Origin of the sequence: Methylobacterium persicinum, from assembly GCF_022179525.1 — a bacterium.
GTDB lineage: Bacteria > Pseudomonadota > Alphaproteobacteria > Rhizobiales > Beijerinckiaceae > Methylobacterium > Methylobacterium persicinum.
Window position 1 is genome coordinate 111,035 of record NZ_BPQX01000054.1, and the last position, 52,838, is coordinate 163,872.

55 protein-coding genes (1 of these 55 cut by a window edge) are annotated in these 52,838 nt (G+C 70.6%); 14 read left to right on the top strand and 41 right to left on the bottom strand.

Annotated features, from left to right (window positions below; all coding sequences use genetic code 11):
- On the top strand, positions 1-261 hold the 3' portion of the coding sequence (locus MFF22_RS20675) for a plasmid stabilization protein (RefSeq protein WP_238252129.1). Its footprint begins 51 nt before the window's first position; only the last 261 of its 312 coding nucleotides appear in the window; its start codon lies off the left edge, out of view; its stop codon occupies positions 259-261.
- Between the two features lie 189 nt (positions 262-450).
- Here the strand turns inward: MFF22_RS20675 and MFF22_RS20680 are convergent, their stop codons facing one another.
- On the bottom strand, positions 451-1,344 hold the full coding sequence (locus tag MFF22_RS20680; protein ID WP_306424694.1) for a ketopantoate reductase family protein: 894 nt from the start codon (positions 1,342-1,344) through the stop codon (positions 451-453).
- The gene (ydiJ, locus tag MFF22_RS20685; RefSeq protein WP_238252131.1) at positions 1,341-4,391 is read right to left on the bottom strand and encodes a D-2-hydroxyglutarate dehydrogenase YdiJ; all 3,051 of its coding nucleotides are present in this window, start codon (positions 4,389-4,391) and stop codon (positions 1,341-1,343) included. The genes MFF22_RS20680 and ydiJ overlap by 4 nt, the downstream gene beginning before the upstream one ends.
- A gap of 105 nt (positions 4,392-4,496) precedes the next feature.
- Here ydiJ and MFF22_RS20690 point away from each other — a divergent pair, with 105 nt between their 5' ends.
- The 6 genes from MFF22_RS20690 to rpmG all read left to right on the top strand — a co-directional run bounded on the left by MFF22_RS20690 (position 4,497) and on the right by rpmG (position 10,241).
- Positions 4,497-4,835, top strand: a complete 339-nt coding sequence (locus MFF22_RS20690) for a hypothetical protein (RefSeq protein WP_238252140.1) — start codon at positions 4,497-4,499, stop codon at positions 4,833-4,835.
- A 166-nt stretch (positions 4,836-5,001) separates the two neighbouring features.
- Positions 5,002-7,314, top strand: a complete 2,313-nt coding sequence (rnr, locus tag MFF22_RS20695; protein WP_238252157.1) for a ribonuclease R — start codon at positions 5,002-5,004, stop codon at positions 7,312-7,314.
- Positions 7,315-7,584: 270 nt separating this feature from the next.
- The gene (locus tag MFF22_RS20700) at positions 7,585-8,052 is read left to right on the top strand and encodes a DUF983 domain-containing protein (RefSeq protein WP_238252159.1); all 468 of its coding nucleotides are present in this window, start codon (positions 7,585-7,587) and stop codon (positions 8,050-8,052) included.
- On the top strand, positions 8,012-8,752 hold the full coding sequence (locus MFF22_RS20705) for an NUDIX hydrolase (protein WP_238252161.1): 741 nt from the start codon (positions 8,012-8,014) through the stop codon (positions 8,750-8,752). The genes MFF22_RS20700 and MFF22_RS20705 overlap by 41 nt, the downstream gene beginning before the upstream one ends.
- Before the next feature lie 38 nt (positions 8,753-8,790).
- The gene (locus MFF22_RS20710; protein WP_238252335.1) at positions 8,791-9,966 is read left to right on the top strand and encodes an MFS transporter; all 1,176 of its coding nucleotides are present in this window, start codon (positions 8,791-8,793) and stop codon (positions 9,964-9,966) included.
- Positions 9,967-10,073: 107 nt separating this feature from the next.
- Positions 10,074-10,241, top strand: coding sequence for a 50S ribosomal protein L33 (gene rpmG, locus MFF22_RS20715; protein WP_238252163.1), 168 nt, complete (start codon positions 10,074-10,076; stop codon positions 10,239-10,241).
- Between the two features lie 160 nt (positions 10,242-10,401).
- Here the strand turns inward: rpmG and MFF22_RS20720 are convergent, their stop codons facing one another.
- The 31 genes from MFF22_RS20720 to MFF22_RS20870 all read right to left on the bottom strand — a co-directional run bounded on the left by MFF22_RS20720 (position 10,402) and on the right by MFF22_RS20870 (position 39,501).
- Positions 10,402-11,316 (bottom strand): LysR family transcriptional regulator, encoded by a 915-nt coding sequence (locus MFF22_RS20720; protein ID WP_238252165.1) that lies wholly within the window; start codon positions 11,314-11,316, stop codon positions 10,402-10,404.
- 76 nt (positions 11,317-11,392) lie between these two features.
- Entirely contained in the window at positions 11,393-13,051 is a 1,659-nt protein-coding gene (locus MFF22_RS20725; protein WP_238252167.1) for an OFA family MFS transporter, read from the bottom strand.
- 436 nt (positions 13,052-13,487) lie between these two features.
- Positions 13,488-13,781: a formate dehydrogenase subunit delta gene (locus MFF22_RS20730; protein WP_238252176.1), complete on the bottom strand. Its 294-nt coding sequence runs from the start codon at positions 13,779-13,781 to the stop codon at positions 13,488-13,490.
- 5 nt (positions 13,782-13,786) lie between these two features.
- The gene (fdhF, locus tag MFF22_RS20735; protein WP_238252178.1) at positions 13,787-16,642 is read right to left on the bottom strand and encodes a formate dehydrogenase subunit alpha; all 2,856 of its coding nucleotides are present in this window, start codon (positions 16,640-16,642) and stop codon (positions 13,787-13,789) included.
- 10 nt (positions 16,643-16,652) lie between these two features.
- Positions 16,653-18,212: a formate dehydrogenase beta subunit gene (locus tag MFF22_RS20740; protein WP_238252180.1), complete on the bottom strand. Its 1,560-nt coding sequence runs from the start codon at positions 18,210-18,212 to the stop codon at positions 16,653-16,655.
- Positions 18,209-18,685 (bottom strand): formate dehydrogenase subunit gamma, encoded by a 477-nt coding sequence (locus MFF22_RS20745; RefSeq protein ID WP_238252182.1) that lies wholly within the window; start codon positions 18,683-18,685, stop codon positions 18,209-18,211. Before MFF22_RS20745 ends, MFF22_RS20740 begins: the two co-directional genes overlap by 4 nt.
- A 414-nt stretch (positions 18,686-19,099) precedes the next feature.
- On the bottom strand, positions 19,100-19,756 hold the full coding sequence (locus tag MFF22_RS20750) for a glutathione S-transferase family protein (RefSeq protein ID WP_238252184.1): 657 nt from the start codon (positions 19,754-19,756) through the stop codon (positions 19,100-19,102).
- A 91-nt stretch (positions 19,757-19,847) separates the two neighbouring features.
- Positions 19,848-20,348: a cytochrome c-type biogenesis protein gene (locus MFF22_RS20755; protein ID WP_238252186.1), complete on the bottom strand. Its 501-nt coding sequence runs from the start codon at positions 20,346-20,348 to the stop codon at positions 19,848-19,850.
- A 29-nt stretch (positions 20,349-20,377) separates the two neighbouring features.
- The gene (locus MFF22_RS20760; RefSeq protein ID WP_238252188.1) at positions 20,378-22,381 is read right to left on the bottom strand and encodes a heme lyase CcmF/NrfE family subunit; all 2,004 of its coding nucleotides are present in this window, start codon (positions 22,379-22,381) and stop codon (positions 20,378-20,380) included.
- Between the two features lie 7 nt (positions 22,382-22,388).
- The gene (gene ccmE, locus MFF22_RS20765) at positions 22,389-22,892 is read right to left on the bottom strand and encodes a cytochrome c maturation protein CcmE (protein WP_238252190.1); all 504 of its coding nucleotides are present in this window, start codon (positions 22,890-22,892) and stop codon (positions 22,389-22,391) included.
- Positions 22,893-22,993: 101 nt separating this feature from the next.
- Positions 22,994-24,457 (bottom strand): c-type cytochrome biogenesis protein CcmI, encoded by a 1,464-nt coding sequence (ccmI, locus tag MFF22_RS20770; RefSeq protein ID WP_238252199.1) that lies wholly within the window; start codon positions 24,455-24,457, stop codon positions 22,994-22,996.
- 146 nt (positions 24,458-24,603) lie between these two features.
- Positions 24,604-26,022, bottom strand: a complete 1,419-nt coding sequence (locus tag MFF22_RS20775; protein ID WP_238252201.1) for an ATP-binding protein — start codon at positions 26,020-26,022, stop codon at positions 24,604-24,606.
- Positions 26,023-26,113: 91 nt separating this feature from the next.
- Positions 26,114-26,791 (bottom strand): response regulator transcription factor, encoded by a 678-nt coding sequence (locus tag MFF22_RS20780; protein WP_238252202.1) that lies wholly within the window; start codon positions 26,789-26,791, stop codon positions 26,114-26,116.
- 32 nt (positions 26,792-26,823) lie between these two features.
- Positions 26,824-27,195 (bottom strand): PepSY domain-containing protein, encoded by a 372-nt coding sequence (locus MFF22_RS20785; RefSeq protein ID WP_238252218.1) that lies wholly within the window; start codon positions 27,193-27,195, stop codon positions 26,824-26,826.
- An 85-nt stretch (positions 27,196-27,280) separates the two neighbouring features.
- Positions 27,281-27,550 (bottom strand): hypothetical protein, encoded by a 270-nt coding sequence (locus MFF22_RS20790; RefSeq protein WP_238252220.1) that lies wholly within the window; start codon positions 27,548-27,550, stop codon positions 27,281-27,283.
- Positions 27,550-27,879, bottom strand: a complete 330-nt coding sequence (locus tag MFF22_RS20795; RefSeq protein ID WP_238252222.1) for a hypothetical protein — start codon at positions 27,877-27,879, stop codon at positions 27,550-27,552. The genes MFF22_RS20790 and MFF22_RS20795 overlap by 1 nt, the downstream gene beginning before the upstream one ends.
- Before the next feature lie 33 nt (positions 27,880-27,912).
- Complete coding sequence (locus tag MFF22_RS20800) at positions 27,913-28,419, bottom strand: hypothetical protein (protein WP_238252225.1); 507 nt, start codon at positions 28,417-28,419, stop codon at positions 27,913-27,915.
- Complete coding sequence (locus tag MFF22_RS20805; RefSeq protein WP_238252242.1) at positions 28,416-29,027, bottom strand: phage tail tip lysozyme; 612 nt, start codon at positions 29,025-29,027, stop codon at positions 28,416-28,418. The genes MFF22_RS20800 and MFF22_RS20805 overlap by 4 nt, the downstream gene beginning before the upstream one ends.
- Before the next feature lie 42 nt (positions 29,028-29,069).
- Positions 29,070-29,666, bottom strand: a complete 597-nt coding sequence (locus MFF22_RS20810; protein ID WP_238252244.1) for a hypothetical protein — start codon at positions 29,664-29,666, stop codon at positions 29,070-29,072.
- A 2-nt stretch (positions 29,667-29,668) separates the two neighbouring features.
- Entirely contained in the window at positions 29,669-30,568 is a 900-nt protein-coding gene (locus MFF22_RS20815; protein WP_238252246.1) for a DUF2793 domain-containing protein, read from the bottom strand.
- A 16-nt stretch (positions 30,569-30,584) separates the two neighbouring features.
- Positions 30,585-34,490, bottom strand: coding sequence for a baseplate multidomain protein megatron (locus MFF22_RS20820; RefSeq protein ID WP_238252254.1), 3,906 nt, complete (start codon positions 34,488-34,490; stop codon positions 30,585-30,587).
- Between the two features lie 54 nt (positions 34,491-34,544).
- Positions 34,545-35,012 carry an NlpC/P60 family protein gene (locus tag MFF22_RS20825; RefSeq protein ID WP_238252256.1) on the bottom strand — a complete coding sequence of 156 codons (468 nt, stop codon included), beginning with the start codon at positions 35,010-35,012 and terminating at the stop codon, positions 34,545-34,547.
- Positions 35,009-35,884: a phage/gene transfer agent baseplate hub protein gene (locus tag MFF22_RS20830; protein WP_238252259.1), complete on the bottom strand. Its 876-nt coding sequence runs from the start codon at positions 35,882-35,884 to the stop codon at positions 35,009-35,011. Before MFF22_RS20830 ends, MFF22_RS20825 begins: the two co-directional genes overlap by 4 nt.
- Positions 35,881-36,516, bottom strand: a complete 636-nt coding sequence (locus MFF22_RS20835) for a DUF2460 domain-containing protein (RefSeq protein WP_238252260.1) — start codon at positions 36,514-36,516, stop codon at positions 35,881-35,883. The genes MFF22_RS20830 and MFF22_RS20835 overlap by 4 nt, the downstream gene beginning before the upstream one ends.
- Before the next feature lie 13 nt (positions 36,517-36,529).
- Positions 36,530-37,123, bottom strand: a complete 594-nt coding sequence (locus MFF22_RS20840) for a phage tail tape measure protein (RefSeq protein ID WP_238252262.1) — start codon at positions 37,121-37,123, stop codon at positions 36,530-36,532.
- Positions 37,120-37,338 (bottom strand): phage tail assembly chaperone, encoded by a 219-nt coding sequence (locus tag MFF22_RS20845; RefSeq protein WP_238252337.1) that lies wholly within the window; start codon positions 37,336-37,338, stop codon positions 37,120-37,122. Before MFF22_RS20845 ends, MFF22_RS20840 begins: the two co-directional genes overlap by 4 nt.
- On the bottom strand, positions 37,335-37,691 hold the full coding sequence (locus MFF22_RS20850) for a gene transfer agent family protein (RefSeq protein ID WP_238252264.1): 357 nt from the start codon (positions 37,689-37,691) through the stop codon (positions 37,335-37,337). The genes MFF22_RS20845 and MFF22_RS20850 overlap by 4 nt, the downstream gene beginning before the upstream one ends.
- A gap of 12 nt (positions 37,692-37,703) precedes the next feature.
- Entirely contained in the window at positions 37,704-38,114 is a 411-nt protein-coding gene (locus MFF22_RS20855) for a phage major tail protein, TP901-1 family (protein ID WP_238252270.1), read from the bottom strand.
- Positions 38,115-38,124: 10 nt separating this feature from the next.
- A complete protein-coding gene (locus MFF22_RS20860; RefSeq protein ID WP_238252271.1) occupies positions 38,125-38,541 on the bottom strand; it encodes a DUF3168 domain-containing protein in 417 nt (138 codons plus the stop codon).
- Positions 38,538-38,891, bottom strand: coding sequence for a head-tail adaptor protein (locus MFF22_RS20865; protein WP_238252272.1), 354 nt, complete (start codon positions 38,889-38,891; stop codon positions 38,538-38,540). The genes MFF22_RS20860 and MFF22_RS20865 overlap by 4 nt, the downstream gene beginning before the upstream one ends.
- 46 nt (positions 38,892-38,937) lie before the next feature.
- A complete protein-coding gene (locus MFF22_RS20870) occupies positions 38,938-39,501 on the bottom strand; it encodes a head-tail connector protein (protein ID WP_238252273.1) in 564 nt (187 codons plus the stop codon).
- A 26-nt stretch (positions 39,502-39,527) separates the two neighbouring features.
- On the opposite strand from MFF22_RS20870, the gene MFF22_RS20875 reads away from it, so the two are divergent.
- From MFF22_RS20875 to dps, 3 genes are all read left to right on the top strand, one after another.
- A complete protein-coding gene (locus MFF22_RS20875) occupies positions 39,528-40,259 on the top strand; it encodes a S1 family peptidase (protein ID WP_238252274.1) in 732 nt (243 codons plus the stop codon).
- Positions 40,260-40,429: 170 nt separating this feature from the next.
- Complete coding sequence (locus MFF22_RS20880) at positions 40,430-41,323, top strand: S1 family peptidase (protein WP_238252275.1); 894 nt, start codon at positions 40,430-40,432, stop codon at positions 41,321-41,323.
- A gap of 78 nt (positions 41,324-41,401) precedes the next feature.
- On the top strand, positions 41,402-41,944 hold the full coding sequence (gene dps / locus MFF22_RS20885) for a DNA starvation/stationary phase protection protein Dps (protein WP_238252277.1): 543 nt from the start codon (positions 41,402-41,404) through the stop codon (positions 41,942-41,944).
- A gap of 69 nt (positions 41,945-42,013) precedes the next feature.
- Here the strand turns inward: dps and MFF22_RS20890 are convergent, their stop codons facing one another.
- From MFF22_RS20890 to MFF22_RS20900, 3 genes are all read right to left on the bottom strand, one after another.
- Complete coding sequence (locus MFF22_RS20890; protein WP_238252280.1) at positions 42,014-43,285, bottom strand: phage major capsid protein; 1,272 nt, start codon at positions 43,283-43,285, stop codon at positions 42,014-42,016.
- A 39-nt stretch (positions 43,286-43,324) separates the two neighbouring features.
- Positions 43,325-43,795, bottom strand: coding sequence for an HK97 family phage prohead protease (locus MFF22_RS20895; protein WP_238252281.1), 471 nt, complete (start codon positions 43,793-43,795; stop codon positions 43,325-43,327).
- An 82-nt stretch (positions 43,796-43,877) separates the two neighbouring features.
- Positions 43,878-45,053 (bottom strand): phage portal protein, encoded by a 1,176-nt coding sequence (locus tag MFF22_RS20900; RefSeq protein ID WP_238252284.1) that lies wholly within the window; start codon positions 45,051-45,053, stop codon positions 43,878-43,880.
- 356 nt (positions 45,054-45,409) lie between these two features.
- Here MFF22_RS20900 and MFF22_RS20905 point away from each other — a divergent pair, with 356 nt between their 5' ends.
- Positions 45,410-45,679: an immunoglobulin domain-containing protein gene (locus MFF22_RS20905; protein ID WP_238252285.1), complete on the top strand. Its 270-nt coding sequence runs from the start codon at positions 45,410-45,412 to the stop codon at positions 45,677-45,679.
- Between the two features lie 93 nt (positions 45,680-45,772).
- On the opposite strand, the gene MFF22_RS20910 is transcribed toward MFF22_RS20905, so the two are convergent.
- Both MFF22_RS20910 and MFF22_RS20915 read right to left on the bottom strand, forming a co-directional pair.
- The gene (locus MFF22_RS20910; protein ID WP_238252347.1) at positions 45,773-47,065 is read right to left on the bottom strand and encodes a DNA-packaging protein; all 1,293 of its coding nucleotides are present in this window, start codon (positions 47,063-47,065) and stop codon (positions 45,773-45,775) included.
- The gene (locus MFF22_RS20915; RefSeq protein WP_238252287.1) at positions 47,028-47,768 is read right to left on the bottom strand and encodes a hypothetical protein; all 741 of its coding nucleotides are present in this window, start codon (positions 47,766-47,768) and stop codon (positions 47,028-47,030) included. The genes MFF22_RS20910 and MFF22_RS20915 overlap by 38 nt, the downstream gene beginning before the upstream one ends.
- A 209-nt stretch (positions 47,769-47,977) precedes the next feature.
- On the opposite strand from MFF22_RS20915, the gene MFF22_RS20920 reads away from it, so the two are divergent.
- A complete protein-coding gene (locus tag MFF22_RS20920) occupies positions 47,978-49,042 on the top strand; it encodes a sensor histidine kinase (RefSeq protein ID WP_370877490.1) in 1,065 nt (354 codons plus the stop codon).
- A gap of 66 nt (positions 49,043-49,108) precedes the next feature.
- Positions 49,109-49,531, top strand: coding sequence for a SufE family protein (locus tag MFF22_RS20925; protein WP_238252291.1), 423 nt, complete (start codon positions 49,109-49,111; stop codon positions 49,529-49,531).
- 72 nt (positions 49,532-49,603) lie between these two features.
- Here MFF22_RS20925 and MFF22_RS20930 read toward each other — a convergent pair whose 3' ends face one another.
- From MFF22_RS20930 to MFF22_RS20940, 3 genes are all read right to left on the bottom strand, one after another.
- A complete protein-coding gene (locus MFF22_RS20930) occupies positions 49,604-50,428 on the bottom strand; it encodes a DUF6456 domain-containing protein (protein WP_238252350.1) in 825 nt (274 codons plus the stop codon).
- Positions 50,429-50,625: 197 nt separating this feature from the next.
- The gene (locus tag MFF22_RS20935) at positions 50,626-50,835 is read right to left on the bottom strand and encodes a hypothetical protein (protein ID WP_238252293.1); all 210 of its coding nucleotides are present in this window, start codon (positions 50,833-50,835) and stop codon (positions 50,626-50,628) included.
- 150 nt (positions 50,836-50,985) lie between these two features.
- Positions 50,986-51,417, bottom strand: a complete 432-nt coding sequence (locus MFF22_RS20940) for a Ros/MucR family transcriptional regulator (RefSeq protein WP_238252352.1) — start codon at positions 51,415-51,417, stop codon at positions 50,986-50,988.
- 381 nt (positions 51,418-51,798) lie between these two features.
- On the opposite strand from MFF22_RS20940, the gene MFF22_RS20945 reads away from it, so the two are divergent.
- Positions 51,799-52,838 (top strand): S9 family peptidase (locus tag MFF22_RS20945; protein ID WP_505744235.1); only part of this gene is annotated, 1,040 nt, incomplete at its 3' end.

Genomic DNA, 52,838 nt, shown 5'->3' on the forward strand with positions numbered 1-52,838 from the left:
GAACACATCGCCGAATCCTACGAGAGTCGCGGCGTGCCGGAGAAGGAGGCCGAGGCCCGGGCCTGGGCGACCGTCAACAAGGATGACGGCGGCGGGAAGCAGCCCGGCGGCTCGGGACGGGGCAAGACCACGGGTCACCCGGCGGCCCACAAGGGCGGCAAGACCGGCGGCACGGCCTCCGCCTCCCGCAGCGCCGCCGACCGCTCGGCTTCGGCCAAGAAGGCCGCCGCGACGCGGAAGGCGAACGCCGCGAAGGGGTAGCACGCTGATCGAAGGAGTTGGGTCAGCAGGTGTCCTTCCCATCCTGCCCCTCATCCTGAGGTGCGGCGTCAGCCGCCGAGGCGGGCACATCAGGATGAGATGGAGGGTTGGTGCCGAACTCACCTAGACGGCAGCCGCCATGGTCTTGCGCGCATCGCAGGCGAGGCGAAGCGATGACGGGGTGCCGGACTACTCCGCCAGCTTCACCAGGGTGTGCAGCACCCGGTTCGCCGGGGTGGGGATGCCGAGCCGCTCGCCCTCGCGGACCACGTGGCCGTTGAGATGGTCGATCTCAGTCCGGCGGCCCCGGGCGAGGTCCTGTGCCGTGGAGGAGCGCTGCTGGGCCATGGTCGTCGCGATGGCGCGGACCTGCGCGAGCATGTCCTCCGGCAGACGCACGCCGCTCGCTCTTGCCACCGCGATGCATTCGGAGGTCACATCCGCCAGGACAGCCGCGACACCTTCGCCGGCAAAGAGCCGCCCGTAGGGCTGGCCGCCCAGCGCCGAGAGGGCGTTCCAGGCGCAGTTGATCGTGAGCTTCGCCCAGAGCGCATCCCGCACCCGCTCGGAGAAGGTGGCCGGGATTCCGGCCGCGTTCAGCTGCGCCGCGACCTCCTCGCCGCCCGGTCCGAGGATCAGGTCGCCCCGCCCGTGATGGCGGACATGGCCCGCGCCCTCCATCGCGGTGGCGACGTAAACCGCCACCGGCACGACCGGCCGCCCGAGGATGGAGGCCAGCCGCTCGCCGTTGTCGACGCCGTTCTGCAGGCTGAGGACCACGGCGCCGGGCGCCAGATACGGCCGCATCGACCGTCCGGCCTCCTCCGTATCCCCCGACTTCACGCAGACCAGGACGAGATCCGCCCCGGCCACGCCCTCCGGCCCGGTGACAGCACGAAGCGCGATGGTTTCGCGTCCCTGCGCGGTGTCGAGGACAAGCCCGCGTTCGGCCACGGCCTCCGCGAGGGCCGGCCGGCCGATCAGCGTGACGGGATGCCCGGCCTTGGCCAGCACGGCGCCGTAATAGCAGCCGACCGCTCCCGCCCCCATCACGGCGACGCGCAAGGGTTGCGATTGGCTCATGCCGCCGCTTTCCGGGGCGCCGCGACGGCGCTCGCCCGCACATGGTCGAGGAGTGCCCGCACCGGATGGCGCAGGCGGACGCCGTCTATGAGCTTCGCCTGGGAACGGCAGGAATAGCCATCGGCCAGGAGGTCGCCGGCCGATTCGCGGACCCGCTGTGCCCAGCTCTGCCGGTAGATCGTCTCCGAAGTGGCCCGGTGGCTCGCCTCGTGACCGTAGGTGCCGGCCATGCCGCAGCAGCCGGCCGCCGGCACGTCGAGGGCAAGGCCCAGGTGCCGGAACACCGCCTGCCAGTCCTTCACCGCGCCGGGGGCGTTGGTGCGCTCGGTGCAGTGGGGCAGAAGCCGGTATGTCCCCCCGCCGGCCCGCGGGGCGACCGCATCGAGGCGGCCGGCGAGCCATTCCTGCACCATCTGAACCTGCGGGACCGCCCCCGCGGGAAGGGCTGCGGCGTATTCGGAGCGGTAGGTCAGAGTCATCGACGGGTCGATGCCCACGAGGGGCACGCCCTCCGCAGCCAGCGCGATCAGGGATGATGCGCTGTCCGCCGCGACCTGTCCGAACCGGGCGAGGAAGCCATGGACGTGCAGGGGCTTGCCGTTCGGCCGGTACGGCGCGAGCCAGGGCCGGAAGCCGAGTTCCTTCAGCAGGGCACAGAGGTCGGCGACCAGCTCCGCCTCGAAATGCGTGGTGAAGGCGTCCTGCACCACCACCACGGATCTCTCGCGCTCCCCGGCGCTCAGGGCGCGCAGGGCGGCGGGGGTCGCGGTGGCGGCGTGGAGGGCTGCGAGGGCCCCGGCGAGATCGAAGGTCGAGAGGGTGGGGATCGCCACGAGGCCAAGCCGCGCCAGCACCGCCCGGGAGAGCGGATTTCCCATCACGGCGTTGCCGAGCCGGGGCATCCGCGCGGCCAGGGGCAGGAGCGGCTCCAGGGCGGCGATGAGGTGGTCCTTGAGCGGGCGCGGGTAGCGCTGGTGGTAGAGCGCCAGAAACTTCGCCCGGAAGCTCGGGACGTCCACCTTGATCGGGCAGGAGCCCGTGCAGGACTTGCAGGCAAGGCAACCGTCCATCGCCTCCTTCACCGCGTGGGAGAAGTCATCCCGGTGGCCGGCCGGGCGCAGGCTGCGGAGGATGTCGGCGAGCCAGTTCGGACGCTCGGCCCTGAGGGCGGCGGCCGGGTCCGCCCCGGCGGCGGCGGCGAGGCGCAGCCATTCCCGCATGAGCGAGGCACGGCCCTTGGGCGAATGCCGCCGCTCGCGCGTCGCCTTCCAGGACGGGCACATGGCCTCGTCCGTGTCGAAGGAGAAGCAGGCACCGTTGCCGTTGCAGTGGAGCGCCGCGTCGAACTCGGCCCGGACGGGGGTGGGGATGGTCCGGTCGGCCTCGCCCCGGCGGGGCACGCCGTCGATCCGTGTCAGGGGCTGGCCGGCGGCCGAGGCGATCTTGCCGGGGTTCATCCGGTCGCCGGGGTCGAAGGCGCGCTTCACCGCCTCCAGCACGGGGACGAGGGGCCCGAAGGTCTCTGGCACGAATTCCGAGCGGAAGCCTTTGCCGTGCTCGCCCCAGAGCAGGCCACCGTAGCGCTTGGTCAGTGCCACGACCGCCTCCGTCACCTCCCGGATCAGGGGCGCCTGGGCTTCGTCCTTCAGGTCGATGGCGGGGCGGACATGGAGCACGCCGGCATCGACATGGCCGAACATGCCGTAGCGTAGGCCCTTCGCGTCCAGGAGGGCGCGGAACTCGGCGATGTAGTCCGCCAGTACTTCCGGGGGCACTGCCGTGTCCTCCACGAAGGGGATCGGCCTTGCCTCGCCCTTGGCAGCGCCGAGCAAACCCACCGCCTTCTTCCGCATGGTCCAGAGCCGTTCGATCGCCGGGCCACGGGCGACCGTGTAGCCGATGCGCGTGGTGTGGCTCCCGCGCTCCGCATCGAGGACGGTCGTGAGCCGGCTCAACGCCTCCCCGACGGCGTCCTCCCCGTCGCCGACGAACTCCACGAGGTTGATGCCCTCGACGCTCCGCCCCGCCGGATCGTCGGGGAAGAAAGCCTGGACCTCGGCCCAGATCGGATCCCTGCGGGCCAGCGCCAGCACGGTCGAATCGATGGTCTCGACGGAGGCCGCGCCGAAGGGCATCAGCGCCTGCGCATCCCGCAGCGCCGCGTCGAAATCCACGTAGGACAGGGCGACGAGCGCCGACGCCTCCGGGATCGGGAGGACGTTGAGCCGCGCCTCGGCGATGAGGGCGAGGGTGCCCTCCGACCCGCAGATCAGGCTCTTGAGGTCGAAGCGCCCCTGCCCGTCCCGGACGTGGGCGAGGTCGTAGCCCGTGAGGCAGCGGTTGAGCCTGGGGAAGCGCTCGGCGATGAGGGCGGCGTTGCCGGCGATGGCCGTGTCCACCACCCGGTGGACCTCCCCGACCCGGCCCGGTTGCGCCTTCGCCGCCGCGAGGCCGACGTCGTCGAGGGGCTCGGCGGTCCAGACGGCGCCGTCGGTCAGCACACAGGTGAGCGCCAGCACATGGTCGCGGGTCTTGCCGTAGAGGCACGAGCCCTGGCCACAGGCATCCGTGGAGATCATGCCGCCGATGGTGGCGCGATTGGACGTCGAGAGTTCCGGGGCGAAGAACAGGCCGTGCTTGGCGAGTTCCCGGTTGAGCTGATCCTTCACCACCCCCGGCTCGACGCGCACCGTCCGGTTCGCGACGTCGATCTCCAGGATGCGGTTCATGTGCCGGGACGTGTCGACCACGAGGCCCTCGCCGAGGGACTGGCCGTTGGTCCCGGTGCCACCGCCCCGGGGGCGGATGACGATCCCCCCGAAGCGCGGATCGTCGAGGAGGCGGGCGATCCGCACGATGTCGTCCCGCGTCCGGGGAAAGGCCACCGCGCCGGGCTCGACCTGATAGATCGAGTTGTCGGTGGCGAAGACCGTGCGGTCGGCGGGGGTGAGGGACAGGTCGCCCTGGAAGCCGCGGGCCATCAGTTCGGCGCAGGCGGCCTCGTACAGGGGAACGGGATCGACGCGACGGGTCAGGACCGGGATCATGCCGGCGTTCTACACCCCGCTGCCCGGGAGGGAAGCGGGCGGCGCTGGCATCGGCCTTGCCAGGGCGTCGCAACGGTCGGACCGGGGACAGGCAGGGGTAGAGGCGTGAACGCAGATGTCGAGCGGGTCCGGGACGCCCTGGCCGAGCTGATCAAGGCCGCCCTCCTGTCGGACGACGCGAAGAGCCTCGCCTGCCGGGAGGCCGGCGCCGCGAAGGTCGCCGCCCTGGCCTCCGCTCCACCGGACCCTGGCCGGGTGAAGATCGACGGCGCCTGGACGCTCGCCATCCAGGACGCCGAGACACCGGAGCTTGCCCCCTACGAAGGGCAGGTGAACCTGACCCTGCCGCGGCAATGCCCCTTCGGCCTCGATGAGTTGACCGCACCGGGTTTTGATTGCGACGCGGCGGTGGAGCGCATCCGCAAGTCGGCCTCGACGGGGTAAGTCGCCCACGATGACCGCGGCCCGTACCCTTGACCGCCGCTAAGCTGCGGCATCTGTTGCGAAGAACGGACGAGTCGTTGCCGCGGGCGGTCTCTGCCACCACCTAGGAGGTGGTGGCTGCCGCTGCGCGGCCGGCCCATCCCACCTCGAGACATGGCACGGATCTTTGGCACCCCGCACCCGTGAGAAGGCGGCTCCCGCCCTCCCCCCGACGCTTCCCACCCGCGAGCAGATCCTCGCCTTCATCGCCGAATCGAAGGAACGCGTCGGCAAGCGCGAGATCGCCAAGGCCTTCGGCGTGAAAGGGGGAGCGGCCAAGATCGAACTGAAGGCGATCCTCAAGGAGATCGAGGCCGACGGCGCTCTGGAGCGTGGGCGAGGCGGCCTTGCCGCGGCCGGGCGGTTGCCGCCGGTGGTGCTCGCCGACATCCGCTCCCGCGACCGGCACGGGGACTTCCTGGCCGTGCCCGTCGAGTGGACCGGAGAGGGCAAGCTACCCTCGATCGTGCTCATGCCCGTCCGGGGCGGGCGGGGGGCGAAGCGGCCGGCGCCCGGCATCGGCGACCGGGCCCTCATCCGCGTCGAGCGCGATCCAGAGGGCAGCTATACCGGCCGGGTCATCAAGGTGATCGGCAAGAACAAGGCGGAGATCATCGGCGTCTACCGGGCCGGCGCCCAGGGCGGCCGTATCGTCCCCGTGGACAAGAAGGGGCAGGGCAAGGAAATCCTGATCCCGCCCGGCGAGGAGGGTGAAGCCAGGGACGGCGACCTCGTCAGCGTCGCCCTCGAGCGCGAGACCCGCTTCGGCCTGCCCCGCGGCCGGGTGAAGGAGCGCCTTGGCTCCCTCGGCTCCGAGAAGGCGGTGAGCCTCATCGCCCTCCACCTGCACAACATTCCCCACGTCTTCGCCGAGGCGACCCTCGCCGAGGCCGACGCGGTGAAACCGGCGACGCTCCGCGGACGCGAGGACTGGCGCGACATCCCCCTGCTGACCATCGATCCGCCAGACGCCAAGGATCACGACGACGCGGTGATGGCCGAGCCCGACGCGGACCCGGCCAATCCCGGCGGCTTCATCGTCACGGTCGCCATCGCCGACGTCGCCGCCTATGTCCGGCCCGGCACGAGCCTGGACCGGGAGGCCCTGGAGCGGGGCAACTCGGTCTATTTCCCCGACCGGGTGGTGCCGATGCTGCCCGAGCGGATCTCCAATGACCTCTGCTCCCTGCGCGAGGGCGAGGACCGCCCCGCCCTGGCCGTGCGCATGGTGGTGGCCGCCGACGGCACGAAGCGCCGCCACGGCTTCCACCTTGTGATGATGCGGTCCGCCGCCAAGCTGTCCTATGCCCAGGCCCAGGCGGCTATCGACGGACGGCCCGATGAGAAGACCGGGCCGCTCCTGGACCGGGCGCTCCGCCCCCTTTGGGCGGCTTATGCAGCCCTGAAGACCGCCCGCGACCGCCGCGGCCCGCTGGCCCTCGACCTGCCCGAGCGGAAGGTCCTGCTGACGCAGGAGGGCGCGGTCGACCGGGTGATCGTGCCCGAGCGCCTCGACGCCCACCGGCTGATCGAGGAGTTCATGATCCAGGCCAACGTCGCCGCCGCCGAAACCCTGGAGGCCGCCCGGCAGGCGCTGATCTACCGGGTGCACGACGAGCCGGCCCTGGAGAAGATGCGGGTGCTGGGCGAGGTCCTGGCCTCCATCGGCATCAAGCTGCCGAAGGAGGGGGCGCTCCGGCCGGACCTGTTTAACCGCGTCCTGCGCTCGGTGGCCGAGACCGAGCATGCCACCTTCATCAACGAGGTCGTCCTACGCTCGCAGGCCCAGGCGGTCTACGCGTCCGAAAACCTCGGCCATTTCGGCCTGAACCTGCGCCGCTACGCCCACTTCACCTCGCCTATCCGCCGCTACGCCGACCTCATCGTCCACCGGGCTCTGATCTCGGCCTGCAAGCTCGGGCCGGGGGGCCTCCCGGCCGATGTCACCGCGGGGGATCTCGCCGCCATCGGCGAGAGCATCTCGGCCACCGAGCGCCGGGCCATGGCGGCCGAGCGCGACACCATCGACCGGCTGATCGCCGGCCACCTCGCGGACCGGATCGGCGCCACCTTCGCCGGGCAGATTTCCGGGGTGACCCGGGCGGGCCTGTTCATCAAGCTCGCCGACACGGGGGCCGACGGCTTCGTCCCGATCTCCCAGCTCGGCGCCGACTACTTCCGCCATGAGGAGGGACGACACGCCCTGGTCGGCGAGCGCACCGGAGAGACGTTCCGCCTCGGCGACCGGGTCGAGGTGAAGCTCGTGGAGGCCGCCCCCGTGGCCGGGGCGCTGCGCTTCGAACTGCTCAGCGAGGGGCGCCAGGGCTCCGGCAACGGTGCCGCCCGCAAGGGGCCGGGTCGCCCGTTCAAATCGGCCCCGCCCGGCCGCCCCGCCGGAATCCGCAACTCCGGCACGCGCCACCGCGGCTCACGGCGGTAGGGGCGGGCGTGGTAGACATCCGCCTTGCAGGCCCGGGCCATGACGGAAGGGACGGGGATCGCCCGATCCTTCCCACCACCTCCCTCATCCTGAGGTGCCGCGTCAGCGGCCTCGAAGGAACCCTCCAGGGATCGCGCGGGAACTGGAAGCTTCCTTCGAGGCCGTCGCTTCGCCACGGCACCTCAGGATGAGGGCGAGGATGGGAAGCAGGTGTGTTGAGTCGTCGCTGCACTCGCAATGACGGTGGCGGCGGTGGGAGGGGATGACAGGATGCCGACGACGCAGACACCCACCCCGACCCGCACGGGCCTGATCCGCGCCATGGCCCGCGGCTTCATCGGCCGCTGCCCCCATTGCGGGCAGGGCAAGCTGTTCGGCCGCTTCCTGAAGGTCCGGCCGGACTGCGAATGCTGCGGGCTCGAACTGCACCACCACCGGGCCGACGATCTGCCGCCCTACGTGGTGATCTTCATCGTGGCCCACATCGTCGGCTACCTGATCCTCGAGACGGAGAGCGCCTACGAGGTGCCCCTCTGGGTCGAACTCGGCGTCTGGCCCGCCTTCACCCTGGTGCTCGCCCTCGGGCTGCTGCAGCCGGTGAAGGGCGCCGTCGTGGGCCTGCAATACGCCCTTGGCATGCACGGCTTCGCCGCGCTACCGCGGGGCCGCCCCGCCCTGGGGCCGGAGGAGACACGCCTTGCCCCAGCCGGACCCGGTCGCCCCGCAGGCCGCACCTGAGAAGGCCCGTCCGGCCGCGAGCCTCCGCCCCCGCGACGCCGCGACGATGATCGTCCTCGACCGTCGCGGGCGGGGGGGACCGAAGGTGCTGATGGGCCGGCGCAACGCGCGGCTCGCCTTCATGCCGGGCAAGTTCGTGTTCCCCGGTGGCCGGATCGAACTCGGCGACCGCTCCATGCCCGTGGCCGGCGCCCTCCCCGACTACGCGGAGGCCGCGCTCGCCCGCCGCATCTCGCGGCCACCGCACCATCTCGGCCGCGCCCTGGCGCTGGCCGCGATCCGGGAGACTTACGAGGAGACCGGCCTGCTGCTCGGCACCGCCGAGTACGGCCCGCCGGAGGATGTGCCCGCCGGCTGGGAGGCGTTCCAGAGCCACGGCGTCCTGCCCGATCTGGAGGCCCTGCATCTCGTGGCGCGGGCGATCACCCCACCCAAGCGCGTCCGCCGCTTCGACACACGGTTCTTCGCCATCGACCGCACCTGCGTCGCCGCCGAGGAGCCGGGCCGGGTGAGCGAGGACAGCGAACTCACCGAACTCGCCTGGGTGCGCCTCGACGCGGCACGCAAGCTCGATCTGCCCTATATCACCCGTGCGATCCTCGACGAGCTCGAGGCGCAGATCGCCGTGGACTTCGCGCCGCACCGGCAGATCCCCTTCCATTACGAGCGCTACGGCCGCCGCGAGCGGGAGTTTTTGTGACCTATTCTGAAAGAACCGGCCCGGGTTCGGGGGTCGGCGTGCTGGGTGGCGATGCGCAGAACGACCGGGAGCGCGTCGCCGCCATCTCGGCGGCCATCGCCTGCGTCGCCGTGGTTGGAATCGGGCTGAGCCTGTCGATCCCGCTCCTGTCGATCGAGATGGAGCGGCGGGGGGCATCGAGCACGCTGATCGGCCTCAACACGGCCATGGCCGGCATCAGCAGCATCTGCATCGTGCCGTTCGTACCGCGGATCGCGTCCCGGATCGGAGTCGTGCCGCTGCTGACGCTGGCGGTGATCGTCTCGGCGGCGTGCCTCGTCGCCTTCCCACTCCTGCCCGGCATCGCCGCGTGGTTTCCCCTGCGCTTCGTGTTCTCGGCAGGGCTCGGGGCGCTGTTCGTGCTCTCCGAATACTGGATCAACGCCGCCGCCCCTCCGGAACGGCGGGGATTGGTGCTGGGCATCTACACCACGGTCCTGGCGTTGGGCTTCGCCGTGGGACCGTTGCTCCTCGCCCTGGTCGGGACGATGGGCCCGTGGCCCTACGTGACGGGGGCGGGCCTCGTCCTGGCCGGGCTCCTTCCGGTGTTGCTGGCCAGGGGCCTCTCGCCCACCGTCGAGGGCGGGACCGGCCGGGGGGTGTTCGGCTATCTCCGCCTCGCTCCGGCCGCCCTGTTCGCCGCCCTGGCCTACGGTGCGGTGGAGACCGGTATCTTCGCGATCCTGCCCCTCTACGGCCTGCGCATCGGGTACGACGCCCAGGGCGCGGCCGGACTCGTGAGCCTGATTGCGCTGGGCAACGTCCTGTTCCAGATCCCCTTCGGCTGGCTCGCCGACCGCTTCGACCGGACCCTCGTGCTCCTCGGGACGAGTCTCGGCTGTGCCCTGGGCTCGGCCCTGATCCCGGTGGCCTCCACCTCCGGCACGGCGCTGGGCATTCTGCTGTTCCTGTGGGGCGGGCTCGCGGGTACCCTCTACACGGTCGGCCTCGCGACCCTCGGGGCGCGGGTGTCCGCCGCCGATCTCGCCGGCGCCAACGCAACCTTCGTGGTGCTTTACAATGTCGGCCTGATCCTCGGGCCGCCGGTGATCGGCGGCGGCCTCGACCTCATGCCCCCGGACGGCTTCGCCTATGCCCTGCTCGCCCTGTTCCTCGCCTATGCCATCCCCCTGACGGGGAGCCTGCGGCGGGGGCGGAGGCGGCCGCCCCCTTGACCTCGCGGCGGCGATCGGGCATCCAGCCCGCCTAATTCGGCCGGGCCTCCCCGGCCCTTTTGCGTTTCGCTCGCGCGGAATGCCACCCCGCCCAGGAGCACCGCACCATGGCCAAGGCCGTCACCGTCAAGATCAAGCTCGTCAGCACCGCCGACACGGGCTACTTTTACGTCACCAAGAAGAACTCCCGGACGCAGACCGAAAAGCTGACGATGCGCAAGTACGACCCGGTCGCGCGCAAGCACGTCGACTTCAAGGAAAGCAAGATCAAGTAAGCGCGCCCTCCGCGCTCCACGACAGGCCGCCCCTCCCGGGCGGCCTTTTTTTATGTATCGGCCCGCCGCCTTTCTGCCGTCATGGCGAGCGGAGCGAAGCAATGACGGCGCGGGCTTGGCCGCGCCGACGGCGTGGGCCTCTCCATAGGGGCCGCCCCCTTCACCCCCGCACACCCGGCGCCTCGGCGGTCATCGACTGGGCGAGTTGGCGGGCGACGGAGACAAGGGCGCTGATCATCGGCGTGGACGGGTCCCGCCGGGGCGCCACGAGCCCGATCGAGTGCACCACATCCGGCGCGGTGATCGGGATGGCCTGGAGGCCCTTGATCGCCCCCAGGGCATCCACCAGCACCTCCGGCATGATCGAAGCCCAGCGCAGGGTGCGCACGTGGCTCATCAGCACGATCATCGAGTTCGACTCGAGGGTCGCGGCCGGCTCGCCCCCCGCCGCGCGAATCTGCTGATCGATGATCCGCCGGTTCTGCATGTTGGGGGTGAGCAGGCAGAGGGGCACACGGCCGGTCTCGGCCCAGGTCACCGAGTCGTGCCCGTCATAGGGGCCGCCCGCCGCCGTCACGAACCGGTAGCGCTCCTGGTAGAGCGGCACCGAGACGACGCGGCCGAGGGGCTCGTTGTCGAGGTAGGTGATGCCCGCATCCGCCTCCAGGTTCTCGATGAGGGAGAAGATGTCGGTCGAGGTGGCGGACTCGATGGTGAGCCGCACGTCCGGGTGCCGCTCCCGATAGGGGGTGGTCAGCCGGGCGACCATCGGCAGGGCCGTGGGGATGGCGGCGATGCGCAGGTGGCCGCTGAGTCCCCGGCGCAGGCCGACGACCTCCTCATGCATCGCCCGGGCGTCGGCGACGATCCGCCGGGCCCAGGCGAGGACGCGCTCGCCCTCCGGCGTGAAGCCCTGGAAGCGCGAGCCCCGCAGGACGAGCTGCACGCCGAAGCGGTTTTCCAGCTGCTTCACCCCCGCCGAAAGGGTCTGCTGCGTAACCCCGCAGGCTTCGGCGGCGTGGCCGAAATGCTGCTCGCGGGCGAGGGCGAGCAGGAAATCCAGCTTGTCGATCACGGGGCGTCTCCCGGCCGGGCGGACCCGGCTGGGTTACGCGGATCGAGCACCCGGCACAATCCAGCCGGCCCCTCCGTCACCGGAAGAGGATCAGCGCCTTCGACAGGGTGATGCCGATGCCCCAAAGGATCGGGATGCCGACCACGGCCCAGGCCAGCAGCGCCCCGAGGCTGAAGCCGCCCCGGCCGATGCCGAACGAACCCGAGGGCACCTGCCGCGCGCCCGGCTTGGCGCCCAGCGCGGCGACCTCCGCCTCCGGCATGAACCATGTCCTGGCGAGCGGCCGGATCAGCAGGTTGCAGAGGAAGCCCACCGCCAGGAACCCGGCGAGCACGTACATCGTCCGCCCGTAGAGGTCGGCCCCCTGCACGCCCGCGGCGGCCTGGACCTCACGGATCTTGGTGACGACGAAGGGCCCGACGATGCCGGCCGTCGACCACGCCGTGAGCAGCCGCCCGTGGATGGCGCCCACGAACTGCGTGCCGAAGATGTCCGCGAGGTAGGCCGGGATGGTGGCGAAGCCGCCGCCATACATCGAGAGGATGACGCAGAAGATTGCCACGAACAGGGCCTGCGAGCCCGCCGTCGCCGCGCTCGGCGCGGCGGCGTAGAGCAGTCCGCCCAGCAGGAAGAAGGTGGCGTAGGTGGCCTTGCGGCCAATCCTGTCCGACAGGGACGCCCAGAAGAACCGGCCGAGGATGTTGAACAGGGATAGGAGCCCGACGAAGCCCGCGGCGATGGCGGCGACCTGCGCCTTCTGCCCCCCATCGAGGGCACCGAGCCCGATGCCCGGCTGGCCGATCAACGCGCCGCCGAAGATCTCCTGAAGCATCGGCGAGGCCAGGGCCAGCACGCCGATGCCCGCGGAGACGTTCAGGCAGAGGACGAGCCAGATCATCCAAAACTGGAAGGTCTTGTGCGCGTCGCGCAGATGGACGTGCCCCGCGGCGATCATCGCATTGTTGGAAGCCGGTGCCGTCCAGCCCTCGGGCTTCCAGCCCGCCGGGGGCACCCGGTAGCCGAGTGCCCCGGCGGTCATGAACAGGAGGTAGCCGACGCCCATCACCGCCAGCGTCTGCCAGACGCCGGCCGAGTCCGCGGTGCGGAAGCCCTTGATCAGCATGTCGGCAAGGGGCGAGCCGATCATCGCACCGCCACCGAAGCCCATGATCGCCATGCCGGTGGCCATGCCGCGCCGGTCCGGGAACCACTTGATCAGGGTCGAGACCGGGGAAATGTACCCGAGGCCAAGCCCGATCCCGCCGATCAGGCCCATGCCGAGCCAGACCAGCCAGAGCTGGTGGACGTACACGCCGAGCGCGCCGACGAGGAAGCCGCCGCCCCAGCAGAGGGCGGCGACCAGCCCCGCCTTGCGCGGGCCCGCCCGCTCGAGCCAGCCGCCGAACAGGGCGGCCGACAGCCCGAGCATTACGATGCCGATGGAAAAGACGATGACGAGGTCGCTGACGCGCCAGTCGCAGGTGGTGGTGAACAGGGCGGTCATGATGCCCATGTCACCGCAGGCGGCGGGGGCGGCCTGTCCGACCGAGAGGGCCCTGGTCAGGGGAAGCCAGAACACCGACAGGCCGTAGGCCATGCCGATGCACAGATGGATGGCAAGGGCGGCCGGGGGAACCAGCCAGCGATTGAACCCGGGCCGGGCTACGATGCGTTCACGCGAAAGAAAGCCGTACGACACGTCTGGCGCGATGGCGCCCGCAAGCCCTGTACCCATTCCTCGACCTCCCGATACGGCCCGTTGATCGGGCCTGTATACGGAATACATTTACCGCGACGCGGAAGCTCCGGCCAGAGATTAGGCAGCCTCGCACAAGTTTTTGCAAGACAACGCCGCGCAAGTGTTCGCGGGGAACACCGGTGCCAGCGAGGCGAAACCCCTCACGCCCGCGGGGAGGAGTTCATGTGGCATTTCCCGACTTGGATGTGATCGAAAATGTTCCAACCGCCGAACCCACCCGCTCCCTCATCCTGAGGCGCCCGCAACAAGCGGGCCTCGAAGGAGGGCTCCAGAAGGCTCCGCGATCCGTGGAGCCGTCCTTCGAGGCTGCTTCGCAGCACCTCAGGATGAGGGGGAGATTTGGATCAAACCCGCGCTGTCCTTGCGAGCGAACGCAAAACAATGACGGCGGTGGGAGCGCGAGCGGCGATGCCTATCCGGCGTCGCTGGCGCCGTCGCCGAGCTTCTGTGGGTCGCGGGTGGCCGACCGGATGGGGCTCTCCGCCTGTGGCTCGTCGATTTGGAGGGCCCGGCGGACGAGGATGTCGGCCTTGTCGCCGAAGGTCGGCAGGGCGACCTCCAGCTTCGAGATCATCCGCGGCGTCCAGAACGCTTCGATGTGCTTGTGGACGCCGGCCACCGCCTCCTCCTCCGGGTAGGACCGGAAGAAGGCGGCGATCTGGTTAGCCATGCGGAGGAGCTTGTCCTCCTGGGTCGCGGCGCTCATCGGGCCTACTCCGCCGCTTCCTGGGCGATCCGCGTCAGGGAGAAGTCTTCTTCATAGAACTTCGCCTGCCAGTCGGAGGGCCGGTTGGTCCGCCGCACCTGAACCGCCGTCACCTTGTATTCGGGGCAGTTGGTCGCCCAGTCCGAATAGTCGGTGGTGATGACGTTGGCGCCGGTCTTGGCGTGGTGGAAGGTCGTGTAGACCACCCCCGGCTGCATCCGCTCCGAGACCTTCGCCTTCAGGGCGATGTCGCCCGAGCGGCTCTCCAGAGAGACGAGATCGCCATCCACGATGCCGCGCAGTTCGGCGTCGAACGGGTGGATCTCCAGCACATCCTCCTCGTGCCAGCGAGAGTTCTCGGTGCGCCGGGTCTGCGCGCCGACATTGTACTGGGAGAGGATGCGGCCCGTGGTGAGGATGAGCGGGAACTTCGCCCCCGTCCGCTCCTCGGTGGGCACGAACTCGGTGATCATGAACCGGCCCTTGCCGCGGACGAACCGGTCGACATGCATCATCGGGGTGCCGAGGGGCGCCTTCTCGTTGCACGGCCACTGGATCGAGCCGAGCTCGTCGAGTTTGGCGTAGGACACGCCGGTGAAGCTCGGCGTGAGGCTCGCGATCTCGTCCATGATCTGCGACGGATGGGTGTAGTTCATCTCGTAGCCGAGCGCCTTGGCCAGGAGGACGGTGCCCTCCCAGTCGCCGTAGCCACCCATCGGCGGCATCACCTTGCGCACGCGGCTGATGCGCCGCTCGGCATTGGTGAAGGTGCCGTCCTTCTCGAGGAACGAAGCGCCCGGCAGGAAGACGTGGGCGTATTTCGCCGTCTCGTTCAGGAAGATGTCCTGGATGACGATGCACTCCATCGCCTTCAGGCCGGCGGTGACGTGATGCGTGTCGGGGTCCGACTGCGCGATGTCCTCACCCTGGATGTACATGCCCTTGAACGTGCCCTCGACGGCCTCGTCCAGCATGTTGGTGATGCGCAGGCCCGGTGCGTTGTCGAGCTTGGCGCCCCAGAGGGCCTCGAAGCTCTCGCGGGTGGCATCGTCCGAGACGTGGCGGTAGCCGGTGAGCTCGTGGGGGAACGAGCCCATGTCGCAGGAGCCCTGCACGTTGTTCTGGCCGCGGAGCGGGTTCACGCCCGCGCCGAGCTTGCCGATGTTGCCGGTGGCCATGGCGATGTTGGCCATGCCCATGACCATCGTCGAGCCCTGGCTGTGCTCGGTGACGCCGAGACCGTAGTAGATCGCCGCCGCGCCGCCCTTGGCATAGAGGCGGGCCGCACCGCGCACGGCCTCCGGGTCGAGCCCGGTGAACTGCTGCTGGTTCTCCGGCGAATGCCGGTCCTCGGCGATGAACCGCGCCCAGGATTCGAACTCAGGCAGGTCACAGCGCTCGCGGACGTAAGCCTCGTCGATCAGCCCCTCGGTCACGATGACATGCGCCAGGGAGTTGATGAACGCGACGTTCGAGCCCGGCTTCAGCGGCAGGTGGAAGTCCGCCTTGATGTGCGGCGACTTCACGAGGTCGATCTGGCGAGGATCCGCGACGATCAGCTTCGCGCCCTGGCGCAAGCGCTTCTTCATCCGCGAGCCGAAGACCGGGTGGCCGTCGGTCGGGTTGGCGCCGATCACCAGGATCACATCGGAATTCTCGACGGACTTGAAGTCCTGCGTGCCAGCCGAAGTGCCGAGCGTCGACATCAGACCGTAGCCGGTCGGCGAATGGCAGACGCGGGCGCAGGTATCGACGTTGTTGTTGCCGAAGGCGGCACGGACCAGCTTCTGGACGAGGTAGGCTTCCTCGTTGGTGCAGCGGGACGAGGTGATGCCGCCAACCGAATCCTTCCCGTATTTCGCCTGGATGCGTTTGAACTCGCTCGCCGCCCGGCCGATGGCTTCTTCCCAGGAGACTTCGCGCCACGGATCCGTGATCTTCTCGCGGATCATCGGCTTGGTGATGCGGTCCTTGTGGGTGGCGTAGCCGTAGGCGAAGCGGCCCTTCACGCAAGAATGGCCCTCGTTGGCCTTGCCGGCCTTGTAGGGAACCATACGGACGACACGGGTGCCCTGCATCTCCGCCTTGAACGAGCAGCCGACGCCGCAATAGGCGCAGGTCGTGACCTCCGCGTGCTCGGGCTGGCCGAACTCGTGGATCGACTTTTCCTGGAGCGTCGCGGTCGGGCACGCCTGGACGCAGGCGCCGCAGGACACGCACTCGGATTCCATGAAGTTCGTCGGCCCGGCGGCGACGCGGCTGTCGAAGCCGCGGCCGGCGATGGTCAGCGCGAACGTGCCCTGCACTTCCTCGCAGGCGCGCACGCAGCGGTTGCAGACGATGCACTTCGACGGATCGTAGGTGAAGTACGGATTGGACTCGTCCTTCGGGAGATACTTCTCGGACGTCAGCTCGACATGGTTGTCGCCGTCGTAGCCATAGCGAACGTCGCGCAGGCCGACGACGCCGGCCATGTCCTGCAGCTCACAATCGCCGTTGGCGGCGCAGGTCAGGCAGGTCAGGGGGTGGTCGGAGATGTACAGCTCCATCACGCCCTTGCGGAGCTTGGCGAGCTTGTCGGTCTGCGTGTGGACGACCATGCCGTTCTCGGCGGGCGTCGTGCACGAGGCCGGGGTGCCCCGGCGGCCCTCGATCTCCACGAGGCAGAGGCGGCAGGAGCCGAACGGCTCCAGGCTGTCGGTGGCGCAGAGCTTGGGGATCTGCGTCCCGGCATGCATCGACGCCGCCATGACGGAAGTGCCGGCCGGGACCGTGACCTCCATGCCGTCGATCGTCAGGGTGACGGTCTGTTCAGCGACCCGGATCGGGGTGCCGTAATCGATCTCTTTGATGAGGGCCATGCGCGCCTCCTCACTCAGCCGCCGCAGGCAGCGAGCCCGCGCGGCGAAAATCCTCGGGGAAGTGGGTGATCGCGCTCATCACGGGCATCGGCGTGAGGCCGCCCATGGCGCAGAGCGAGCCGTCGGTCATGACCTCGCAGAGGTCCTCGACGAGCTTGAGATTGGCGTCGGGGCGGATGCCGGCGATCACTTTGTCCATGGTCTCGACGCCGCGGGTGGCACCGATGCGGCAGGGGGTGCACTTGCCGCAGGACTCGGTGGCGCAGAACTCGAAGGCGAAGCGGGCCTGTTGCGCCATATCGACGGTGTCGTCGAACACCACGATGCCGCCGTGACCGACGAGGCCCTTCTTGGCCGCCATCGCCTCGTAATCGAGGGGCGTGTCGAGCAGGTGATCGGGGAAGTAGGCCCCGAGCGGGCCGCCGACCTGCACCGCGCGGACCGGGCGTCCGGAGCGGGTGCCGCCGCCGTATTCCTCGATGACCTCGCGGAGCGTCACGCCGAACGCCAGCTCGATCAGGCCGCCATGCTTGATGTTGCCGGCAAGCTGGATCGGCAGGGTGCCGAGCGACCGGCCCATGCCGTAATCGGCATAGGCCTTCGCACCGTTCTCCAGGATCCACGGCACGGCCGTGAAGGTCATCACGTTGTTGACCAGCGTCGGCTGTCCCAGGAAACCCTTGAGCGCCGGGATCGGCGGCTTGGCCCGGACGATGCCGCGCTTGCCCTCCAGGCTCTCCAGCAGCGAGGTCTCCTCACCGCAGATATAGGCACCGGCCCCGAGGCGGACTTCCAGATGGAATGTTTTACCTGAACCCAGGATATCGTCGCCGAGCACCCCGGCCGTCACGCCGTTGGCGATGGCTTCCTTCAGGGTCGCGAAGGCCTGCGGATATTCGGAGCGCAGGTAGATGTAGCCCCGGGTGGCGCCCGTCGCGACTGCGGCGATGGTCATGCCCTCGATGAGGTTGAAGGGATCGCCCTCCATCATCATCCGGTCGGCGAAGGTGCCGGAATCGCCCTCGTCGGCATTGCAGACCACGTATTTCTGCTCAGCCTTGGCGAGCATCACCGTGTTCCACTTGATGCCCGCCGGGAAGCCGGCGCCGCCGCGGCCACGCAGGCCGGATTCGCGCACCTGCGTGACGATGCCCTCGGCATCGAGCTTCAGCGCCGCCTCGAGGCCGCGATAGCCGCCATGCGCCCGGTAATCCTCGACGGAGACCGGATCGATGACGCCGCAACGGTGGAAGGTCAGCCGCTGCTGCTTGGCGAGGAAGGGGATCTCTTCCGGATTTCCCAGGCGCAGCGCATGCTCGCCACCGGTCGTGAGGCCGGCATCGAGCAGGGCGTCGACGTCGTTCAGGGTCACCGGCCCGTAGGCGACGCGCCCCTCAGGTGTGGCGACCTCGACCATCGGCTCCAGCCAGAACAGGCCGCGTGAGCCCGTCCGGACGATGGTGACGTCGAGGCCCCGGCGCTCGGCGCCGGCGAAGAGGGCGCGGGCGACCTTGTTGGCGCCGAGCCCCAGGGCGACGGCGTCGCGGGGGACGTAAAGCGTGACGGTCACTGGCGCACCTCCGTCAGGGCGGCTTCCAGGGCGTCGGCGGTCAGATGCGCGACGGGCTCGCCATCGACGAGGGCGGCCGGGCCGTTGGAGCAGAGGCCGAGGCAGTAGACCGGCTCCACCGTGGCGGACCCGTCGGCGGCGGTCCCATGCCAGTCGCAGCCGAGGCGGCCGAGGATCTCCCGGTGCAGGGCATCGGAGCCCATCGCCTGGCAGGCTTCCGCCCGGCAGAGCTTCACCTCGTGCCGTCCGGCGGCAGGCTCCTTGCGGAAGTCGTGGTAGAAGCTGACGCAGCCGAACACCTCGGCCCGCGACACGTTCAGCGCATCGGCAATCAGCGGGATCGCGCCGGAATCCACGTAGCCGAACGTTTCCTGCAGGGCGTGCAGGATAGGCAGCGTGGCGCCCTCAAGGTGGCTGTGTTCGGCGATAATGCCCGAGGCCCGTTCGGCGCTCCAGGGCTCATGACGCAACATAGGCTCCTGCCCAGTCTGTTCCCGTTCTAAGCTCGAAGAGGAACAGAATTGCAGGTTCGCATCAATCGCGCAGTCCGGTCGCCTGACAAAGGATAGCTGTCGAACTGTCACTCGGCGGGCGGCTCAGTTGCGCACAAACGTTTCTCGGGCGCTTCATAGCCTAGAAGCAAATGGGCCGAGCCGGCATTCCGTAACAAAAAAATTAATAGCTTCGCCGAGCCAAGCGGGACAGCGGGTCGGAAGAAAAATGCAGAATGCTGAGAGACTTCTTGCGCTGCACACATTCGCCCATGAAGGCGAGAAGACGCCATTCAGGGAAGCAGGACGCCGCAAGGCGAAGCGTATCCCGGATTGCTTCAGCCTGATTGCAATGACCGCCGGGGAGGAAGCCCACCCGGCCGAACATGAAATTTGTCAGAACTCCATGTCGAGTTCTTCGATCTCCTCCGGCTCCTGCGCGGCGGTTTCGGCCCACTCGATCATGAGCGGCCAGTGCAGGATCGTATCGCGGTAGGCAGCGGCGCTGGGGGGAAGCTTCACGTCATAGGTGCGGAAGCGGGTGCAGACGGGCGCATACATCGCATCGGCGAGGCAGGGCGTCTTGCCGAAGAGGAACGGCCCTTCGTACCGGTCCAGGCAATCGTCGAAGATCGTCACGATGCGCTCGATATCGGCCTTCGCCCCGTTGAACAGCCGGAAGCCGGGGTGGAACGCCTTCAGGTTCATGGGCAGCGCGGAGCGCAGGTTTACGAAGCCGGAATGCATCTCGCCGGAAATGGAATGGCAATGGGCACGCTCGGCCCGGTCCTTGGGCAGCAGGCCGGCCTCCGGGAAGGTCTCGTTCAGGTACGAGGCGATCGCCAGGGTGTCCCACACGACGACATCCCCATGCCTCAGGCGCGGCACGAGGAAGGAGGGCGATAGGTGCAGCAGCTCCGCCCGGCTGGTCGTGTCCTCGCCGGAAAGGACCTCGGTCGAGAAATCGATGCCCGCCATCCGGCAGATCAGCCAGCCCCGCAGGGACCACGACGAATAGTTGCGGCTGGAGATAGTCAGCGTGGCGGCGGTCATCGTCCCCTCCGTCGTCGTGTCGATCCGCCGGGCGATCCAAGACTCGTGCCGAACGGTCCGGAGGAGGCGAATCAGGCCGATGATGCGGAGCCTACTCCCGCCGGAGCAGCGCGGCGACTTCCGCTTCTTCCGCTGCGGTGAGGCGCCGTTCCGGCGCGGGCGGTCGGCGTCGGGCGAGGCGCCAGAGGCCGAAGGCACCGAGCAGCACGGCGAGCGCCGGGGTCAGCCACAGGAGAAGCGTATGGAGGGCGAAGACCGGCCGCAGCAGCACGAACTCGCCGTAGCGCGCGACGATGTAGTCCTTCACCCCTTGGTTGGTGTCGCCCTTCTCCAAGCGGTCGCGGACCAGCAGGCGCAGATCTTTGGCGAGGGGCGCGTCGGAATCGTCGATGGACTGGTTCTGGCAGACGAGGCAGCGCAGCCCCTCAGAGATTTCGCGGGCCCGATGCTCCAGAACGGGGTCCTTCAACACCTCGTCGGGCTGGACGGCACGGGCCGGGAGCGGAGCGAGGAGAAGGATGACCGCAAACAGACCGCTCCAGGCACTCCATCTCTGCGAGCGAAGCGACGCACTGACGGTGGGACCAGCCATGCGGGTCCGCTTGTCCGGCGCGCCACGCATCACTCAGCCGCCACCGCGCTCGCGGGAAGCGCGCGGCCCTTCGCCTTGGCGGGGGCGCCGACGCGCATCCGCCGGTCGGTGAGGGACAGGGCGCCGCCGAGCGCCATCACCACCGCGCCGAGCCAGATCAGCAACACCAGGGGCTTATAGTAGAGCCTGAGGCCGATCGAACCATCCTTCCCGGCCTCGCCGAGGCTGGCATAGACTTGGCTCGCACCGAGGGTGAGCAGGCCGGATTCGGTCACGGTCATCTGGCGGCTCGGGTAGAAGCGGCGACCGGTCTCGACCTGCCCCACCTCGTCGCCGGCCCGGTTGCGCACGGTCAGGAAGGCACCGGCTTCCTCGTAGTTCGGCCCCTGGCGGGGGGCGACCCGGTCGAGGGTCGCCACATAGGGCCCGACGGTCAGGGACTGGCCGGGCTTGAGGCTCGCCAGCCCCTCGCTCGCCCAGCCCTGGGCGGCGATGCCGATCACCACCACACCGACCCCGGCATGGGCCAGCGACGTGCCCCAGGCCGACCGCGGCAGGCCGAAGGCCCGGCGGGCGATGATTGCGGGGGAGCGGGTCCGCCGTGCGCCGTAGCCCCGGGCGCGGGCCACGATCTCCATGGCGGAGCCGATCAGCAGGTAGGCGCCGAGGCCGATCCCGATGGGTGCCATCACCGGCCCACCCGCCGTCATGGCCAGTGTTGCGAAGCCCGCGGCCAGGGCGACGCCGAGGGCGAAGAACAGGCGCTGGGAGGCGGCGAGCAGGTCGCCGCGCTTCCAGGCCAGAGACTGCCCGAACGGGACGATCAACAGCAGCGGGATCGCCAGGGGCACGAAGGTGGAATTGAAGAAGGGCGGCCCGACGGTGATCTTGTCGCCGGTCAGCATCTCAAGGAGCAGCGGATAGAGGGTGCCGACGAACACCGTCGCGCAGGCCGCGACGAGGAACAGGTTGTTGAGGACGAGCGACCCCTCGCGGGAGATCGGCGCGAACAGCCCGCCCTGGCGCAGGAGCGGCGCCCGCCACGCGAACAGGGCGAGCGACCCGCCGATGAACAGGACGAGGATGCCGAGGATGAACACGCCCCGGGTGGGGTCGGTGGCGAAGGAATGCACCGAGGTCAGCACGCCCGAGCGGACGATGAAGGTGCCCACCAGCGAGAGCGAGAAGGTGAGGATGGCGAGCAGCACCGTCCAGACCTTCAGGGCGTCGCGCTTCTCCATCACGACCGTGGAGTGCAGCAGGGCCGTCCCCGCGATCCACGGCATGAGGGAGGCATTCTCGACCGGATCCCAGAACCACCAGCCGCCCCAGCCGAGTTCGTAATAGGCCCAGTACGAGCCCATCGCGATCCCGAGCGTCAGGAAGCACCAAGCGGACAGGGTCCACGGCCGCACGGCCCGGGCCCAGACGGCGTCGATCCGCCCCTCGATCAGCGCCGCGGCGGCGAAGGCGAAGGTGATCGAGAAGCCGACATAGCCGAGGTAGAGGAGCGGCGGGTGGATCGCGAGACCGGGATCCTGCAGCAGCGGGTTCAGGTCCCGCCCCTCGATCGGCGCGGGCACGACGCGGGTGAAGGGGTTCGACGTCGTGATGATGAACAGCACGAAGACGAAGGTGATGAGCCCCTGCACGCCCAGCGTGTTGGCCCGCAGGCGTGGCGGAACGGAGTTCTTCGCCCCGGCCACACAGGCGCCGAACAGGGTGAGGATCAGCACCCACAGGAGCATCGAGCCCTCGTGGTTCCCCCACACGCCGGAGAGCTTGTAGATCAAGGGCTTCTGGGTGTGCGAGTTCTCCACCACGTTCTGGACGGAGAAGTCGGATGTGGCGTGCGCCCAGGTCAGGGCGGCGAAGGCGAAGAGCACGCAGGCGAAGGCGCCGAGGGCCGCCTGGGAGGTGGTCTGCCGCAGGGCCGGGTCGCCCGAGCGCGCCGCCCAGACAGGCATCACCATCTGGACGAGGGACAGGGCGAGCGCCAGGGCGAGGGCGAAATGTCCGGTCTCGACGATCAAATCCGCCTCACCGTTCGCTGCGGGGGCCGAGGGTTCCGTCGGCTGAGGCGGAGGCGGCGGGCACCGGACCCTTCGCCCCGCCCTCCTGCCAGCGGCCCTGCTTCTTGAGGGCGTCGGCGACTTCCCGGGGCATGTAGGATTCGTCGTGCTTGGCGAGCACGGTGTCGGCGCGGAAGCGGTTGCCCGGCTCCAGAATGCCTTCGGCGACGACGCCCTGGCCCTCCCGGAACAGGTCCGGAAGCAGGCCGGTGTACTGCACCGCGATGGTCGCGCCGTGGTCCGTGACGGCGAAGTCCACCGTCTGCCCCGGCCCGCGTTTCAGGGACCCGTCCTGGACGAGGCCACCCAGGCGCAGCCGCGTGCCGGCGGGGATCGCCTGCGCCTCGATCTCCGAGGGGGACCGGAAGAAGACGATGGAGCCGCTCATGGCGGACAGGATCAGGCCCACGGCCAGCGCGAGGACGCTGCCGCAGACGGCGATCAGGATCAGGCGGCGCTTCTTGCGCGTCACGGCGTTCCGTTCCCTGAGATCCGGTCTCTTCCGGATTGCGACTGGAGGAAGGGTGTCGGTCTCGGCGGCCTCCCGGTCAAGGGCGGCGGGACGATCCGGCCTCAGGGGCGACCTTTGGCGTCAGGGGCAGCCAGGGCGAGTTCCCGGGCAAGGCCGTCAATCCGGGCGACAGCCTCCGCATTGGTGGCCAGGGCCATGCGAGCGCGGTCGATGGCCCGGACGGCCTGGTCGCGCTCGCCCAGCACGCTGTAGGAGCGGACGAGGCGCATCCATTCGTCCGGACTACCGCCCTTGGCCGCGAGGCGGCGGTCGAGGGCCTCGACCATCCCGCGGACGGCGGCATCCCGCTCGGCCGGAGGCATGGCCTGGACCGCCGCCATCGCCGCCTCCGTGTCGGCCCGGGCCTCGGGGCCCGGCATCGGGGCAGCCGCGGGCCGCCCGAGACCCAACTCGCCGGCGGCCGCTTCCACCTGGGCGAGGCCCTGCGGGTTGCCGGCAAGGGTGGCGCGGGCGCGGGTGAGGGCCGCCATAGCCTGATCGCGTTCGCCCAGGACCGTGCGCGAGCGTATGAGACGCACCCATTCGTCAGGCGTGCCGCCGCCGTTCTTCAACCGCGCATCGAGCCCGTCGACCATGCCGCGGATGGCGGCCTGCTGCTCCGCCGGGATCGTCCGGGGGGCCGCCGCCGGGCCCGGCGGCGGCGCGGGTTCGCCCTTTAGGCGGGCCAGCGTCGCGCGCACGGCACCGAGCCACGGGGCATCGGGAGGGCTCGTGGACTCGAGGGTAGTGAGTTGGCGGATCGCCTCTGCGGTATCGCCCGCCTGCTCGGCGGCGCGGGCCACGTAGAAGCGCGGCTTGGCCGCCTTGGCGTCCTTGGTGAGGGCCCGCTCGAACAGATCCTTGGCCTGTGGGGAGACGGTGCCGTCGCCGGCGGCGGTCAGGGCCTCGCCCCAATCCGCCAGGATTTCGGCGGACTCACCCTTGATCCGCGCCAGCTGACCGTAGGCGCGGGCCGCGTCGTCGAACCGGCCCGTCCGCATGTAGACCGGGGCGAGCACCTGCCAGCCGCGGGCATCGTCGGGATCGCGGGCGAGCCGCGCCTCGATCTGGCCCACCGCCTTGGCAAGATCGTCGTTGCCGCCCCGGGCGGCCGTGCGGTCGGCCTCGGTCTGCGCGGGCAGTTCCGGCGAGCCGTAGAGCCCGTAGGCGATGAGGGCGACGAGGGGGATGGTCGACAGGGCGAAGGCCGACGCCGCCCGGCGGCGGCGCAGGCCTGGCTCCCCGAGGCGGGGGGCGTCCTCGGGCTCGTCTGCCTCCCGGCTCGCCCGGAGCAGGCGGCGAGCGGCCTCGGCACGGGCGGCCTCGGCCTCTTCCGGCGCGATGAGGCCGCGCTCCACGTCGCGGGCGATCTCGGCGAGCTGGTCCTCGTAGAAGGCGGTCTCCGTGGACACGACCGAATCCTGTTCCTCGCCCCGGTGGTCCGACAGGCGACGGGACATCGGCCAGAGCAGGCCGAGCACGGCCGCGGCGGTCATTCCCGCCAAGATGAACCAGATCGCCGTCATCAGATCCCGCGTGCGAACCGGACGGGTCCGGTCTTCATATGGACGCGGCTCCGACCCGACGTCATACCCCGCATGAGCGGCACGATGTCACCCAAGTCGAGCCTGCTGACAACCCTACCTTGACCGTAAGGCCCGCGGGAGACCTCTCAATGGGTCGCCGCTCCGGCCGGCGCATCGCCCGGCACCTCCAGCACGGCGCGCAGACCGCCGAGGGCAGCCTGCTCCAGGCCGAACCGCCCGCGGTACAAGGCCGCAAGGTCGGCGACGATCGACAGGCCCAGTCCCGAACCGGGCTTCGACTCGTCGAGGCGGCGCCCACGCCCGAGGACCGCCTGCCGGGCCTCCGGCGGCAGGCCGGGACCGTCGTCCTCGATGGCGACCACGAGGTGGGGATAGCCGTCCCGGGCGATCACCTCGGCTCGGATGGCCACCCGGCCGAGTGCCCATTTCGACGCGTTGTCGACGAGATTGCCGACCATCTCCTCAAAGTCCTGCCGCTCGCCGCGGAAGCGCAGGCCCGACGGCACGTGGACCTCGTAGGCGATGTCTTTGTCCCGGTAGATCTTGCCGAAGGTCCGCACGAGCCCGGCCAGGGCCGGCTCGATCTCCGTCGAGGTACCCAGCGTTCCGGCCAGCGCCGCCGCCCGTGCACGGTCGAGGTGGTAGTTCACCTGATCGCGCATCACCGCCGCCTGCTCCCGGATCTTTAGGGCGAGGTCGTCCGGCGCATCGGAGCTGCCGACTTCGTTGACGATGATCGACAGGGGAGTCTTTAGGGCGTGGGCGAGGTTGCCGACCTGGGTGCGGGCGCGCTCCAGGATCTCCCGGTTGGTCTCGATCAAGAGGTTCACCTCGCCCGTCAGGGGCGCGATATCCCGGGGATAGGTGCCGGTAATGCGGTCGGCCTCGCCCTGCCGGATGGCGCCGAGCGCGGCGCGCATCTTCTTGAGCGGCGCGAGGCCGAACCGGATCTGCAGCAGCGTCGTGATCGCGAGCGACGCCCCGAGCAGGGCGAAGGTCATGTACAACGCGTTGCGGAACCGCTCGACGTCGTTGACGATCTCGTCCGCCGGGCCGGCGACCCGCACCGTGTAGCGCCCCTCCTCGCCGAGATCGACGTCGCGCTCCATGATGCGCAGGAGGCGCCCGTCCTGCCCCTTGCCGTAGCCCTGGCGGATCTGGCCGACCCCCACCTTGCCGTCCGCGTCGGTGGCCGGCGGCAGGGGCACGCCGACGAGGGAGCGCGAGGTGCGGATGTCCCGGGGCTTCGCATCGGGCTTGCCCACCTGCCAGTACCAGCCGGACAGGGGCAGGTCGAAGCGTGGGTCGCCCAGCGAGAAGGTGCGGCTTTCGGGATCGTTGGGCGTAACGAGGTCGGTGGCGAGGTTGTTCGTGAAGACGAGAAGCCGGCTATCGAAGGCCCGCTCGGTGTTCTCGCGGTAAAGGGTGGTGAGGATCCAGGCGGCGATCAGAAGAATCGCCGAACTCGACAGGAAGGCCGAGACGGCGAGGCGGACGGCGATCGAGCGCCGCCGCAGGGCCAGGAGGTCGATGAGGCGGCGCATCGGCGTGTCGGGATCCCGGATCGCTCACCCGGAGCGGCGGCGTCTTAGACCATTTTGCGCCGGATTGGATGCCGATTCATCGCAAGTCCGATCACACCCGCGGGGCAGGCTGGTTCGGATCCACGAGGTAGCCGAGACCGCGAACCGTCTGGATCAGGTCGACCGCGAGCTTCTTGCGCAACCGTCCGACGAAGACCTCGATCGTGTTCGAGTCGCGGTCGAAATCCTGGTCGTAGAGGTGCTCGGTCAGCTCGGCCCTTGAGACGACCCGTCCGGTATGATGCATCAGGTAGGACAGCAGCCGGTACTCGTGGCTCGTAAGCTTCACCTGGGCCCCGTCCACGAAGACCTTGCCCGAACGGGTGTCGAGAGTGACCGGACCGCAGGTGATCTGGCTGGAGGCATGGCCGGCGGCCCGGCGCAGGAGGGCGCGGACGCGGGCCATCAGCTCCTCCATGTGGAAGGGCTTGGTGACGTAGTCGTCCGCCCCCGCATCGAAGCCGTCGACCTTGTCGGACCAGCGGTCCCGGGCGGTGAGGATGATCACCGGCGTCTTCACGCCGGCCCGGCGCCACTTCTGCAGGACGGTGACCCCGTCCGCCTTGGGCAGGCCCATGTCGAGGATGATGGCGTCGTAGGGCTCGCTCTCGCCGAGATAGCCGCCCTCCTCGCCGTCATAGGCCTTGTCGGCGACGTAACCGGCCTCCTCCAGGGCGGCGACCACCTGCCGGTTGATGTCCTTGTCATCCTCGACGACGAGCAGCCGCACGTCTCACTCCATTCCGATCGGACGGCGCCCCGTCAGTACTGGCCGGCCACCTTGCCGGTCCGCGCATCCACGATGACGTGCACGAAGTGCCCATCCCGGCGCAAGGCCGTCAGCATGTAGACGAGGCCATCCTCGCGCCGGCACAGGCTGGCCCGCTGGATCTCGGCCCGGGGGATCACCGAGCGCGCCGCCCGGATGGCGGCGATGGGCTCAATCACCCGGCGCTCGCCGACCTCCTCCCGCATGTCGGCGGGCGATAGGCAGGATTCGACCCGCGGCGCCGAGGTCAGGGCCGCCTGGGCGGTCTGGGTCGCCGGGGCGTCCTCGGCCATGGAGCCGATACCGCCCGCAGCGAAGGCTGCGGCCGTCAGGCAGATGGCAACGAGGGCGATGGCGTGGCGCATTGGGCCGAGCTTAGTCCCCCACGCACTGAATATGCCCTGAATACAGGCCCGAGCCCAGCCGCCGGGGCGGCGAAGGGGCCGGGGCTCAGTTTTTAGGAAGGGGGCGACAGGACTTCGCATGGCTCGAACGGGGTTGGCAGCCCATTACGGGCGAACTCCCGGCCGGTTCCATCGCGGCTGGGGATAGCGCCCCGGCCACCGCTTCACGGCGGACGACCGGAGCCGCTGCAAGGGCGAGGTCCGGCCACCGGCCGGCGCCGACGATCGCGCCGAGATGGAGGGTCGCGGCAAGGACCGGAGGCGCCGCGAGGGCGAGCCAGAGGCGTGTCAGGACCCGGTCGGCCTGGGGGGACATCAGCGATCTCCAACAACGAGCGCCCAGGCGAGCCTGAGAACCGGCAGCCGTTCGGCGAGCCATGCGATCTGATCCGCAAACCAATGGGCGACGGCCGCCGCGCCGAGGAAGGCCAGCACGACGGCGTGCTTCAGGCGGCGGAGGATCCCCCGCAGGACCCTCCGCTCGATATGGGTGTCGACCACCTCGTCGAGGGCTGCGAGACGCTGCTCGGTCTGCCGGGCAAACCACGCATGCCAGTGGGGCGGGAAGCGGATCGCGCGGGCCCGCCCGCCGAGAAGGGCGGGCCCGTCGAGCGGCTCGGGCGGCTCGGGGGCGTCGGCCGTCATCGTATCTCCTCCGGCCGCGCGGCCGCCTTTCGCTCAGGCCCGGCGGGGCGGATCGTCCTTCAGGAGTTGGAGCGCCGGCTTCAGGACCGTCTCGGCGCTGCCCTGCGCGTCGAGTGGCATCGCCCGGAAGATCCGCGAGGCCACCCCCTCGACGCCTCCGGCCCGGCGCAGGACCCGGGACGGGGCGATGGCGACGACGTGCCGGGTGCCCGCCGCGACCACCGCCGGCCCCACCTCAAGGCCTACCGTCCTGCCTCTCACCGCCCCGGCTACGGCGTTCTGGCCGTAATCGACCCCGGCCTGGATCGCAGCCTCGATCCGCTGCCGGGTCAGGAGGGAACTCGCCCAGGGGGCCACGCGGGCGACGCCGGCTGTCACCGCCGCCGCGGCGACGGGCACGAGAGCCGATGCCGCCGTCGAGAGGGCGGTGGAGAGCCATTCGCCCCAGGGAATGGCGACGGCATCCGGGGACCCGGCCGCGCAGGCCACGGAAGGACAGGCGAGACAGGCGGCGGCGAGGGCGATCGAGGGGCGGGTCATCGTGGGCTCCTTGCTGGGTGGAGAGGTTTGGCGGGTCGAAGGGGTTGGCCGGCGGGGCGGCGGAGCCGGCCGGACGGGGGACGGGCCGAGGGGGGACGCGCCCCGGGCGAGGAGGCCGGCGATCCCCCGGCGTCCCGGATCGCCTGAAGCGCCCGCCGGGCCCAGACCAGCCGGTCGGCCAGGGCCGGGATGCCGGGGCGCTCGAAGGTCCGGCAAAACGTGCTGGTCGCCTGTTCAAGGGTCGCGCTGTTGCGCAGGGCGTCCAGGGCGGCGGCCTCGCTACCCCGCAACTCGATGAGGAGGTAGCCCTCGTTGGCCGCGTCCGACGCAGGGTCGAGGCCCTGCGACCGGCACCACCGTTCCATGGCGAGCCGGCGGGGCCCGGTCCACTGGGCGATGCCCCAGCCCCCGCGGGATCCGGGCACGGTCGGGGCGACCTCCTGCAACAGGCGGAAACCGCCGGTCTCGTGGCCGAGATTGCCGAGCAGCCCGGCGGCCTGGACATCCGTGAGCGCGAGGTCGCGCATCAAGGCGGGCCCGAGGCGGCGGCAGCTTTCCTCGAACCCCTTCGGTCCGGCTTCCGCATGGGAAGACGGGGGTCGCACCATGGCACGCTCCTGTCGTATCGGCGGGCAGGGAGGGCAAAGGGCTCAGACGGAGCCTTCCGAGACGAGCAGGATCTGCAGGCCGGCGGCTATGATCGGTGTGCTCGGGTCCGTGAAACAGAACATGCGCAGCTTGTCGCCGGCATTCTGATAGCTCATCCGGCTATAGGGATATGTCGACCGTACACCGCTCCCAGAACCTGAGAAGTGCCATAGAAACCAGGGCCCATCCTCTTCGTTTGTATACACTCCAAGTCCATACTGGACGACACTCTTCAGGAAATTATCAATCCTCAAGCTTGCCGATATTTGATATATGCCCGTTTTCGGGCACACATACCAACTGTTCGTCCCGTCCCAATTGTTTCCGGCGTCCGATCGCACGTTCTGCAGCACGACCCGCTGAAAGCTGGAATCGATGGTTTGCTTGTCTCCGCTCATCGCGACATCGATGAAGGTGCTGCGGGTGGCCGGCGGATTCCGGCTCACCACCGACCAGCGGCTGGTGCCGTCGCTCTGGAGCGACAGGCTGCCGTAGGGCACCGTCATGACCAGCTTCGGCACGCCGCTGATCGTCTCGTTCGTTGCGCTCCACACGGTGAGCGTCTTGGCCGAACCGACGGCCCCGGCCTCGTCGACCACGGTCAGCGTCGTGCCCTGGGAAAAGTCGCCGCCTTCGGCAGCGTCAGTTTGCGGGAGACCGAGAGGCCCTTGATCGCCACCGTCCGGTCGTTCGCAGTGATCGCGTAGTCGGAGTCCGAGATTGCCGTGCGGCTCCCGCTGGTTCCGGGGTTGGTCCCGCTGCCGGCATTCTTGACGGCCCGGTCGACATAGGCGGTCGTCGCAAGGCGGGTCGAGTTGTCGGCGGATGTCGGCGTCGGGGCCGTGGGGCTCGCCGCGAAGGAGACGATTCCTGTCGCCGCGGCGGCAGCGAGTGCGGTGACGAAGGTAGAGCCGTCCGGTGAGGTCTTCAGGACGAAGTCGTCGCCTCCGAGCGTCCCGAACAGGGCGCGGCTCGACCAACCGGTCTGGAAGACGAAGCCGGCGTCCCTGGCCGCTTCCTTCTTGTTGAGGGTGATGCGCATGTCACCCGTGCCGGGCGTGACGTCGTCCCACGCGAAAAGGGCGGCATCCGATTTCACGGCCAGACGGTTCGTGGCGTCCGCACTGGTGTTGATGCCGATCCGGTCGCCGCTGCCGGACGTGATCGGCGCCCAGGCCCGGCCGTCGAAGGCGTAGACGAGCTTCTCGTCGGCGAGGTAGGCGAGCCATCCGGTCGAGGGGACGAGCCCGACCCAGACCCCGTCGGTGAACCGCACCACCTGTCCCGACCGGCCCACCCAGGCCCCGGTCGGCATGGAGGCGACCACGAGGTACCGGTCACCCTCGGCGGGGCTCGTCGGCGGGGCGGTCAGATCCTTGTCGAGGCAAGCGAGCTGGACGAGGGCGTCGAGGACCGCCAGCGCCTCATTGTGGGTGACATGCTTCTGGGCCTGCCCAGCTGCGATGAGGGGTAGGCCGAGATGGGTCGTGGCGTCGGACATGAATCGTCTCCCGTGATCAGGCGGCGTTGACGGGGATGCGGGCACGGGTGGCTGGCCCGAGGCCGGCGGCGGTCCCGAATTGCGCGACCGCCACGTCGAGGCTCGTTTGGGGCCCGCCGAAATCCGCCGTCTCCGCGGCGGACGGGTAGAGCAGCCCCTGCCCGGAGGCGGTCAGGGTCCGCAGCGCGGTGCCGCCGGAGAAGACCGTCACCGCGTAGCTTTCCAGGGGCTCGTCGAGGGGGATCTCGGCCGGCTCCCAGGCGTCGGCCGAGCGCCGCGCCCGGCGGATCCATGACAGGATCACGCCATCGCTTCCCCTCCGCGCCCGGAGATGGACCGGCCGAAGCGGCATGACCGCCGCCAGCCCAGCCGTCGCGCCGACGGCCGCCATGGACGGATCGGACGGATCGAGGCCGGCGGCCCCGATCCGGTAGCGGAAGGTCCGCCCTGTCTCGTCGAGGCGATCGACCAGGGGCGAGACGCCCCCGTCGTCGAGCCGCACGATCAGGCTCCCGGCGGGGGAACCCCGGGTCGCTGCGGTCTCGCTTCCGGCCAGGCCGCGGAGCATTCCCCCGAGCCTGAACGTGTCCGGACCGGTGGCCGCGACGTCCGCCGCCGACAGGATCTCGACCGTGCCATCTGGCGCGACTACGGCGAAGAGGTTGCCGCCGGCGAGCATCGCCGCGGGGGGAATGGCGGCGAGCGCCCCCGCCCGCCGCAGCATGACATCGAGGCTCGCCCCCTTGTCACCGCGCCACAGGGGGCCGGCGGGCAGGGCCGTGAGGGTCCGCCCGAGGCAGGCCGGGTAGTCTGCATGCCCGTGGACCGCGAAGGCGCCATCCGCTTCTGCACGCCAGACCGTCACCGTCCCCGGCCAGGGCTCGGCCGCCACGGCGAGGTACTGGAGGCCCGTCGGCGTGCCCCAATCGGCCGGCAGGTCGAGGACGACGGCGTAGGGCGCCCCAGCCGCCGCCGACTGCGGCGGGAGCGGGGCGGCCCGGCTCTTCGGCACCGCCCGCCCCGGACCGAGGCGCGGCGGCACCCGGCTCGCCTCGATCCGCCGCCCGGTCGGCGCATCCGCGATCCGGTCGATCCGCATGATTGCCGCCATCTCCGGCCCCTCGGCCGGCAGGGCCACGAGGTCGCCGGGCTCCAGGTCCTGCCGCCGGGGGCTCAGGGTGAAGACCGTGCTGTCTCGGGCAGCGATGAGGCGGTCGAGGAGGTCTTCCGCCAGGCCGTCGCCGACCTCCCGGCGGGTGACCACCGCCGTGTCGATCCGGGTCTCCCCGTGCCGCCCCCCGGCCGGCCGGGCGGCCGCGGCGGTGGCCCTGCGGTAGTCGGGACTCTCGGCATCGGTGATCCCCACCGAGACGGCCCTGGGCAGCGAGCCCTCCTCCGCCCGGACCCGGCGCAGGACCTCCGCCTCCTCCGAGACCCGGACGAGGTCCGAGATGGGCAGGACCACGGGCGCATCCCGGCGCGGTCCGCGCAGGCGCAGGGTGCCCCCCGTCGCGGAGACGTCGAGGCCGAAGACTTGCGCCAGCTGCTCCAGGGCACCCCGGGCGGTGAGCGGGCGATCGATGACGTAGCCATCGAGGAAGGCCGCCGCCTGCACTGCAACCGAAGCATCGAAACCGAACTCGTCGAGGATCCGCCTGACCAGTAGGTCGAGGTCGCAGCCCTCGATCCGGCCGCTGATCCAGTGACCGGTCGACCATTGCGGCGCGTCCGCCCAGGCGGCGGTCATGTCCGAGAAGGTGGGGAAAGGCCGCGCATCCCAGCACCAGACGAAGATGGCGGCGGGATCCACCATCCGCCCGCCATAGACGGACGAGACCGGGTTGTCGGAGGCCGTGAAGCCCGGCGCGGCGGGGTCGAACCGGGTGAGGACGGCCTCCAGGCCCCGGAGCTGGATGAGGTCGTCGCGGACGCCGCGGGATTGGGGCGGAAGGGCGTTCTCGGACGATTTGGGGTCGGGGAAGACGTTCGGGCCGTTCGTGCCCTTGTCCACCGCCGGCACGCCGACCTCCGTCAGCCAGATCGGCTTGCCCATCGGCACCCAGGCGGTGGTGCGCGTCTCGGTCCCGCGCTCGCGCTCGATATGCGGGTTCGACCACCAGCCGACGAGGTCCTTGGGCCGGTAGATCCAGGGCTTGCCGTAGGCACCGTCGGTAATCGCGGTCCGGGCCTGGGCCGCCCGGGTCGCGTCGTCCGCGTAGTACCAGTCGAAGGCCTCGCCGGAGGCCCCTCCGGCCTTCAGATAGGCCCGGTCGTGGATGTCCCCGGCCAGGGGGAGGTCGGCGTGGCCGGCCGTGTCCCGCCAGTCGCTGGCGGGCGGGTACCAGTCGATGCCGACCGCTGCGATGTTCTTGTCGGCGAACAGGTCGTCGAGGGGAAAGCGGATGGTCGCCCCCCCGTCGCGGACGTCGGCGCCGTACTCGGTCCAGTCGGCCGCGTAGACGAGGGCGACGCCCGCGCCGAGGCGGCTGCGGAGATCGGCGGCGAGGGTGCGGAATTCATCGACCGCGGGGTATCCGGTGGCGCCCCGGATTCGGGTCAGCCCCACGAACTCGCTGCCGACGAGGAGGCCGGTGATCCGCATCCCCGAGGCGATCCAGCCGGCGGCGAGGTCGGCGTAGTGCAGCAGGAAGGTCCGGTAGCCCCCGTTGAAGAAGGCGGCGACCTGAAGCTCCGCGGCCCGGCTCCCGTCCGGGCTCCCGGACAGGCCCGGCGCGGGATCACAGGTGATCCGCCCGCGCCAGGGATAGGCCGGCTGATAGGAATTGCTCCGGTGCGGGTCGAGAAGGGTGTTGTTGGGCGGGATGTCCATCATCACGAAGGGGTAGAGGACGACGTCGAGGCCCCGCGCCGAGAGTTCGGCCACAAGGTGCCCGAGCCCCGCATCGGAGGGGGTCCCGCCGAAGGCCGGGGTGGTCCCGTCGGACAGGGTCGAAACGGCACCGGCCTGATCGCGGGTGAGACCGGCCACGCGCCACTCGTCGCCAGCCGTCGTCTTGCGGAGGGTCTCGGCCCTGGGCGCGATCTGGCACCGGCCGGCCCGCAGGTCGCTTCCGAACCACGACACCACCACCGCCACCCTTCGCAGGTTCGGGCACAGGGCCTGGAGTGCATCGAGGGAGGCGACCACGTCGCTGCTGCGGCAGAGCTGGTGCCGGTTCGCGCCCTGCGTCCGGCCGAAGCCGAGATCGACCGTGACGGCGGCCGTATCGAGGACGAACTCCCCCGCGCCGGGAATGAGGTTGACGGAGCGGATCAGCCCGCAGAGCCCGTTGACCGGCCGCACCACCTCGAAGGTGAATTGGGGGATGCGGTTGCCGTAATCGGCCAGCGGCAGGGCCTCGAAAACCACATAGGCGAGTCCACGGTAGGCCGGGGCGTTCTCCGCCCCCTCCTTGGCGACGATCAGCGGATCGGGCGCTTGGTCCGCGCTGCCGGTATGCACGCGTAAGGTGACGCGGGTCTGGTCAATCTCGCCGCCGTCCGCCCAGATTCGCCGGACGAAGGCGATCTCGCCCTCGCATAGGCCGACCGCGACGTTGGCGTAGTAGGCATAGGTGGTCCGCACCGTCTTCTGCCGGCCGGTCCCCTTCGACGGGGCTGCCGCCCGCTGGACGGTGGTGTTGGCGAGTTCCAGAGGGCGCGTCGCCCAGATCAGGCCGCCGCCGATCCGGGCGCGGCCGTAGACCCGGGGGATCGGGTCGCCTTCGGTCGAGGCCATCCCCGCCACGTCGGTGAGGCGGGGCCCCTCCACGAAGCGGGTCTTCCTGCCCGGACCGAACAGGGCATGCGTGGCGTAGGACCCGGCCGCCGAGCCGATGACGCGCCCGATCGCGCCGCCGACCGGACCACCGAGGGCCGAGCCGATGAGGCTGCCGGCGGTGGAAAGGACGAGGGTCGCCATATGAGGCTCCAGAACGGCACGACGGCTGACGGGTCAGGGGTCAGGGGTCAGGGGTCAGGGGCGAGGTGGAAACCGGAACGCCCCGATGAGATGCCGCCTCCACCAGGGGGTGAGGGCGACCTCCGTCACCTCCGCATGGTCGTGGGCGTGGACCATCGTGCCGGGCCCCGAGGCGATGGCGCAGTGGCGGGCCGGCAGGTGCGCCCGGAAGGCGAAGAGCAGCACGTCGCCCGGCTGTGGCCGGTAATCCGGCAGAGGCTCCCACACCGGCAGGAGGTGACGGGTCGCCGCCTCGACGAGGGGATCGCTCCCAGGCTCGGCCGATTCCGCCCAGGTGGCGGAATAGGGCGGCGGCATTTCCGGCTCCCGGCCGTAGAGGCCCCGCCAGACCCCGCGCAGCAGGCCGAGGCAATCGCAGCCCACGCCGCGGAGGGAGCCCTGGTGGCGGTAGGGCGTGCCGAGCCAGAGGCGGGCCTCCGCCACGGCCGCGTCGCCCTGCGTCGCATCCACGGTGGCTTTCATCGGAAGTAGCTCCCGCCATCGAGGACGGGCTCGGAGCCCGGCACGGCGCGCAGCACGGCGTCGTTGCCGGGCATGTGCGGGAAGCCCTGGAAGTTCACGGCGTTGGCGAACCGGTCCCGGCAGGTGGCGAGGCGCTTGTCGCAGCCGGCGGTGAGGGTGAACGTGTCGCCCTGCGCCACCCTTCGCGCGGGCGTCTCCCACAGCTCGACGGTGTCGCCGGCCTGGAGACGCAGGTCGGCCGCGAGGCCCGCATTGGCGCCCCCGGTCCAGACGAGACGCCCGCCGCTGAACAGACCGTCGGCGACAGACTTGCCGAGTGACACGCGCAGGGTGGCCGGCTGCGGCAGGTCGAGGACGCGCCCCGTGGCCTGCCAGGCCGAGACGTCGACCCGGCACCGGGCATCGCCGAGGTCGGCGCCGCAGGTGGCGCGGTAGGTCCGCCCGATCTCCGCGTCGAGGCACGCGGCGACGCCCCTCAGCTCGGCGACGAAGGCGCCGTCCTCGCGGCGGATCTCGCCGATGGTACCGATATCGAGGAGGAGACGCGTCTCGGGGTTCGTCCAGTCCACGAGCCACGTCTCGACGCTCGCCCCGTCGTAGAGGCCCCCGGCGATGTCCGCCTCGGTCAGGCCCAGGGAGGAGAGCGCCCCGGCGACATCGCCCCCCGAGACGGCGAAGCCCGCCTCGGCGCTCGCCTCCGCCGCATCGAGCCCGGTCCGGGCGGCGTGGACGAGGCCGGCGAAGGTCAGGTCGCGGTCGTGGTCGGTGAAGCCGAGGGATGTGCCGTCCCGGCGGCGCAGGGACCAGCAGCGGCACAGGGTGGTCACACCGTCGGCGAGATGCGCGGCGAAGGCGGGGGGCAGATCCCTCACGGCACGATCTCCACCAGGGGGACTTTGGGGATCTCGCCGGCCGTGAAGGCGGCGAGGTCCACGCTCAGGTCGTCGGTGTCGAAGCGGACGGGCACGTCGAAGGCGAAGCCCGCCGTGACGGGGGCGCCCGCCGCGGGCGCGCTCGCCAGGGTGACGATCCCGGTCGTTGAATCGCAGGCGAAGGCGTCGGGGGTCAGTTCGGCCCCCGCCACGGCCATGCGGACGCTGCCCGCCACCGGCTTGGCGATGGTCCTTCGGTAGGGGGCGAAGCCGGCGCCGTAGGTCTTGGTGAGGGGGAAGGCGACGGTGGTGCCGTCGCCCCGCCCCAGCATCTGGTCGAAGGGACCCGGCGGCTGGCCCGGCGGGCCGGAGCGGAAATCGACCCGGTCGTGGTAGCGGAACCCGGTGAGGCGCCCGCGCCGCTCCTCGAAGAAGGCGATCACCGCGTGGAGCGCGTCGAGGCTGCGGATCCCGAACCCGGCATCGTAGCGGCGGCGGGAATCGGCCCAGCGGCCGTTCCGGTGCTCCCGCCCCGAGGCCAGGGTGACGATCTCGGTGAGCCTCTGCGGACCGCCGCTGCCGCGCAGGGCCACGTCGAGGGGGAACAATACCTCGTGGAAGTCGTCGGCCATGGGGGAAACTCTTTCAGAGGGCGCGCTGGCCACGGGCGACCGCCCGGGCGAGGGTCGCGGCGACCTGCGCCTCGGAGCGGCGGAAGGCGGCAGGGTCCGGCGTCGCGATGGTGACGTTGACCGAGACCGGGCGGGCGGCGGAGCCCGCCGCGACGCCGAGGCGCCCGTCGGGCCCGCGGGCGAGGGGCATGATCGCCTCGGGGCCGGCCTCGCCCATCAGGCCGGTGCCGCCCGCCATCGGGAAATAGCTGGGCGCGGCAACGACCCCCCCGGCCGCGAAGGGCGTCACCCGGCCGCCCCGGAACACGCCGCCCCGGGCGAAGGCGGGGGTCTCGTCTTCCGCATCCGCCTCCGAATCCGTGCCGAGGACTGATCTGAACAGGCTCGTCAGGCCGATCCGGACGGGCTTCGCGGCGGCCCTCGTGGCGACACGCGCGAGGCCGGTCCCGATGGTTTTGAGCACCGCATCGAGGCTCCGCCCCGATGTCGCGCCGCGGGTCAGGGCGGTGCTGAGGTTTCGGCCGAAGCTCTGGGCGAGGTGGTCGAGGGTCCCGAGTTGCTGGATCCGCACGGCGTTCTGCCGGTCGGTCTCGGTCTCGGCACTCATGGGGCGCTCCCTGTCAGGGATGGATCGGGATGGGCGGCCAGCAGCCGTTCGAAGTCGGACCGGCTCAGCGCCGGGGATGCCCTCGGCCGGCCCAGGGCGGCGGCGAGTTCCCGGGGCGTCGCCGCCCAGAAGTCCCGGGGACGCCAGCCGAGGATCCCGAGGGCGGCGGCCAGCGCGTCGTCCCAGGGGAAGGCCCGCGGGGGGGCGGGATTCAGGTCCCGCGCTCGTCCCCCCGCGGCCGCGGAGGGTTTTCCGGATCCTCCGGGCCGAAGGCCGCCTCCAGCACCTCCCCAAGGGCGGTCACCAGGGCCTCCATGCTCCCGGCCAGGGGCAGGTGGCGGACATCCCCGTCGGTGAGATCGTGGCCGCCGCCGCGCAGGGCAGCGCCAAGCAGGGCGATCAGGTCGCCCGTCCGCGGCCGGCCCGCGACGAGGCGTTCGGCGAGGCCGGCGAGGTCCCCGGCCCGGAGGGAATCCTCCAGGTCGGCCAGCGCCCCGAGGGTGAGGCAGAGGGTGTAGCGGCGCCCGCCGAGATCGAGGGGCACCTCTCCGCGTCTGCGGTTGGCCATCGTCCCGTCCCCTCAGGCCGCGGTGAAGCTGATGGGCCCGGCCGATTCCAGGCTCATGTCGAAGGTGACCTCGCCCGCATGCTCGCCGCGGTATTCGAGACTGGCGATCTGGAACGGCCCCTCCATCGTCCCGAAGGCCGGGACGACGACCTGGAAGGCCGACACCGCACCGTCGAAGAACATCTGGCGGATGCGGATGTCGGAGGCTTGGTCCCGGAACACGCCGGATCCCGAGACGGACGCGTGGCGCATCCCCGCCCCGGCCAGCAATTCCCGCCACCGCCCCACAGAATCCGCGTTGGTCACGTCCACCGTCTCGGCGTTGAGGGTGATCTGCCTCGTCCGAAGGCCCGCCACCGCGAAGTAGCCGCCGTTGCCGTCGGCCGCCCGGATCAGAAGGTCCTTGCCCGCCTGCGCACCCATGATGTCCTCCTCAGAATGTCTCGGTGACGGCCTCGACCGTCAGGCTGGCGCGGGCTTCGCCCGTGCGCGGGTCGCGGGTCGCCCTCAGGGCGCTCACCCGGATCGTGACGAGGCGGCATCCCTGCAGCGGCATGTCCGTGGCCTCGAGGAGGGCCGCCATCCGCGCCGCGGCGTCGAGGGCGGTGCGCGCCGAGCCGGGCCGGGCGATCACCGCCAGCTCGTGCCGGTGCAGGTGGCGTCCGGCGCCGTCCACGGAATCGTCGCGGACCTCGCCGTCTCCGAACAGGGCGTAGACCGGCAGCGCCCCCCGGGGCGGCTCGTCGTAGAGGCGGGCGCTGCCGCCGAGCAGGGCGATGAGGGCTTGGTCGGCGGCGAAGCGCGTGATCAGGCCGGCGCGCATGGCCAGGAGCGGGCTGGGATCGCTCACGGGTTCGCCTCCGGCACGAGTTCCTCAACCTCGCAGACGAGGTCGCGGCCCCGCTCGTCGGGGTCCGTGACGGCGCGGATCGCGAAGCGGCGCGGCCCGGCACTGAGGCGCATGGCGGGTGTCAGGTCGGGCCGCCGCCGCAGGGTGATGCGGTGGGTGGCGAGGGTGTCGGCCCGGCCCCCCGAAACCCGCACGACCGACCCGATCGAGGCGATGGCGCCCCAGAGGGTCGGGCCGGGCACGTAGCGGCGCAGTACGCCGCCGAACCCGTCCGGCTGCTCCACGGGCCGTTCGAGCACGAAGCGGCGCCGCCGCGCCCCGAGGGGCGGACGTCGATCGAAGGATGCCATCGCAGGCTCCGGGAGAAAGGGGGGAAGGAAAGGAGAAGGACCGTTGTCAGAGCCGCAGCCGCCGCCGGGGGGCGGCGAGGCGGGGCAGGTCGCCTTGGGTCATGCCGGCCTCGTCGCCCCGGTGCTCGTAGCCCGCGGCGGCGAGGCGCAGCACGGCGACGCGCAGGTCTTCCGGGATCGCCGGACCGTCGCCGCCATAGCCGGCCGTAACCTCGATCAGGATCCGGCGCCCGCCGAGGTCCGGCAGGTCGCCGGCGATCTGCAGGCCCGGCGCCTCGATCAGGTCCGGCCCGATCGAGACCATGCCGCCGGGCAGGTCGGTGACGGTGCCGTCCGCGGCCGTGAGCCCTGCTCGCACGAGACCGACGAGGGGGCTGAGCGGCAGGGGTAGCCATCCTTCCAGCGGCCATTCCGCGAGGAGGATGCGGTACCGCCCCGGCACCAGCACCCGCCGCGCCTCGATCTCCAGGCTCGCCCGGGCGGCGGAGACGAGGTTGGCGAGCAGCCCGTCCTCCACGCCGCCGTCCTCGGGATCGAGGCGGAGGTACAGGCGCAGGTCAGCCACGCTCACGGGCTCGACGGGGGTCGTCTCGGCGCGTATCGGGGTCATCGCGCAGGTCTCCTTGAGGTCGGTCGTTGCCTTTGCCCAGAGCTGTGCTCGCCCTCGCCTTGCCGTTCGCGGCGCTTCCGGCCCTGCCGGCGGCGGCGATCGTGGGCGGCGGCGACGCGGAGCCGGCGGGGGCGGTGATGGTGCTGAACTCGGCCGGCGGCGTGTGTACCGGTGTGGTGGTGGCACCGGACGCCGTGCTCACCGCCGGACATTGCGTCGCCGGGGCGAAAGCACTGCGGGTGCATTACCGGAGCACCGAGGGAGCCCCCGTTCTTGTCGACATCGCCGCCCGGACCGTGCATCCCGGCTACGATGCCGGCGCGGTGGCAGGCCGGCGACGGTCCATCGACCTCGCCCTCCTGCGCACCGCCGAGCCCCTGCCGCCCCGCTTCGCCCCGGCCTCCCTGGGCACACAAGAGCCGCGGGCCGGCGAGACGCTGACGCTCGCGGGCTACGGCGCGGCCAAGCCCGGCGATCCCCGCTCCACTGGAACCTACCGCAGCGTGGCAGTCCCCGTGGTCGAGCCCTACGGCCCGAGCCGGATCCTGGTGTGGATGCAGGGCAGCCGGGGGACCGGCGCCTGCCAGGGCGATTCCGGCGGCCCGGTCGCCCCACCGGACGGAACGGTGCTCGCGGTCACCGCCTGGATCGGCGGCGGTTGCGGCGGGCTGACCCAGGCGATCCGTCTCGCGCCCCAGAGGGACTGGATCGATCGGACGCTCTCCGGCTGGGGCCTCGCGGCGCGCTGGCGCCCCTGACCCGCCCGACCGGAAAGTCTTTTCTGCCGCAGAAAAGATTGGTCCACCGCCCCATGCAGGGGGTGGCTTCACTATTCCGGAACTCCAGCTTGGCCGGCCGGTTTGTCTGATCTACTGTCGACCGGGCACAGCCTGCATCGCGTTGCCTTGGACAATTCCCGGAGTCACCGATGCCTGCCCGATTTTCCCGCCCGACCGGCCTGCGCAGGAACGCTGCGCGTCTCGCGGCGGGGGTGGTGGCCTTCGCCGGATGCCTCATCGGTGCCGTTCCCGGCGCGCAGGCGGTCATCCAGGGCGAGGTTGCCCGTGATCCCAACGGTGCCCGCAGCTTCGTCGTGCGCGTCGAGAGCACCGACGGCGAGATCTGCTCCGGCACGCTGATCGCCCAGGACCTCGTCCTGACGGCGGCGCATTGCGTGATGCGGCCGGCGGGCTACCGGGTCGTGAGCGTCGACCGCGCCTTCCGGCAGCATCGCATCAACGTGATCGCCGCGACGATGCACCCCGATTTCGTCCCCGGCACGACGCCGGAGGACCAGCCGGGCGTGGACCTCGCCCTGCTCAAGCTCGCCCAGCCGGTGGGGGGCGACTACATGCCCCTCGACCCGCGCAGCGCCGGCTCGATCGGCACGGGCGACAGCGTCGAGATCGCCGGCTTCGGGGTGGTCGCCGAGAACCGCCGGGGCAGCGCCCGGGTGCTCCGTCAGGCGCCCCTCGTCTCGATCGGCTCGCTGCAGGTCGCCAACCGCGTAACCGTGGTGACCGACCGCCGCCGCCTCGCCGAGACGGCGGGGGCGGGCGCGTGCCTCGGCGATTCCGGCGGGCCGATCCTCACCGGCGGTCCCGGCGGCTACCGCATCGCCGGCGTCGTGAGCTGGTCGAGCGGCGCCCTGCAGCAGGGCGCCCGTCGCACGGCCTGCGGCGGCTTCACCGCGGTCACGCCCGTTGCGGAACATACCGGCTGGATCGCGTCGCGGGCCGCGGAGCTGGAGCAGGTGCAGGCTGGCGAGGAGATGCCGCGGCGGCATCGCGCCGATTGGATGGCCCGACCCGCCCGTCGCTGACGGCGCAGGCCGGAACTTCGCACGCTTCCGGGGATTTCCGCCTCCATTCGAAGAAAGCCTCACGGAGATCTTGAGAGTATGGCCATCACCGGCAAGAACGACGCCCCGCGTGCCCATAAGACCCGCAACGAGACCGATTCCAACGCGAAGCGTGTCTCGATCCAGGCCCTGAACGCGCGCCTCGCCGACGGCATCGACCTCGCCCTAGCGATCAAGCAGGCCCATTGGAACCTGAAGGGCCCGCAATTCATCGGCGTCCACCTGATGCTCGACGGGTTCCGCAACGAGATCGATGCCCTGAACGACAAGGTCGCGGAGCGGGCGGTCCAGCTCGGCGGGACGGCCCTCGGGACGGCCCAGGTCGTGGCCGGCGAGACGAAGCTTCCGGCCTATCCGACCGGCATCTACGCCATCGCCGACCATATCGCCGCGCTGATCGACACCTACGCCGCCTACGCGAATGCGGTTCGCGAGAACATCGACGAGACCGACGAGGCCGGCGACGCCGACACCGCGGACCTGTTCACCGAAGTCTCCCGGGCCGTCGACAAGCAGTTGTGGTTCCTCGAGGCCCACGTTCAGGAGCCGACCGGCCAGATGCGCGACGGCAACGTCGGCTGACCGCCGGGACAAACCTCCCCGCCAAGGCGGGGTAAGGGGCCGCGCCGTCCTTCGACGGCGCGGCTCTGATCAGGCGAACTTCAGGAGCTTGATCGCGTCGAAGTCCTGCACGCCGCCGCCGACGCGCTTGGTGGTGTAGAACAGCACGTAGGGCTTGGCGGAGTACGGGTCGCGCAGCACCCGCAGTCCGGTGCGGTCCACCACGAGGTAGCCCCGGCGGAAATCACCGAAGGCTACGGAGAGGCTGCCCGCGGCGATGTCGGGCATCGCCTCGGCCTCGCTCACCGGGAAGCCCATCAGGGTCGCGGCCCGTTCGGCGGAGAGCGGCGGCTGCCAGAGGTAGTTGCCCTCCGCATCCTTGAACTTGCGGATTGTGCTCTGGGTCCGCCGGTTCATCACGAAGCGGGCGTTCTGCCGGTAGGGCGCGCGGAGCGCGTAGACGAGGTCGAACAGCACGTCGGCGGGGTTCGTGCCCGGGAAGGCCGCGGACGTCCCGGTGCCGACGCAACCAAGCTTACCCGGCGTCCAGGACGCGTTCGCCACCGTGTCGGAGGCGAGGAAACCCTTCGGCCGCCCGACGCCGTTGCCGGTCACGAAGGCGATGCCCTCCTGCTCGGCGAAGGCCGTCTCGACCTCGGCCGCCAGCCACTCTTCGACGTTGACCACGGCGTCGTCGAGCAGGGTCTGGGTCGCGGCGGGCATGGCGTAGAGTTCCGCCGCCGGGAAGGCGAGCTGTGCGAGCGCGGGTGCATCGGTCGAAGGCCGCGCCGTCGCCTCGGTCACCCAGCCCGTCACGGGAGCCCCCGTGGAGACCGCCCGCTTGTACTGGCCGCCGGAGATCTGCTGCACGCTGGAGATTGCCCGGATCGGCGAGAGCGCCGCGAGGCGCGTCAGCACAGTGCGTTCCAGGGTATCGGGCACGAGGTAGCCGCCATCCGGCCCCGACCCCGCGGACATGGCCTTGGCCTCGAGACGCTTCAGGCCGCCGCTCTCGCCGGCCCGGACGTAGAGGTCGAAGGCAGCCTTGTGCTCCTGCGCGACACCATCGTGCCGGCCCTGCGGCTCGGCCAGGGCCGGGCGGGCACGCTCCAGGCCGATCCGGTCGAGGCGGGTGCGGGCGGCATCGAGGGCCGCGTCGATGCGGGCGAGCTTCTCCTCGGTCACCACGTCGGCGCCGAGGCGGCCCTCGATCTGGCGCAGGCGGTCGTCGTTGGTCTCCTTGAATGCCTCGAAAGCGGCGGTGAAATCATCGACGGCGGAGCGGATGGGGCCGGGCTCGGCGGCCTTGTTCTCGAGCGGCGGGAGGATGGCCTTGGTCTCGATGGCGGCGTGACGCGTCATGACGGTACCTCGTCTCGGGTGAAGACTGGACAGGGGGATTCAGGCGGCGCGGCGCCGCGCCGGGGCGATCCGGCGGGCAAGGCCGCGGATCGCCTCGGGGGTGGGGCTCGGGCTCGCCCGCGCCCCCGGCTGCAGGGGGAACGTCACGATGGAGATCTCCCAGAGGTCGATCCCCTGCAGCCGGCGGGAGCCATCGGCGCCGGGACGGGCGCTGAGGGTCCGGAAACCGATGGAGAGCCCGTCGAGAGCTCCTTCGCACATCAGCGCGGCGATCTCCCGGCCGCGCTGCACGTCGAGATTGAGCTGACCCTCCGCGTAGAGGCCGCGGGCGTCTTCCCGGAGGGAGAGCCACCTTCCGACGGGCTCGGCGGGATCGTGCTGGAACAGCATGCGCACGCCGGCCGCTCCGCGCCTGGCGAGGGTGCCGGCGAAGGCGCCGGGCAGGACCACGTCGCGGCCGAGATCGGGCACGCCGAACACGCTGGCATAGCCGGTGATGAGGCCATCCATGGAACACGTCCTTGTTGTGGGGATCGGCTACGGGTCCGCGCCGGGGCGGCGCTGCTCCGGAATACGCAGCGGAAACGGCGCCCTAAACCGGCGAGGACGGGTCCGGGTCGGGGTGGTCGGGCAAATAGCCCACCGCCTCGCGCTTCTCGTCCCGGCTGAGGAAGTCGGCGGCCTGGACCCGCCGCCAGAGGGATTCCCGCTCCGAGGCCAGGGCTTCGATGCGGTCGAGGTCCGGCTCGAGTTCGACGGTGCCGAAAGCCGGTTCCAGCCAGTTCGCGATCGCCTGGGCCGTGCGGCGGGCCAGGGGGATCAGGGTTTGCCGGTAGAGGGCACGGTTGGCTTCCGCGTAGTTGGCGTGGGTGCTGTCGCCCGGCAGGCCGAGGAGCAGGGGCGGTACCCCGAAGGCCAGGGCGATCTCCCGGGCCGCCGCATTCTTGGCCTCGACGAAGTCCATGTCCCGGGGCGACAGGGCGAGGGGTTTCCAGTCGAGCCCCCCTTCGAGCAGAAGGGGCCGCCCGGCATTGCCGGCGCCCTGGTAGTTCGCCTCCAGCTCGCCCTTCAGCCGGTCGAACTGTGCCTCCGACAGCGAAGCGCCGGCGAAGACGAGGGCGCCCGAGGGCCGCGCGGCGTTGTCGAGCAGCGCCTTGTTCCAGGCTCCGGCGGCGTTGTGGATGTCGAGGGCCGCGGCGGCGGCCTCGATCGGGGCCAGGCCGCGATGGTCGTCGCCGGGATGGAACAGGGTCAGCGCCAGGATCGGCGAGACCGCGCCCTCGGACAGGTCGAACCGGCGGCTGCGCCCCCCCACAGTGTAGACGTAGGCGGCGGGCCAGCCGTCCGCCCCGGTCAGGACCTGCACCCGCTCCGGACGCAGGGTCTGGAGGCCGACGACCCGGCCCTCGATGCTGACCGCTTCCAGATAGGCCGTCCCGGCGAGCATCAGGTCGGCATAGAGGGTTTCGAGAAGCTGGGTTCCGGTCTCCCGGAGGTTCGGCCGGGCGAGGAGGCTCAGGAGATCCTGCCCTTCGCCCGAGACCGGTGTCAGGGGCAGGCTCGCCGCCGATTCCGCCACGAGCCTCACCGCCCGGTAGACCACAGGATTGCGCTGGTAGCCGACGCGGGCGAGGGAAGTGGGGTCCCGGGCCGTCCATGTCGGGCTGCAATCGGCGTAGAGCGCGAAACCCGGCCCCACCGCCTTGGTACCGAGGGGCGGGCGCGGACGTCCGGCGGCCCGGACGAGCCTGTCGAGAAGCTTGGGCATGGGCTTGCCTGTGTGGGCTGAGGAAAAGGCAGCGGAGGCGGGCGGGGCCCGCGGCCCGGACCCGCGCGAAACATTGTCGCAACCGGAGGTGGGCGTGTTGTATTCGCTACAGCCGGCGAACCGGGGATCATGTATTCGGAATACGGTTCGTTTCAGAGACCACGGACCGCCTGACGGCGTGCCCCCACCAGGGCACGCCCTTTTTGTTGCCGCCTTCGCAGGCAGATCGACGGCGAAGGCACGCTGATCTTTGACGAATCTTTGGGGCGGCCGGCTTTTTCGAAGCAGGCCGGGCGAACTTCCTGGGACCGTGGAACGTTGCCGCGCCACATCCGTCGCTCAGAGGATTCGCTTTCATGCTCGTTCGTCACATCGTCGTGTCCGGTTCCATCCTCCTCGGCCTGTCGGGCGCCGCCCTCGCGCAGACCTCGCCGGTCGCGCCCGGTGCACGCTCGCCGTCGGCCCCCATCGTGGCGCCGCAGTCCGGCTCGACGGGCGCGCCGAACGCCACCACGATCTCGCCCAACGGCAACCCGGCCGACACGATCACCACGAATTCGTCCGCCGGCGGCAATGCCGGCCAGCCCTCGCGGGCCATCCCGCAGGGCGGAGGCAGCAACAAGTAAGCAGGATGTCGCCCGGCGGGCCGTTCCCGCCGGGCTCTCGACGAGGCCGCCCTCGGCCCAGCCGATCCCTCACCGCGCCATCCGTTCGGATAGCTAGAGCCGGCGGATGCGCGGCGCGGCCTGCTCGTCCAGCATCAGAGCCGTGAGGGCCCAGACCAGGGCATCGAGCCGGTCGGGCGAGGCGCCGCTCGACAGGCCGTCCTGTCCGAAATCGCACATCTCATCCTCCAGGGCCGGCAACGGCCCGACATGGTGGACGAGGCCGCGGGCGTAGAGCAACGAGACCGGCTCCGCCCGCAGGTACTTGCCCCGGTGCGCCCGCACGGAGACCACCGGCACGCCCGGATCGCATTGGGCGAGGACGGCCGTGGCCATCTCGCCCCCCTGGTTGACCTCCACCACGAGGGCATCGGCTTGCAACCGGTGGTACAGGGCGAGGGCCGACGCCGCCCAGGCCTGGGGCGTCGCTCGGGCGAGGCTCCCATCGGCCAGCACATAGGCTCGCTCTCCCTGGCGCCCCACGGCGACGATCCCGCACGAATCCGAGCGCGCGCCCGAACTCGCCGGGGGATCCACCGCGACGACGATCCGCGACAGGTCCGGCGCGGACGCGACCCGGGCCGCCTCGATCGCGTCGCGGGCCCAGAGGGCGTCGGACCGGTCAGTGATGAGTTCGCCGTCGAGCTCCTGGCGGCCGAGCCGGGTGCCGGCATAGCGGCCCACCACCGCCGACAGGAAATCCGGGGCGAGGTTCGCCGCATTGTCGTTGGTGCGGGCGCGGGTGACGACGGTCCGGGCGTCCGACAGCAGCCGGCGGATCAGCGGGATCGGCCGGGGCGTGGTGGTCACGAGGCTCCGCGGCCGCGTGCCGAGGCGCAGGCCGAACTGCAGCATGTCGAATGCGGTCTCCGCGTCACGCCACTTGGCGATCTCGTCGCACCAGGCTGCGCCGAATTGCGGTCCGCGCAGGGAATCCGCCTCCTCCGCGGAGAAGGCCTGCGCCACCGCCCCGTTCTCCCACACGAGGCGACGCCGGCTCGGCAGCCATGTGGGCCGCTTCCGGTGGGGCCGGGGCAGGTTGAGCAGCCCCGATTCCCCTTCGATCATCACGTCGCGGACGTCGTGGAAGGTCTCGCCCACCAGGGCGATACGGCCCACCGCCTCGGCCGTGAAGGCCGAATCCCCGCGCGCGAGGGCATCGACCCATTCGGCGCCGGCCCTCGTCTTGCCGCAGCCGCGACCGCCGATCACCGCCCAGGTGGTCCAGTCCCCCTCGGGCGGTAGCTGGTCCGCCCGCGCCTTATGCAGCCAATCCCCATCGAGGCCACGCACGAGGCCCGGGGGCAGGTCAGCCAGGAACTCGGCCAGCCGCCCCGCCCGCGTCAAAGCGATCAAAGCGTCGCGCGATCTCCGCCCGGACCCTCTCCAGGTCGGCATCGACGGCATCGGGATCGGATCGGGCCTGCTCGTCACGAGGCTCCCCCTCCCCTTCGCTGCCGCCGGAACCGAGATCGTCGAGGAGCCGCTTGAGGCCGCCCAGATCCCGGAGAACCTTCGCCGAATCGAATCCCGCCGGCGGCATCCCGCAGAGCGCCGCGTCGAGCGCTTCGATCTGCCGCCCGATATGGGCGCGCAGCCGCGCCCGCAGCGTCCGCACATCCGCGACGCGCTGCTCCACCCCTGGGCCTGGGCCGAAACCTTCCGGCACCCCTCCCTCCGTCCCGGCTGGCATGCGGGCCGCCCGCTCCGGGCCGGCGTGGCCGAAGGTGGCGAGCAGGACAGGCGCCGCCGCCCGGGAGAACCCGGCGGTTTCGGAGACGTCGGCCGGGTCGATCTCCGCCACGCTCAGGATCCTGGCCGCGGCCTCGCGGCGGCCCTTGGGCCAGGCGGCCAGGGTACTCGGCCGCGGGCAGGGCGGACGCACGCCCGTGCGGGCGTTCCATCCCTCCACGGTCTGCCGGGAGACGCCGATCCGCCGCGCGATCGCGTCGATGGACAGGTTCGGATCCTGAAGGAGGGTTTGCGCCAGGGCGCGCACCTCTTGTGCCTGGGCGCGCCTTTCGGCCGGCCGGCCAGCTTTGCGGTGCATCGGCCGCCCCCACACTTCTTGAGCGTGCGTTTCTTCTACCGAACCACCGTCGCGCAGTCAATGATAAAAATCATATCGTTAGTTTTTTTTCTTACGACACCTGCCGTGGCCTCATGTCCGGTGTGCGGAGCCGGAACGGCGCCACCCGCGGCACGTTGACCGGCGCGTTCCCTTCGGCCACCGATCCCGATAGCGCATATGAGTAGAGCATGGGCGAACACCCATCATCGGCTGGAAGGAGTGGATCTGAGGTGTCGGACGAGGCGGGCGCAGCGGCCCTGAGCGACACCTTCCGCCGGTTTGCGGACGTGGTTCCCCTCATGCTGTGGCGGTCGGACCAGCACGGTCACGCCGTCCATCACAACGAGTGCTGGCTGGAATTCACCGGGCGCAGCCTGGCGGAGGAGCTCGGCCAGGGCTGGCGGAAGGGCCTCCACCCGGAAGACTTCGATCGTCACGCCCGGATCGTCGCCAAGGCCCTCGAAGCCCGCGAGCCGTTCACCGTGGAATTCCGGCTCCGCCGCCACGACGGGGTGTATCGCTGGCTGCTCGACACGGCCCGCCCCCTGGTCGAGGAAGGTGAGTTCCTCGGCTATCTCGGTTCCTGCTTCGATATCACCGACAGGAAGCATGCCGAGGAGCACATCGAACATGCCCTCGCCGAGAAGGAGGCGCTGCTCGCGGAAGTCTACCACCGGGTGCGCAACAACCTTCAGGTGATGGTGAGCCTGATCGGCCTCTACGGCCGCGCCGCCCCCGATGCCTGCCGCGGCAGCTTCGAAGCCCTGGGGCAGCGGGTTCGGGCGATCGCCCTGGTGCAGCAGCACCTCCATGAGGCGCCGCACATCGCCTCCATCGACCTGCGCGACTACCTTCGCCGCCTCGCCTCCGGCCTCGGTCAGCTTCGCCGGGCCGGCCGCATCGGCGTGCAGGTGAACGGGACAGGCAACGGCCTCGTCGAGCCCCGCACCGCCAATGCTCTGGGCATGATCGTCGCAGAGATCGTGGCGGAATGCCTCGATGCCACCGCCGAGACGGTCGCCTGCTCCATCGCCATCACCATCGAGGCGCCCGCCGACGAGCCGATCACCGTGGCGGTCGTCTCCAATGTCACCGACGTGGCGGAGCCGAACCGTCCGAACGTGCCCAAGCTCGGGCCGCGCCTTATCGCGGCCTATGCCGCCCAGGCCGAAATCGTGGCGTCCGGCGAGGCGACGCCCACGGACCCGCTCCTCCTGCGGCTCCCCCAACCCCGCGCCGGAAGCGACGCGTGACGGGGGCCACACGCCACCCCTGCCCGCCTGACCCGTCGGGGCGGGCCCCCTCCGGACCGTCCGAGCATGCTGCCGCCGATCAACACCATCATCGAGAACTTTGAGATCGTCGAGGACGAGCACATGCGGCTCGAATACCTCATCGAACTCGGTCGCGCCCTGCCGCCACTGCCGGAGAACCTGCGGACCGACGCCAACCGCATCCACGGCTGCGAAAGCCAAGTCTGGATCGATATCGCCGTCGAAGAGGCAGACGGAACGAAGCGGCTCGCCCTCCAGGGCTTCAGCGATTCGTTCATCGTCCGCGGTTTCGTGGCCCTGATGATCGCGCTCTACAACGGCAAGACGCCCCGGGAGGCGGCCGAAATCGACGGGCTGGACCTGTTCCGGCAACTGCATTTCGGCGGGCACGTGACGTCGAAACGCTCGAACGGCGTCCGCTCCATGGTCGACCGCATCCATCACGACGCCGTGCGCCTCGCCGCCTGAGAGAACAGCGGTCCGTCCCCGCCAGCGGAGACGGTCCGGACAGGCGGGACCGTCCGACGACGTGCCCCGTGGTCAGGCCCGTTCCCGCCAGAGGCGCAGGCGTGTCCGTTCGGGGCCGACCGCCTCGCGCTCGAGGCCGTAATGCTCCGCGAGCCGGGCCAGGGCGATCCGGGCGACGACCTTGGCCGAACGCGCCGGCCAGCGGCGCTCCGTTTCGATCCGCTCCAGGCCCTTGAGGAAGCCGCATAGGTCGAGGAGCAGGTCCGACAGGTCGGTGCCCACCGCCTTCAACGCCGCACGCACCCGCTGACGGGCCGCCACCGCCGTGTCGGAGGCGCCGGCCGGGTCCCTGGCGCCGCCGCCGTCCACCCGCTGCTGCGACCAGTCCATTCCCATCTTCGGCAGCATCAGGGCCTGGGCGATGTCCCGGCGGAGGCGCTCCCCGGCCTCGTACTCCACCGGGTCGATCATCGCCCGCCCGTCCCGGTCCCGGCGGCGAGCCATCCAGGCCAGGGGGCTCTCCCCGGCATCGCGCAGGGGCGGCTCGCCCTGACCCCGTCCCCGCACGGTCTCGAGATGCTGCGCCCGGAAGGGATCGACATCCCCTCCCTGCTCCCGGCGCAACCGGGCGAGGCCTGCCGTGGCGATGACCATACGCCCATCCCCCTCCGCGACGACGAGGTCGGCCGCCAGAAGTTCATCCCCGGCCTTGAGGGAATAACGCCCCCCGGCGACGGAGACGTCCGCTGCGCGCCGGCGGACGATCAGCTCCTCGCCGTCGAACGGATCCCGCCGGGCATCCGAGCCGGGGGCGGCGAGGACGGCCATCAGCCTGAACGCCTCGGAGGTGAGAACCGGGCCTGCGCTTCGCTCCGGGACAGCCTGGCGCCGGGGCATCGCTCGTCCGGCCGTGCCGCGATCGATGGCCCGCCCGGCACTCGTGCCACGCCGCGACCGCTGGAAGACCGGTTTATCCGCTTGCATGTTCATGATTTGTTCCAGGCTTGCTGCGCAGTGACTCGCCCGGAAGAGAGGTAACAGAAAATAATCTTATGTCAAGAAATTAGGCCTGATCTGTCCACAGCCGCCTGGGCTCACCGGGCCGGACGGGTCGGCGGCTTGCGGAGAACTTCGACGATCTCCTCTTCACCCTTGCCCCGCACCTCGTATCCCATGGCCTCGAACCGGTCGGTCAGCGGTCCGCTCGTCGCGGCCGAACGCGCGGCCCATTCGGCCAGGAGACCGTTGACCTTTTCCAGGTCGTCGGCCGGATGATCCTCTTCGGTGTCGGGATGTCGCGACATCGAACCTCCTCGGGACGAGCCGGCGCCTCGGGCGGCGCCGGTCGGTCGAGGTCCTAACGCGGCACCGGGCGATGCGGTGCCGCGCCGTCATTCAACTCTTCCGGCGCCCCACCGCCCCTGCCCCAGCCGGGGCGGTGGGGCGCCGTCGGATCAGGCCGCCTGCCCGAACGTGTCGCGCGGCTGGCCCAGGCCGATGGCCTTCGCTAGGTTCGAGCGGGCCTGGGCATAGTTCGGGGCCACCATCGGATAATCCGGCGGCAGGCCCCACTTTGCCCGATACTGCTCGGGGCTCATGTTGTACTTGGCGCGCAGATGGCGCTTCAGGGATTTGAAGCTCCGCCCATCTTCCAGGCAGATGATGAACTCGTCCGTCACCGATTTCTTGACCGGCACGGCGGGTTCGGGCGGCGCCGCCGTCTCCTTCACCACGATCTTCCCGGTCGCGACGCCGACCAGGGCCCGGTTGATGGATTCGATGAGCGGAACCAGCTCCTCGGAAGGAAGCGGCTTGTTCCCGACGTAAGACGTCGCGATCCTCACCGCCATCTCCACGCGCCCCAGCGCGACCTGATATCTTTCCATGATCAATCCCCCATCTTTCAGTCCGTTCGACCCATATTGTTCTTCGTTCGCGTGCTTTTTTCTTGCACGTTCAATCCTGGCAAAGCTCCCCCCGCTCACGGCGCCCGACATCTGCGCGAAGCGACTTCGGATTCCTGTCGGCACGACACAACGATAGGACTTATGATATTGACACCCGGTCCGCAAGTCTCGATCTTAGTGAAATCGCCGGATTGTCTTCTTTCATAGAATATCTCTAAGCGTACATTAAAGCATCTATAGTGGAATATTTCTCGTCAATACGATCATGAGTTGCTTTAGCGCCCGATTGAGGGGCGGCTTGCTTCCGCCCCGCGCACGCGTCACACCCGGCCGATGCAAACCGAGACGGAGCTGGCCCAGATGCTGAAGGGAAAGGGCGGGGAAGCCCCCGTCGCCGAGATCCGCCCGTCGCACGTCACCGTCCACGGGCGGACGCTCGTCGATGACTATGCGTGGTTGAAGGCCGCGAACTGGCAGGCCGTGCTGAAGGACCCGGCGGCCCTGCCGGAGGACATCGCAGCCTATCTGCGCGCCGAGAACGCCTTCACCGATGCGGCGCTAGCCGGCACAGCGGACCAGCGCAAGCGCCTCGTCGGGGAGATGCGGGGCCGGATCCGTGAGGACGACAGCGGCGTCCCCGAGCCGGACGGTCCCTTCGCCTACTACACCCGCCACCGGGACGGAGGGCAGCACCCCCTCGTCTGCCGCCGGCCGACGGGTCCGGAGGCGCCGCTCGGCCGCGAAGGCGAGGAAACCATCCTCATCGACGGGGACCGGGAGGGTGAGGGACTGCCGTTCTTCGAGATCGCCTCGGCCGCCCACTCGGACGATCACCGGCTGCTGGCCTGGGGGGCGGACACCAAGGGCTCCGAGCTGCACGCGATCCGGGTGCGCGACCTCGCCACGGGCGAGGATGCCGCCGACCTCATCGAGGCGACGTCCGGCGAGGCGGTGTGGACCGCGGACGGGAGCGGCTTCTGGTATGTCGCCCTCGACGCGAACCACCGCCCCGCCCGGGTGATGTTCCACCGCCTCGGACAGCCGCAGGCGGCCGACGAGACGGTCTATATCGAGCCCGATGCAGGCTACTTCGTCCATATCGGCGAGACGCAGTCGGGCCGTTTCCTGGCGGTGACGGCGAGCGACCACGAGACGTCGGAGGTGCGCCTCATCGACCGGTCGGCCCCCTCGGCGCCGGTGCTCCTCGTCCAGCCCCGCGAGCCGCTGCTGATCTACTCGGTCGACGACCACGGGGAGAGCCTGTTCATCCGCACCAACGCGGACGGGGCCGAAGACTTCAAGATCGTCACCGCGCCCCTGAGCAATCCCGGCCGGGAACACTGGCGCGATCTGGTGCCCCATCGTTCGGGGGTGATGATCCGCCACCTGCACGTGCTGGC

What these genes read in the sequence shown, in the direction of transcription:
- MFF22_RS20680 (WP_306424694.1), bottom strand. Translation starts at nt 1,344, where the DNA reads ATGAGCCAATCGCAACCCTTGCGCGTCGCCGTGATGGGGGCGGGAGCG.
- ydiJ (WP_238252131.1), bottom strand. Translation starts at nt 4,391, where the DNA reads ATGATCCCGGTCCTGACCCGTCGCGTCGATCCCGTTCCCCTGTACGAG.
- MFF22_RS20700 (WP_238252159.1), top strand. Translation starts at nt 7,585, where the DNA reads ATGCCGACGACGCAGACACCCACCCCGACCCGCACGGGCCTGATCCGC.
- rpmG (WP_238252163.1), top strand. Translation starts at nt 10,074, where the DNA reads ATGGCCAAGGCCGTCACCGTCAAGATCAAGCTCGTCAGCACCGCCGAC.
- MFF22_RS20725 (WP_238252167.1), bottom strand. Translation starts at nt 13,051, where the DNA reads ATGGGTACAGGGCTTGCGGGCGCCATCGCGCCAGACGTGTCGTACGGC.
- MFF22_RS20730 (WP_238252176.1), bottom strand. Translation starts at nt 13,781, where the DNA reads ATGAGCGCCGCGACCCAGGAGGACAAGCTCCTCCGCATGGCTAACCAG.
- fdhF (WP_238252178.1), bottom strand. Translation starts at nt 16,642, where the DNA reads ATGGCCCTCATCAAAGAGATCGATTACGGCACCCCGATCCGGGTCGCT.
- MFF22_RS20745 (WP_238252182.1), bottom strand. Translation starts at nt 18,685, where the DNA reads ATGTTGCGTCATGAGCCCTGGAGCGCCGAACGGGCCTCGGGCATTATC.
- MFF22_RS20750 (WP_238252184.1), bottom strand. Translation starts at nt 19,756, where the DNA reads ATGACCGCCGCCACGCTGACTATCTCCAGCCGCAACTATTCGTCGTGG.
- MFF22_RS20755 (WP_238252186.1), bottom strand. Translation starts at nt 20,348, where the DNA reads ATGGCTGGTCCCACCGTCAGTGCGTCGCTTCGCTCGCAGAGATGGAGT.
- ccmI (WP_238252199.1), bottom strand. Translation starts at nt 24,457, where the DNA reads ATGACGGCGATCTGGTTCATCTTGGCGGGAATGACCGCCGCGGCCGTG.
- MFF22_RS20775 (WP_238252201.1), bottom strand. Translation starts at nt 26,022, where the DNA reads ATGCGCCGCCTCATCGACCTCCTGGCCCTGCGGCGGCGCTCGATCGCC.
- MFF22_RS20785 (WP_238252218.1), bottom strand. Translation starts at nt 27,195, where the DNA reads ATGCGCCACGCCATCGCCCTCGTTGCCATCTGCCTGACGGCCGCAGCC.
- MFF22_RS20790 (WP_238252220.1), bottom strand. Translation starts at nt 27,550, where the DNA reads ATGTCCCCCCAGGCCGACCGGGTCCTGACACGCCTCTGGCTCGCCCTC.
- MFF22_RS20795 (WP_238252222.1), bottom strand. Translation starts at nt 27,879, where the DNA reads ATGACGGCCGACGCCCCCGAGCCGCCCGAGCCGCTCGACGGGCCCGCC.
- MFF22_RS20800 (WP_238252225.1), bottom strand. Translation starts at nt 28,419, where the DNA reads ATGACCCGCCCCTCGATCGCCCTCGCCGCCGCCTGTCTCGCCTGTCCT.
- MFF22_RS20805 (WP_238252242.1), bottom strand. Translation starts at nt 29,027, where the DNA reads ATGGTGCGACCCCCGTCTTCCCATGCGGAAGCCGGACCGAAGGGGTTC.
- MFF22_RS20815 (WP_238252246.1), bottom strand. Translation starts at nt 30,568, where the DNA reads ATGTCCGACGCCACGACCCATCTCGGCCTACCCCTCATCGCAGCTGGG.
- MFF22_RS20820 (WP_238252254.1), bottom strand. Translation starts at nt 34,490, where the DNA reads ATGGCGACCCTCGTCCTTTCCACCGCCGGCAGCCTCATCGGCTCGGCC.
- MFF22_RS20825 (WP_238252256.1), bottom strand. Translation starts at nt 35,012, where the DNA reads ATGAAAGCCACCGTGGATGCGACGCAGGGCGACGCGGCCGTGGCGGAG.
- MFF22_RS20835 (WP_238252260.1), bottom strand. Translation starts at nt 36,516, where the DNA reads ATGGCCGACGACTTCCACGAGGTATTGTTCCCCCTCGACGTGGCCCTG.
- MFF22_RS20840 (WP_238252262.1), bottom strand. Translation starts at nt 37,123, where the DNA reads ATGAGTGCCGAGACCGAGACCGACCGGCAGAACGCCGTGCGGATCCAG.
- MFF22_RS20850 (WP_238252264.1), bottom strand. Translation starts at nt 37,691, where the DNA reads ATGGCCAACCGCAGACGCGGAGAGGTGCCCCTCGATCTCGGCGGGCGC.
- MFF22_RS20855 (WP_238252270.1), bottom strand. Translation starts at nt 38,114, where the DNA reads ATGGGTGCGCAGGCGGGCAAGGACCTTCTGATCCGGGCGGCCGACGGC.
- MFF22_RS20865 (WP_238252272.1), bottom strand. Translation starts at nt 38,891, where the DNA reads ATGGCATCCTTCGATCGACGTCCGCCCCTCGGGGCGCGGCGGCGCCGC.
- MFF22_RS20870 (WP_238252273.1), bottom strand. Translation starts at nt 39,501, where the DNA reads ATGACCCCGATACGCGCCGAGACGACCCCCGTCGAGCCCGTGAGCGTG.
- MFF22_RS20880 (WP_238252275.1), top strand. Translation starts at nt 40,430, where the DNA reads ATGCCTGCCCGATTTTCCCGCCCGACCGGCCTGCGCAGGAACGCTGCG.
- dps (WP_238252277.1), top strand. Translation starts at nt 41,402, where the DNA reads ATGGCCATCACCGGCAAGAACGACGCCCCGCGTGCCCATAAGACCCGC.
- MFF22_RS20890 (WP_238252280.1), bottom strand. Translation starts at nt 43,285, where the DNA reads ATGACGCGTCACGCCGCCATCGAGACCAAGGCCATCCTCCCGCCGCTC.
- MFF22_RS20895 (WP_238252281.1), bottom strand. Translation starts at nt 43,795, where the DNA reads ATGGATGGCCTCATCACCGGCTATGCCAGCGTGTTCGGCGTGCCCGAT.
- MFF22_RS20900 (WP_238252284.1), bottom strand. Translation starts at nt 45,053, where the DNA reads ATGCCCAAGCTTCTCGACAGGCTCGTCCGGGCCGCCGGACGTCCGCGC.
- MFF22_RS20905 (WP_238252285.1), top strand. Translation starts at nt 45,410, where the DNA reads ATGCTCGTTCGTCACATCGTCGTGTCCGGTTCCATCCTCCTCGGCCTG.
- MFF22_RS20915 (WP_238252287.1), bottom strand. Translation starts at nt 47,768, where the DNA reads ATGCACCGCAAAGCTGGCCGGCCGGCCGAAAGGCGCGCCCAGGCACAA.
- MFF22_RS20920 (WP_370877490.1), top strand. Translation starts at nt 47,978, where the DNA reads ATGGGCGAACACCCATCATCGGCTGGAAGGAGTGGATCTGAGGTGTCG.
- MFF22_RS20925 (WP_238252291.1), top strand. Translation starts at nt 49,109, where the DNA reads ATGCTGCCGCCGATCAACACCATCATCGAGAACTTTGAGATCGTCGAG.
- MFF22_RS20930 (WP_238252350.1), bottom strand. Translation starts at nt 50,428, where the DNA reads ATGCCCCGGCGCCAGGCTGTCCCGGAGCGAAGCGCAGGCCCGGTTCTC.
- MFF22_RS20935 (WP_238252293.1), bottom strand. Translation starts at nt 50,835, where the DNA reads ATGTCGCGACATCCCGACACCGAAGAGGATCATCCGGCCGACGACCTG.
- MFF22_RS20940 (WP_238252352.1), bottom strand. Translation starts at nt 51,417, where the DNA reads ATGGAAAGATATCAGGTCGCGCTGGGGCGCGTGGAGATGGCGGTGAGG.